This window comes from Streptomyces sp. DF42, from assembly GCF_058267695.1.
This window is the reverse complement of sequence record NZ_CM177859.1, coordinates 7,932,312-7,989,637: the sequence shown is the minus strand read 5'-3', so window position 1 is coordinate 7,989,637 and position 57,326 is coordinate 7,932,312. Positions and strand designations below refer to the sequence as shown.

Here is a 57,326-nt window from a genome sequence, read left to right as displayed (position 1 = left end):
TTGACCTGCGTCTTGACCGGTCGAAGGGCTCGCTCGCCGGTGTTGTTGGTGAAGGGGACCTGTTTAGGGTGGTCGGCGAAGCGCAGGACGTCGCCGGCCTGGTCGCGGAGGCGTTCCAGCAGGTTGCGGGCCGGGGACTGTTTGCGGCCGGGGGCTCTGGGGTGCAGGGCCAGGCCCGCCGCGATGCCCTGGTGGTAGTGGCGTTGGTAGAACAGCAGGGCCTCGGGGGTGATCTCGGCCGTGTCGCCGGAGCGCACGCGGCGGGCCTGGCGGTTCAGTCCGGCCAGGGCCCAGCGGATCTGCTGCTGCCACTTCTGTGTCGGGTGGTCCTGCTCGGCGGCGGTCAACTCGCGGATCAGGTGCGCACCGCACAACTGGTGGTGCGCGTCGCGGTAGCCGGCGTAGAGCGAGAGCGAGTCATGGACCAGGGTGCCCCGGAAGCCGGGCAGCACCCGCAGGGAGTTCGCGCCCTCGCGCGAACGCGGGGCCAGCCCGAGCAGGGTCAGGTGCTCGGTGCACGCCACGTGCAGCCAGCGACGCCTGGCCCCGATCCGGGTGGTGGTCTTGTCCGCGTGCAGCACGTGCCCGAGCACCAGCAGCGCGCGGATCAGATTCAGCGAGGGCTCGACCAGCCCGGACGCCTGCTCCAGCACCGAGGAGACCCAGCCGGTGGAGACCCGCGCACCGGTCAGGTCCGCGATCAGCTGGGCGGCGCGCTCGACGGGAACGTGCTGGAAGACGAGGAGGTAGACCGCCAGGGCCCGCAGGTTCGGGCCATAGGAGGTCGGCGATCCGGCGAGCAGTCCGGGGGTGTCGGCCGCGGTGACGTGGCCGCAGTCGCAACGGACCTTGTGCAGTCGGCGGTGATCTACGCCGTCACCAGCGGGACGTCGCTGACCTGGCGGCGGACGAAACCCGCCGACGGTGCACCGCGCAGTGCCTCGCCGCAGTCCGAGCACGCACCGGGCCGGTGGTCCTGGACCCGGTCCGGGTTGTCGACCATCGCCAGTCCTGCCCCCGGCGCACCCTTGCGCTTGCCCCGCTTGGCCGCCGGCTTCGGCTTCGCCACCGTCTCGTCCTTCGGCAGGCCGAACACGTCCTGCGAGGGCGGGAAGTTGGAGTTCTTCGAGTTGCGGTCCAACCGCCGCTCCAGCTCCGCCACCCGCGCCGTCAGCCGCTCGTTCGCCACGACCAGGTGCTCGTTCTACTCTTCGAGCCCCGCCCAGCGTTCGGCCAGCACCACGTTCTGCTCGCGCAGCACAGCGATCAGCGTGAGGAGGTCCTCACGCGACGCGGCGGGCTCAGCAGCGGCAGACATGATCCCGCAGCGTGCCAGAGACCACAGCGACCTGTCACATCGTCAACTCGCAACCACCAGTCCAAGCTCGTGAATGCTTACCCCAGAAGCCGGAAGGCGTCGTTGCCGAAGCCCGGCGCACCAGCACGATCAAGCCCTCGGCACTCCCACTGCTCGGCGCCGGGACGACGGTCGGTGGAGCGCGCCGGTACCTGCGGCGTAGGGTGAGCGCCAACAGCATGAGCAACCTTCGTCTCGCCAAGGCCTTCGCGGAGGAACAAGCCGATGATCTGTCGTAGAGACACCGAGATCATCCATGCCGGGTTGAACGAACCCATTGAGTCAGGAGGGGTCATGGCCAAGGAGACAACGACCGCCAGAGGCGAGGAAGTGTGGGCAGCCGCTGATCTGGTGACGCCGATGGCCATCAGGGTGGCGGCGACGTTACGGTTGGCGGACCACATCGTCGCCGGCACCCGAACGACCGGGGAGTTGGCCGAGGCGGTGCACGCCGACAAGGACGTACTGGGGCGGCTGCTGGACCATTTGGTCACCGTCGGCGTTCTGTCGAGCACGGAGACCGCTGCCTACGACCTGACGGCCATGGGGCAGCACCTGCGTGACGGGCAGCCCGAGGGAATGCGGCGCGTGCTCGACATCGAGGGTGCCCTCGGGCACGCTGACTTGAGCCTTGTCCATCTGCTGCACACGGTTCGTACCGGCGAGCCCGCCTTCCCGCAGCAGTACGGCCTGGCGTTCTGGGACGACCTGTCGGCCGACGACGGGCGTGCCGCGTCGTTCGACGCCCTGATGGGCGCCAGGCTGACGGCGCTCGCGCCCGCCGTGGCCGGGGCGTATCCGTGGGGAAGGCTTCGCCATCTCGTCGATGTCGGCGGCGGCGACGGCAGCATGCTGATAACCATCCTGCAGGCCCATCACGGCCTGCGGGGGACGGTCATCGACCTGCCCGGCCCTGTGCGTCGCGCCGAGAAGGCCATTGCTGCGGGCGGTCTGGAGCACCGGGCCGAGGCGGTGGTCGGCAGCTTCTTCGACGAGCTTCTCGCAGGAGCGGACGGCTATCTGCTGTCGAGCATCCTGCACAACTGGGACGACGCGTCGGCCGCGCGCATCATGCGGCGCTGCGCCGACGCGGCGTCGAAGACGGGAAGCGTGTTCGTCGTGGACTACTTCAACGACGAGAGCGTCCGGACCGAAGGTTTTGACCTGCGGATGCTCTGCTACTTCGGAGGCCGGCAACACACGCTTGAGCAGCTGGAGGAACTGGCCGGATCGGCCGGCCTCCAGATCACCTCGACCACGCCAGCCGGTCGCCTCTCCATTGTCGAACTGCAGGCGCCGCGTTGAGTGATCGCGCTCGTCGAAGACGACTAGCTGCTGGTGCGTCTATTCGGCCGAGCGCGATCCGCTGTTCCCGGTGGTCGTCGTGAACCGGGCTTCGATTCCGTCCAGGATCATCGACAGCCCGTTCTCGAACCGTTCGTCAGCGTCACCGATCTCGGACGCTTGCGCCATCTTGCTCAGATACGGAAACTCACCGGTCTCAAGCAAGGACATCAGGTACGGCTCCATGAAGGCCGCCGGCTTCAACCTCGATTCGTCTGAGGCCTGATCGGTCTGGCTGGCTTGACGGTTTGCCCTGTTTGTCCCGCTGGTCGATGCGGGGGCCCTCGCCTGACGCCGCGGGTGCGCCGACTTCCACGGGGCCGGAATCCTGCGGGTCTGCTCCTTCCTGGTCCTTGTCGGGTTGGTGGCTGGCCGTCAGGTGAGGGCCGGAAGCTGATGGGCTCGCTGCCAGGCGGTGGTGAAGGCTGATGCCCAGGGCCAGGTCCGGTCAAGGTGGGGGGTGCGGCGGCGGGCGTGGGAGGTAAGGCGGGCGGGCAGGTGGTACAGCTTCATGCGGATCGTCTCCGGCTCCGCGGCGGCGAGTTCGGGCTTGTCGTGCAGGAGGAGGAGCCGGGTCCATGCATCGAGGTCGGCGGCGATTGTGGCGGCCAGGATCCAGGCGGCGTTCAGCTGCCAGGACTTCGAGGGAAGCAGCCCGAGGCCGACCCGTTTGATCGCCTTGATGCGGTCCTCAACCTCGGCGTGATCACGGTAAAGAGCGTCTACGAACCACACCTGCCAGGAGGCGGGAACCCCGGAAAGTCCCTGGTGGGCGGGGATGTTCGTGGCGACGATCTGGTAGCGCCAGCCGGTGCGCTTCTCGAACGCGGTCAGCTTCTTCAGATCGCGGCGGGAGGGCTTGACCCGGCGCACGATCAGCCGCATCCCGGCCGGCCAGCCGGTCAGGTCGCGGACCCCGGTCAGCTCCGCGACCTGGTAGGAGATCCACTCCCCGTCGGGGCCCTTGATCTCGTGGACCTCGCCGTCCTGCCGCAGCGCGGCCGTCCACACGTTCTCGGGCAGCCGGGCGATGGCCTTCTCGTCCGTGTCGTTGATGGCCCAGCCGGTCACCCAGCGCACCCGGCGCCGTCTGGTGGACAACTGCTGGAGATGGTCGAGGACCTCGTGGCTGAAGGCCGCGCCATCGATCCGCACCAGCAGCTTCGACCACAACGGCAGCGGGAGCTGCCGAAACGCCGAGGCCAGGACACTCTTGTGGTCGTCGACATCGTTCGGCGGCGCATTGCCGGGCCGCAGCAGCATGGCGAGGCACTCACGGGTGTTGGCCACCCACGCCCCCAGAGGCATGTGACCGAAGCTGCCCTTGAAGGTGCCCGCCGCGCCTTCCTTGGCACTGGTGCAGGTGACGATGGTCGCGTCCAGATCCAGGACGTACCAGCCGGTCAGCTCCCGGCCGCACACCGAGATCCAGGGGAAGCCGCCGGGGCACAGGGCGAGCAGTGTCCACACCACGCGGCGTATCGCGGCGCGGACACGCTCGATCCGGGCCGCGGCCGGGGCATCGATCGCTGCCAGGGCGCGGCTGCTGCGCGGCCCGACACAGTGGCCGTACCCCTCGGTCGACGAGCTGGAGCCCCAGCCGCTCCTGCGGGGGAAGCAGATCTGGTTCCGGCTCGGCGGCACCGCCGCCGAGGAGGGCCGATACCGACGCAGCGCAAGGGCTACTGTTTCAGCCCATCTCGCGGCTTCCGTAAGCCAGTTCGGCCATTCCCGGGCTGTCTTGATGTGCGGTCGCGCGACCTAGGCTCAAGGTCGTTTGCCCGGCGTCGGCCGCCCGTCATCCAGGGTTGCCTGCCGTCGTCTACTGGCCGCCGATCTGCCCCGACCGGTCGAGTGACAGTGGCCGACGCACCCTCCGAACCGCTGCGCACAGTGGTACTCGGCCAAGGCTACGTCGGCCTGCCGCTGGCCATCCGGGCAGCGCAAGTCGGTTACCAGGTCGTGGGATTCGACACCGACGCAGACCGCGTGAAACGGCTGCAGGCCGCTGATTCATTGAGCCCCGACGTGCCTGTGGAACAGATCGCGGCAGCTCTGACGGACGGACTCTACGCACCAACCACGCGCCCAGAAGACTTGGCCGGATTCGAGGTCGCAATCATCGCGGTACCGACCCCGCTACGCGACGGTGCACCAGATCTTTCCGCGATCGAGCATGCCGGCCTGGCACTCGCCCCACACCTTCAACCCGGCTGCGTCATCATCCTGGAATCCACCACATACCCGGGAACGACTGACGACGTTCTCAAGCCCATTCTGGAATCCGCCTCCGGGCTCCGGGCGGGCGAGGACTTCCACCTCGGCTACAGCCCCGAACGGATCGACCCCGGCAACCGAATATGGACCCTCCAGAACACGCCAAAGATCGTCTCCGGAATAGACGATGCGTCCCTGAAAGCCGTGAGTGACTTTTACCAGAGCCTCGTCGAAACTGTCGTCGAGGTCGCCACGGTGCGCGACGCCGAATTGGCGAAACTCCTGGAGAACACATTCCACCAAGTCAACATCGCCTTGGTCAACGAACTCGCCGTACACGCCCAACAACTCGGCACCGATATCTGGGCTGCACTCGATGCCGCCTCCACCAAGCCATTCGGCTTCATGCGCTTCTCACCCGGCCCCGGCGTTGGCGGGCACTGCCTACCGGTCGACCCCACCTACTTGTCCTGGCAAGTCCGGAGGAAGACGGGCCGCTCGCTGCGGCTGGTCGAGGCGGCCAACGAGGTCAACTCGGCGATGCCCGCCTATATCGTGCAGCGCCTGACCGATGCTCTCAATCGGAAGGGCCTGCCAGTCAATCGCTCACGCATCCTTCTTCTCGGCATGGCCTACAAGCCCAACACCGCCGATATCCGGAATTCGCCGACGATCACCATCGCCCGGCTCCTGGCCGAACACGGAGCGCAAATTGAGATTGCCGACCCTCACGTCGGTGTTCCGTTCGGCCTCGATGCCAGAGTGCACCATACCCGGCTCACCGTGAGCAATGTGGCGGCCTCCGACGCGGTCGTCCTGCTGACCGACCACGATGCGTTCGATCTCCGGCTTATCGAGGCCCACGCTCCATATGTCTTGGACTGCCGAGCACGCCTGAGCGGCGTGAACGTCGAACGCCTGTGACCTGTTGTCCGACCCGTTTCTTCCCGAGGGCATGCCCATGCCCGCACTCTCAACAACGAGGGATATCGCCTTGAGTGACCGCACCCTCGCGGATCTGGCAAGCACCTATGCCGAGCCGACACCGCAGGTCGGTTGCTACCGCTCGTTTGACGCGTTCCAGCATTGTTACCGAGCCGTCGTTAAGCTGATTCGAACACGAAGTGACATGCGGCGCCTCGTGCGTGAGGTCGTCGAGGACGCGGCAGCCTCAAGGGCGGTCTGGATCGAACCACATTTCAATCCGACAACCTATGCTCCCGCGCTCGGCTCTTCCGAAGACGTGCTTGACCTGGTCTTGGACGCCGGAGTTGCAGCAGGCAGATCCATCGGCGTCGGCTTTGGAATCACGCTCAGCGCAAGCCGCAATCGCGATCCGCGAGATGCCACTGTCCTCGCGAGGCTCGCCGCCGACTATGCTGGCCGAGGCGTTGTGGCGTTCGGTCTTACTGGCGATGAGGCCGCCACTCCTCCGGAAGTGTTCAGGGAAGCCTTCGCGATCGCCCGGAATGCAGGACTGATCATCGCGCCGCACGCCGGGGAACTACTGGGCGAACCGAGCATCCGCAGCACACTCGACGTGTTGTCTCCCGACCGGATCGCCCATGGAGTCCGTGCCGTCGAACACCCGGCGCTCGTGGAACGGCTTGCCAACGAACGGATCACCTTGGACGTGTGTTTGGCGTCCAACTACGTTCTGGGAGTCGTCAAGCACATCGAAGAACATCCGCTGTCGCATCTCCTGGAGAGCGGGGTGCCGTGCTCCCTGGGTTCCGATGACCCGCTGCTGCTGAAGAGCAGCGTGCTCGCGGAATACCAAACCGCCCGAAGTCACCTATCGATGACGGACCGACAACTGGCTGCGATAGCCAGCACATCGATCCAATCATCCGGGGCACCCACTGATTTCATCGCACAAACCTTGACAAAAATCGAAGAATGGACGAAAGGAGACGTCCCCGATTTATCGGACCAACGTCTCCACCGTGGCCACGAGGACTGCGATACGCGGTGAAACCACGGCGCCTCCAGCCAGCTTCACCTGGTTGCTCTCTGAGAGCAACACTGCGATGCAGACCTTACGAAGGTCACGGAAACCAAGGAGTGCCCGACGTCAGGTCCTCCGGACTCCGGACCGAGGCCGTGCGCATTCTGTCAGCTCGTGGTCTGGTGCCTGCGCACCCACGGGAAGCCGCTGGATAGGGTCGGATACTCCCGGCTTGAGAGGTAGTGGCATGACCGACATCGTGATTGCGCAGACGACCATCGACGACGAGGACCAGGCGAAGGCACTGGCTCGAGGCGCGGTTGAGAGCAAGCTTGCAGCCGGCGCTCACATCGACGCGCCGTTCACCGCCGTCTACTGGTGGAAGAGTGAGATCGAGACGGCGAAGGAGTGGCGGATCTCGTACGTGACGACCGCTGACAGGCTGACGGAGCTTGAGGCGTGGGTGTCCGAGAGGCACTCGTACGAGGTGCCGCAGTGGGTCACCCTTCCTGTGACAGGCGGATCGGGTGCTTACCTGTCCTGGGTCGTTGAGGAGACGACCAAGCGCTGACGCGCTTTTCCGACGCGCTCGGGTCCCGGGCGAGTTCTGCGTGGAGTGTGGCACGAGCCTCAAGACGCGATCTTTCTTAGATGATCGGCAAGATCTCGCTCGTTGTCGGGAAGCCAGGTCGCGATGACTCGGGCGCGCTCCTTCCCCATCGTATTGGGCTTGGCCTGACTCGCAGCCGCGAACTGACGTGTTACGCAGACACCTTGTTCGACATCTCCGCCGCGTAGCAGCGCGGAGGCGAGGTCACCGAGCACGACAACACCTCCATCCGATAGGCCATCCCCGAGGCGTTCGACGGCGGCGGCTGTGGCGGTCAGCTCGGATCGTCCCAGCTGTCCGTACACGGAGAGCGCCAGCGAGTCCATGCGGTAAGGCGTCACGAATCGGACCCACGCCTGTTCGCTCGCGTGATCCGCAAAGTCGTAAGCGAAACGCGCTCGCTCCAATGCGCGCAGTGCCTCTGTGTCGTCGCCGAGCGCCGCAGCCTCCTCGGCGTGCCTGCCGAGCACCCAGGCGGCGGCCGTGGCGTTGCCGTGGCCTCGAACGTCTTGGGCTGCCTGGGAAAGAAGCCTCAGCCTTTCCTTGGGCGTCGTAGCTCCGTAGCTGGCGTAGGTCAGGGCCAGGGCTCGGAGCGGCGGGTGTCCGGCAGCCGATGCACACTCCGACGTGACCTGATAATAGGCATTCGCCTTGTTGGTCTCCCCCAGGTCCCAGGCCACCCACCCGGCCAGGGCTGCGGTTTCTCCGGCGGCGATGGTGAGAACCCGTTCGTGTTCGCCGGCACGGGGCAAAGCTGCCGTGATCGCGTCAAGGTGAGACTCGACCGTGCGCTGCAACCGGCGCGCACTGAGGTCGAGTTCTTGGATGTGCAACTCAGCGGCACGGTCAACGAGAGCGGCCACGGAGGGCGCGTCAGCCTTGGAACCTTTACTGAGGGCGAGGGCCAGCCGTCCCCAGGGCTCGGCAGCTGCGCTCACGCCGATGGCCGCGCTCCCCAGCAACGTGCGGCGCTTCACGTCCTCTTGGTCCTCCTCTTCACTGACATATTCCTTTTTCTTCCTGGCGCGAGCGGCCTTGGCCTCTCGCTTCAAGTCTTCGAATGAGACGCCGCAGGCCGCCGCGATCTGTTCAAGCGTGTGGTTGGTCGGGACGTTCTCGAACTGTTCGTAACGGCTGATCTCTCGACGGGTCATGGTGTCCCGGCCGGAGACAGCGTTGATTGCGGCTGCCTGCTGCTCCTGCGTCCGGCCTGCGTCCTTGCGGAGCCGGCGGAGCAGTTCGGCGAACGGATCTGCCATGAGTGTGACCTCTGTCCGGGGGCGGAATCCAATCATGGCTTCAATTCCCCCTTCGGTTTCCCCCCTTGACATATTTTTCCCCCTCTGAATTCCCCTGGTCCGGGGCCCGGACACGCGATGCGATGGGCCCATGACGATGTTCCGCAGGGCAACACCGCCCCCACTCACGAGGAGGGCCATCCCGGCGGCCGGAGCTTGGCCGAGGACAGACCGACTCTGCAACGCGGCCAGGCTTTCGGGGCGAGGGTCCCTCCTTCTTGCCCGAGGGAAGGCTGACGTTCCTCTCGAACACAGTCGCGATCGGATCGGTTCCGTGCTCCCAAAGGAGGACGTGCAGGGGATCACCGTGCGAAAGCGCCCGTCAAGATCGACGCCGACAACGAGCGCAGGCTCGGGCTGGCTCACGGCCTCGCCCAGCGCCGAGCTACGAGGCAGCTGCGATGCAGCGGAACCCGGTGTCGTTGTCCTTCATGGTGGAGTTGGCCGCGTTCGCGAGCGCCGGCGCGGCACGCTCGAACGGGCTACTGAACGCCGATCCCCTCAGCTGGTACCGGTTCGGCCCGTCGGTTCCCGGCGTAGAACTCCACTCCCACACGTTTCCGCACAGGTCGAAAACCCCGTAAGGGCTGGCTCCGGACTGGTAGCGAGTCACAGACGTCGTGCCGCCGATGCCCGACTCTGCGGTATTGCACTTCGCGGCGGTGGGGTCGCTCCCTCAAGGGTAGGCGCGCCCCTTCGGGCCGCGGGCCGCCTTCTCCCACTGGCTGACGGTGGGCAGCGCCTTGCCCGCCCATCGGGCGTACGCGTCAGCGTCGTGCCACGTCACCCAGACCACGGGATGGTCGTACAGGGCGCTGGGGCAGCGTTGGCCGGTCCAATGCTGTGGCGGCCGGTGCCCTGTAGCGCGGATGAATTGCTCGTAGTCGAGGTTGGTCGTCGGGTAGACATCGATCCGGTACTCATCCACCCAAACCGACCTGCCCTCGGGGCCGGAAAGGTAAATACCCTCCTCGATCAGCACCATGACCTTGCCGTCGACCGGATGCCTTATGGTGCGCGGGTCGCGACGCAGCAGCTCCTCGGTTCGCTCATCGTGCCCCACCGCGGCCTGCTCAGTGAGGAACTGAGCGAACCGCCACTGGGCGTCGGGGGACGATGTAGAGAGCAGCGTGTCCAGCGCTGCCTGGTTGTTGGGGTGGGGCTTGATCGACTCACCCCGCCCCTCCCAGTTCACAAGCTGCCTGGTACTGATTCCGACCTTGGCGGCGAAGTCCTTGCCGTTCATGCGCAGCGCTTCGCGCAGCAGCGCAACTTCCCGGCCGGTCCAGCGTGTGACCCCCGTTGTCACGCTCGCCCCCTACGGCTACAGGGTCTCGCCGGGGATGGACAGGTACGTGTCGCGGAGCACGCTCAGCACCGGGTGTTCAGTTGGCAGTTCCTTGTCGTCGATCGCCGCCAGGGCCCGAACCCCAATGCTGGTATTCGTCGCAAAGACCGCCGCCATGCGCTTGGCCTGGTCAAGGGTGACGGGGGCGGTACGGTGCTCGATGCCATTGGCGTGCTTCTGGAGGAGGGCCATCGTCACACCAGGCAGGACGGCGGCCTGCGGCCACACCACCGTCCCGTTGCCATCAATGAAGGCGACGTTCCAGGTGCCCCCCTCGCTCACGCTGCCGTCGCGGCCGACGAACAGCGCGTCGCCGAATCCTGCGCGCTGCGCTACCCCACGGGCGCGCAGGGCACCGAAGAGACCGACGTGCTTCACCTCGGGCAGGTCGCGTTCGTACGGCACGCTCATGGCACGCAGCGGTTCCGGGGGCAGGGCGCCGGCGCTACGGACGGACACCAGGATGTGCGGCTCGTCGGCGTCGGCCGGGTGTCCCATCTCGACCTTCGGGTCGTAAATCGTGACTCGGACGACGCACGGGCCGCTCTGTCCCTCCAGGCCCCGGCGGACGTAGTCGCGAACGAGCGCGGTGTCCAGGTCCGCGCCCCACACGGTCTTGCAGTCCCGTACGAGCCGTTCCATGTGCAGCGTCAGACCCCGGATGCTGCCGTCGCCATCGACGCGCATGGACGTGAAGTGACCGAAGTTGGTCAGGGCCAGGGGCAGCAAGTCGTCGGCGGACACGGGGTTTCCATCAAGAGTTGCCATGCCACCCAGCATGTCAGGACCGTCCGTTCCTCTGGGACCCCAATCAATGTTACTGACGAGTCAACTTCGTTGAAACTTCCTTCCCCTTGTGATGCCGCACAGTGTTCGCTTGTCACCGTGCGAACACGCCTCGTGATCGACGGAACCAGGCGCGCATCGCGACGCAGTGACCCCACATGCCGCACGCTCCCCCACACCGCCCACCCAGGAGGCCCTCGATGAGCCCCGCTACAGCCGTCGCGCCGGTCGCCACGAAGGCGCCGCCGCAGACGTCGCGCGCGTTCGACGTGGCCTTCACCTCCAACCCAGCCTGTGTCAGCCAGGCGCGCCGGATCACCCGCGCCTCCCTGCGCCTGTGGAACGTGACCGGCGAAATGGCCGAGGACATCGTGCTCGCCGTCTCCGAGTTGGTTACCAACGCCGTCGAGCACGGGACGGGAGACGTGGGATTCCGGATCCAGTACCCCGGCGACGAATTGCGGATCGAGGTCACTGACGACAGCCCGAACCCAGCGGAACTGCGCCCCTCTGATGACGAGGACCTGTCGGGCCGCGGACTGTTCCTCATCGCCGTCCTCGCACGGAAGTGGGGCGTCAGCAACGGCGGCAAGACGACATGGTGCGTCTTCCGCGTCCCTGCGAGGAGGTCATGATGGCCCCAGCCTCGCCTGAAGCCGCAGCAGGATTGAGCCAGCGACGCTCCACCCACGATGAGAATGCATTACTTGCGTCCTCATCCCCCTCCATGCCCGCAACCGCGCCGCCTGAGCGGCAGAACAGAGCGCCTCGGCCTCAACGGCGTACCGCGGATGGGTTGCTTGGCTCCGAAAGTGATTCGGGCGGAGGGACGTCCCAGGACGTCCCGACCGAGTCCTGTGCGGCGGTACCGACGTCTCCGAGTTCCCTGAACGATGCCCGGGTAGGTTGCCGCGCCGTGCCGTCCCTGAACGATCCGCCCTGTCGGCGAGTGGCGGCTCGAAACGCCTCGGCGGCTCATCCTTGGGGGCCGCCGAGGTGACACCTCGATCGCCAACGTCAGACCTCACTAATGGAGTTGCCCTAATGCCTCGCACCACGACCTCGGCCACCACAGTAGGCGGTGGGCAAGCGGACGGCGTGTCCTGGCCTGAGGGCTCGCTCAGGGGGCTGGGCTGTGACCTGAGGACCGTCTTATCGACCGTCGCACCAGGACCGTCGCGTCTCGCGGTGCAGGAGACCCTTCATCGCGAAGTGACCAGACTGGTCTTTGCCGAGACTGCCTCCGTCAGCGAAGACCCGGACGAGCGACACGCGCAACTTCTCCTCATGCGTGGCCACTTGATGCGGCTGCTGGGAGCAGTGGTTCCCGTCGATGCCAACGAGCCTCCCCTGGAAGACGATCGGCTGGTCGTACGCGTGCGTGCCCTATTCGACGAAGAGGTTCCCGGCGACGCGGTGCGTGCGGCGTTCCTGCACCGGCGGATGTCCGAGGTCGGGCGGGAGCTGCTCGCCGTCCTTCCTGCTGTCGAGGCTTCTGACGACGAGGGCGACGGCTGGGGCAGGGCTGTGTGCACTGGGTTCGATTCGACGCGCATCCGCGAAGCCATTCGTGCGGCGAAGTCCTGGGAGCAGACGGGGGTGTACCCGCATCCGCACACCCTTGCGGCGGTCACTCGGGCACTTAGCGGCTACGTCTCGACACTCGTCCCCTACGTCTCGATCCACTTGGAATCGCTCGCCGCCGGGAGTCGAGGGTGGTCCGCATGCGGTGAGGCGATCGAGCGCTCGCAGGAGGCCCGCGATATCGCGCCGGGAGAGGGGCTCAAGGCGGCGAGGGAGCACGCATACCGTCTCGCGATCCACACCGAGGCCCTACTGCGGTACGCCGAGCAGGACCGCGAACGGAGTGGTGAGTGACGTGACCGGGTCCTATCGCGCTGCGCACCCTGAGCGGATGCCCCATGCACCGGCTTCTCCACGGACTTCGGGCTCACCCCGCACAGACGAACCGGCCCCAGGGCGCGTTCGGCGTGGCTGGCGTCAGGCTCGCACGCACTGGGGCGCAGTCCTCCTTGCTGCCGCCATCAGCCTGCCCACCGTCTACGTCCTCGCCCAACTCGCCCTGCGCCTCTACGGCGGGTCGTAGCTCACGCCCCAACGAGCCGACCAGCGAAGTGGGCCGGCCCCGACAAGACGACGACTATGCCTAAGCACCGAAGGAGTAGGACCATGCCGGCCCCGGACGAGACCATCTCGCCGCCGCTTTCCCCCCAGGAGCGGGAGGCTCTGCTGGGCATCTCCCAGGGAAAGACGACCGCAGAGACGGCCTGCGACATGGGAGTGTCCGACAGCACGATCAAGACGTACATCCTCCGGATCGGCGGAAAGCTCGGAACTTCAGAGCGGGCGGGCATGGTGGACCTGGCCTACCGTCACGGGCACTTGGACGCCCCCGGACCCGTGGACCAGGTCGTGGAGCTGCCGGAGGAACAGCGCACCGTCTTGGCCGGACTCGCCAGCGGAAAGACCGTCGAGGAGATCGCGTCCGACGAGCAGCGTCCGCTGGACGACGTGCGCAAGGACGCTCGACGCCTGCTGCGGGCACTGGGCGCTTCCTCGGCCGCGCACGCGGTCACGCGAGGATGGCGGTTCCGTCTCCTGGGCCCCGCAACCGGCCATGAAAAGTCCCGAGACGTCGTCGCCATGGCAGGCCAGGCATGAACGCCCGCGTCGAGGCCGGCAGCCTGCGACCGGAAAGTGGACTCGTTCACGAGCACGCGGGGGACGTGCTCACCTGCGATCGGCGACAGGACTTCGTGCCCAACGTGATCCGTACGCACCGAGGTGGTCGATGGCGCAGGGTGGACCGGAGCAAGAATGCCGGCGAGTGGGCGAAGTTCGTCCATCGCTCCGAGATGCTCGTGTTCGACGTCGACGACGGTGGGGAGGGCGGCCCCGGCATCGTCACGGGAGTGGTCCCGTCCAAAGAAGACGCCACGGCGCGCCTGGCCGCGCTCGCTCCAGTGCCGGGGACGGCCGTGGCCGAGATCGGCACGGACTGCGGCTGGACGGCAGCCGCTCTGGACCACCTTCTCCAGAATGGCCAGGTGGTGACAGTCGCGGACACAGAACGTCTCGCCGAGAGCGCCCGGCAGCGCCTGCGCTCCTACCCACGGGTTCGGGTGGTCAGCGGGTCGGCCGCGGGGGTCTTGGGACCGGCGGGCTCGTTCCACGGACTTCTGTCCCATCGTGCGGTACGTCGCGTGCCCTGGGAGTTGGTCACCCGGGTTCGTCCGGGTGGCCGACTGTGCCTGCCCGTCCGTACGGCTCTGGGCGGATCCAGCACGCAACTCGTCCTGACCGTGGCGCGGGACGGGACATCGGCCAGTGGCCGTTTCCACGCCGGACCGGCCCCGCAGACCGTGTGGCTGCGCGAGCACCGCCCAGGTGAGGGCACCCCCGTCGAGACGCAGGACAGCCCGAGGGCGTCCGAATCCCTGGACACGAGGGGGGGCGCACATCCGGTCCGTGGCCCGGTTGTTCGCGGGCCTCCTCCGCCCTGACCTCCGGATGCAGGTCGTACGGGGCGTTGCGCAGCTCGAAGGCGACGTTGCCGATCACCTGCGTATTCATGACCATCAGGCGTCTCGGGCAGTGGTTTTCCTCCGGTCCCCCCACATCTACGAGTGGGGGCCGCGCAATCTCGGCTCCGATCTGTTCGACGCGCTCGATCAGTGGCACGCCGCCGGAGAACCAGAGGTTGAGCAGCTGGGTGTGACGATCACGGAGACGGAACACACGCTGTGGCTCGGTGCACCGGACGGTCCGTCATGGCGTCTGCCCGAACTCCACACGATCACCGGCGAGGTGGAGCGGCATGCGACCTGACCACCCGATACTGCTCCACCCCTCAGCAGCGATCGCCGAGTTGCACTCCACTTTACCGACCGCAGGAGCTCGTGAAACGGCTCTGAACTGCGACGTTTCATAGACTACATGTCCGTGACGGTGGAGGCGGACATGGGATGGCCCGTTCGCTGGGTCAGGCGGGCGGGCCTGCGGTTGGAGGTATGGGAGCCAGCGTCAGCTCGGCCCTGACCTGCGATCAGAAGGAGGTTGGCCTGTTCCAAACGCGAGTACATGCACAACATCGTTGCGAGACGCGCATTCCAGAGCCCGGCGGCTCAGCCTGTATATCCAAAAATTGTGCAACCCGTATACCAGTGGCCCTGATAGTGCCAGCGCAAGTTCTGCCTGCCATGGCATGGCCCCCGTAGGCAACACGGTCGCAAATGGCGAAGCCACTGCGGCTACTCCTGTAGCCCGCATTCTTCTCACTACTCCCAATCGCTGTCATCATGCTGGGCGTACAGAATCGCCCGTCGAGTAGACCAGGCGCGGACCGTGACGCGAAGTGCATGAGCGAGGTGACGGCGGCGGGGCTCAGCGGCGAGGTCCCAGATTTCGCTGCGCCACTCTTCGGAGTAGCGTGGCTGATCTGAAGCTGGAAGGATGCGCACTGCGGAACCGATTAGCCACTGCGCCGGCAGACTCACGCGCCTTTTGCCAGCGAGGAAGGGACGGTCTCCTTCTGGAGCATTCAGAGCCGTTGTGAACGTGTGCAACAGGGTGGCGGATTCACTGCAAGCTTGAGCAATACGCCTCGCCTCAGCGCTTCTTCGGGGGGACACCCGCTCGAGTTGCAGTACAAGCTTGTAGGCGGATTCGGTGATGTACTCCAGCCCCTGGGTCAGGTAGGCAGTCCGAGTCTCGACGGAACGGGGCGTCCCGATCGCGGACGGGAGCCGAGCTGCGCGAATATGCATGCTAGCGACGACTTCGGCCAAGTCAAAAGCGAGGTCGACATCGCTGCTGGTGGCGCCGAGTCGCTGAAGCGCGAGGCTGTGGGCCAGCTTCCTGGCGCGAATATCGGTTCGAGCGAGCTTGCGGATGAGCTTACGAGATAGGCCATTAGCAAGTCTGTAGTTGAACTCACCCGAGATACTTGGATCACGGGTTACGGGGGCTGAGCTCATGCGCCAACTCCTCCGGCGAAGCCGGGGCGCAGAGCGCTGATTGCATTCCTGTTGGCTGTGGCACGGGCAAGTGCTTCCCTCGCGAGTTCCGCGCCGTCTGGGCTCAGCCGGTAGTAACGCCGCCGGGGACGACCCTGCTCATGCGGATCCACATCCTCCCAGCGTGAAATCAACCAGCCGATGGCCTCTAGGCGAGCCAGGATCGGATGGATCGTGCCGCTGGCGAGTTGCGCTCTGGCGCAGATTTCCAACCCGTAAGACTCTTCACTGGGCTTCTCCAATAACGCCCGCAGCACCAACTGTGTTGGGAGTGTCATCCGTGGGACTGAGGGTTCTTTAGGCATGCTGCAACTCTACCTAGGGCTAGGTAGAGTTGCAGCATGGGTTGCCGCTCTAAAAAATGCGAAATCTGTTCGCATCGCCGTGTGGTCGCCTTTCGGCGCCAGGAAGTTCCTGCTCGTCACGACAGAGAGCGTCATAACCTGGATCGCCGAGAAAGGCTCAACGCGTTGATCCCGGATGGGTGATGCGGGCTTCGAGGTCGGCGACCCGTCGGTCCTGGAAGCGGAGGTTGGACCGGGCGGCCTTGAGTCGCTCGTCGAGGCTGCGGTTATCGGCCGCGAGCTGGCGGACGCGCTGTTTGAGGGTGGTGTTCTCGGTGGTGGTCCATTGGATGGTCTCCTCGGTCCATTAGGCTTCCAAGTCGCGGATCTGGCCGAGGAGTTCACCGATGCGGGTGCGCTGGGTGAGGATCTCGGCCTGGGTCGCCTTGAGGGCCTCCTCGGCGTTCAGCGCGCGTTCGCGCCAGGTTGCCTCACGTTCGTCGTCCTGCTCGGTGAGCGTCCGGACGCGGCGTTCGCCGGCCTCGGCCATGGCCCGGGCGACGGCGGCTCTGGCCTCCAGGTTGTCATAGAGGAAGGTGCGGGAGACGTCTGCTCGGCGGGCGACGGCGGCAACGCTGACCTGGGCCTTCTCCCGCCGTAGCCGGGTCTGCAGCCGCATCATGAGGCCCAGTAGTTCGCTTGGCCGCCCCGCGAGGGCTCCTTCGTCCGCTAGGTCGTCAAAAGTGAAGAGCCACAGAAGTAAGTCGCTGAGCAACCGGACCCGTTCCAGGGATCCATGGGGAGTCAGGCGACCCGCGACGCCGTTCAGCGCGGCCTCAAGTCGAACACGCTGATGGGGGCTGCTCAGGCCATGGCGTTCTATGAAAGCGATAGACCCATCGTCGATAGCTTTCGCATTCGGATGCATTGCCGGGGCAATCGGGCAATATAGGGGAGGGATACTCGGTAGCGCGGACTGATCCGAGGCGTGCTGTTCCTTGCCGGACCCGATAGCGCTCACGGCCACCTCGCTGCGGTGCTCTCCGTAGTACTGGGCGTATTCCCGGGCCGCTGCAATTCCCTGGGCAGGGCGAAGTGCTGGTGTTCTTCGGTGTACGTGACGGTCTGTACGTCGCCGTAGCCATGCTCGGCGAGCCAGGTGAGGGCGCCGCGGATGAGGATGTCGGGGACGGAGGCTCCAGAGCTGACACCGATGGTGGTCACGCCGGTCAGCCAGTCGGGCTGTATCTGGTTGGCCTGGTCGATGAGATACGCCTGTCCGGCCCCCACGCCGAGGGCCACCTCGACGAGACGTACGGAGTTGGAAGAGTTCTTGGAGCCGACGACGATGACCAGATCTGATTCAGCCGCGATCTGTTTGACGGCCTGTTGGCGGTTTTGGGTGGCGTAGCAAATGTCGTCGCTCGGCGGGGACTTGAGGGCGGGATAGCGGTCCTTGAGGGCGGTGACGGTCTCGGTGGTCTCGTCGACGGAGAGGGTGGTCTGCGAGAGCCACACCACCCTCTCCGGGTCGCGGACCTGGACGCCTGCCACGTCGTGGGGGCCGTCGACGAGCATGATGCGGTCGGGGGCTTCGCCGCTGGTGCCGATGACCTCCTCGTGTCCTTGGTGGCCGATGAGGAGGATGTCGTAGTCCTGCTCGGCGTAGCGGGCGGCTTCCTTATGGACCTTGGTGACCAGGGGGCAGGTCGCATCGATGGCCCTCAGGCCGCGTGCGGCCGCCGCGACACGGACGGCGGGGGCGACGCCGTGGGCGGAGAAGATGACGGTGCTGCCTTCGGGCACTTCGTCGGTCTCCTAGACGAAGACGGCGCCCTTGTCTTTGAGGGTGTTGATGACGTGGGCGTTGTGGACGATTTCGTGGCGGACGTAGATCGGGGGCCCGTACAGTTCCAGGGCCTTCTCGACGGTGGCGATGGCGCGGTCGACCCCGGCGCAGCAGCCTCGGGGCGCGGCGAGCAGCACGCGTTTGCGGCGGTTCATGAGGTGCGCTCCACGGCTCGGGCGGCGATGTGCCGCAGTGCGGCGGCGGCCGGTTGCGGGTACGGGACGGCGTCGAGGGCGGTGAGGGCTTGCGCGCGCCTAGTGGCGATCATGTCCTCGACGGTGGCGCGGGCACCGGTGGCGTCCAGAACGGTGCGGATGCGGGCGGCGCCGTCGTGGTCCAGGTCCGAGGTGCCGACCAGGGTGTCGAGGAGCTTGCGCTGCGTGGCGTCGGCGCGCTGGGCGGCGAGGGCGATCAGGACGGTGTGTTTGCCCTCGCGCAGGTCGTCCAGGACGGGTTTGCCGGTGTCGTCGGGGTGGCCGTAGACGCCGAGGAGGTCGTCGCGGAGCTGGAAGGCCTCGCCGAGGGGAAGGGCGTAGCGTGAGAGGGCGGCGGTCAGGGCCGGGTCGGCGTCGGCGAGGGTCGCTCCGCAGTGCAGGGGCCGTTCCACGGTGTACTTGGCGGTCTTGAACCGGATCACCTGCAGGGCCGCATCGAGGTCGGTGATCGGTCCGAGCGGTGTCATGAGGTCCAGGTACTGGCCGTAGATGACCTCTTGGCGCATGGCGTCGATGACCCGGCGTAGCGGGGTGAGGCGGTGGGGCGAGTGGCCGGCGCTGTGCAGGAGTTCGTCGGACCAGGCCAGGGCCATGTCGCCGATGAGGATGGCCGCGCTGGTGCCGAGGTGGTCGTGGCTGTGCCGGACGGCGAGCGTTCGGTGCACGGTGGGGCGGCCGCGGCGGGTGGCGCTGTTGTCCATGATGTCGTCGTGGATCAGGGCGAAGGCGTGGAACATCTCCAGGGCCGCCGCCGTCTGGATCACGGCCTCGTCGTCGCCGTGGCCGCCGGCGGCATACCAGCCCAGCACGCAGAGCAGGGGACGCAGCCGCTTACCGCCCGCGTCGAGGAAGTCCCGCAGCGCCGTGGGCACGTCCGGGGGCAGGGACCGGTCCTCTGCCGTGCGTGTCTTGGCGTCGAGGAAGCTGTGCAGCGCCAGGTCGATCTGGCTCTGTACGTGCGCGACGTTGACGGGTTCGGTGTTCAGGGGCGGGGCGGTCATGAGGTTTCTCCTGCGGGCTCGGTGGGTGCTTCGTCGGTCAGGCGCAGGGCTTCGTCGAGGAGGGCCCCGACCACGCGGGACTCGGGGACGGTGCGTACGACCTGGCCGCGGACGAAGATCTGGCCTTTGCCGTTGCCGCAGGAGACGCCGAGGTCGGCTTCGCGGGATTCGCCGGGGCCGTTGACGACGCAGCCCATGACGGCGATGCGCAGCGGGTGGGGGAAGCCGTCGAAGGCCGCTTCGACCTGGCTGGCGAGGCGGTGGATGTCTACTTGGAGGCGGCCGCAGCCGGGGCAGGAGACGATCTCCAGCTTGCGCGGACGCAGCCCGAGGGACTGCAGGATGTGGTTGCCGGCCTTGACCTGCTGCAGGGGATGGTCGGAGACCGAGACCCGGATGGTGTCGCCGATGCCCTCGGCAAGGAGGATCGCGAAAGCGGCCGCGGACTTGATCGCGCCCTGCATGGCGGTGCCGGCCTCGGTGACGCCGAGGTGCAGCGGGTAGTCGCAGGCGTCGGAGAGCAGCCGGTTCGCGGCGATCATCGTTCGTGGGTCGTGGTGCTTGACGGCGATCTTCAGATCGGTGAAGCCGTGCTCCTCGAAAAGAGATGCCTCCCACACCGCGGATTCGACGAGCGCCTCGGGCGTCGCGGATCCGTGCTTGGTGAGCAGGCGGGGGTCGAGGGATCCGGCGTTGACGCCGATGCGGATCGGCACCCCGGCGGCGCCGGCAGCTTTGGCGATCTCGCCGACCTTGTCGTCGAATTTCTTGATGTTGCCGGGATTGACGCGCACGCCCGCGCAGCCGGCGTCGATGGCGGCGAAGACGTAGCGGGGCTGGAAGTGGATGTCGGCGATGACCGGGATCGGGGACTTGGCGGCGATGGCGGGCAGCGCCTCGGCATCGTCGGCCGACGGGCACGCCACCCGCACGATGTCGCACCCGGCCGCGGTCAGCTCCGCGATCTGCTGCAGGGTCGCGTTCACATCCGAGGTGAGCGTCGTCGTCATCGACTGGACGGAGATCGGGCTGTCACTGCCGACACCGACCGAACCCACCTGGAGCTGACGGGTCTTACGGCGCTCGGAAAGGACGGGCGGGGGCAGGGCGGGCGTACCGAGTGCGACGGTGGAGGACATCACGCCCCGACCTCCACACCGCGCAGGCCACCCAGGCGGGATTCGCCGACGCGCTCGACAATCTCCGCCGAGATCCGCGCAGCCAGGTGCTCCCCGTCCAACCCGGCCTGGGCCAGCAGGTCCTTCCGTTTCCCCGGATTAAGGAACTCCGGAGCCAAGCCCATCTCGCACACCGGTGCAAGCACATTCCGGTCGTGCAGCAACTGGGCGACAGCCGTACCCACGCCGCCTGCCCTGGTGCTGTCCTCCACCGTCACGACCAGCTCGTGTTCCGCGGCGAGATCCGCGAGCGCCGGGTTGACCGGGTACACCCAGCGCGGGTCGACCGCGGTGACACCGATCCCCCGTCGATTCAACAACTCCGCCGCACAGAGACACGCCTCGGCCATTGCACCCACCGAGATCAGCAGGACATCCGGACGCCGACCCTCTGCGAGCACGTCGATCCCGGCATGCTGCCGCAGCGCCGGGCGATCCCGGCCCACCCCGCCTTTCGGGAATCGCACCACCGTGGGGCCGGAGTCGTCGCCGACGGCCTCGCGGAACTCGGCCCGCAGCGTACTGGCGTCCCGTGGCGCCGCGATCCGCAAGCCGGGTACGAGGTTCAGCAAGGACAGGTCCCACATGCCATGATGGCTCGGGCCGTCCTCACCGGTGACCCCGGCACGGTCCAGCACGAATGTCACCGGCATCCGGTGGAGCGCGACGTCCATCAGGACCTGGTCGAAGGCCCGGTTCAAGAACGTCGCGTAGATTGCCACGACCGGATGCGCGCCCCCCATGGCCAGTCCCGCCGCCGACGTCACGGCATGCTGCTCGGCCATGCCCACGTCGAACACCCGGTCCGGAAATTTGGTCGCGAACCGGTGCAACCCAGCGGGACGCAACATCGCCGCGGTGATCGCGACGATGTCGCGGCGTTCCCCGGCCAGTGTCGCGATCTCGTCACCGAATATGTCGGTCCACGTTGGCGCGGTGGTCGTCAGCCTCGCCTTGCCGGTTGCCGGATCGACCACGCCGACCGCGTGCAAGCAATCGGCGTCATCGGACTCGGCCGGCAGGTAGCCGTGTCCCTTCACGGTCACGCAATGGACCACCACCGCTGAGCGCCGATCGCGGGCCAGTTCCCGACCCTGCCGGAGAGCGGTTTCCACGGCGGGCAGGTCGTGGCCGTCGACCGGACCGACATAGCTCAGCCCGAGTTCTTCGAAGATCGATGTCCCGCCGCCGGCCTCCTGCCTCAGCCGAGCCAGGTGCTCGGCGAATCCGCCGACGGTCAACGCATACGATCTAGTGTTGTCGTTGAGCACGACGACTAGCGGGCGTCCTGGCGCGGCACCGATGTTGTTCAGCGCCTCCCAGCACATCCCGCCGGTCATGGCACCATCGCCGACCACGGCGACCGGGATCCGTTCGTGCTGGTCGAGTACCTGGAACGCTTTCGCGAGACCATCCACATAGGCCAGCGCGGTCGAGGCGTGCGAGTTCTCGATCACGTCGTGCACGGACTCCCTGCGGCTGGGATAGCCGCTCAGTCCGTCCGCCTGCCGCAGCTGGGCGAAGTCCCCCTTCCGGCCGGTGAGGAGCTTGTGTGCGTACGCCTGATGTCCGGTGTCCCAGACGATCGGATCTCGTGGTGAGTCGAAGACACGGTGCAGCGCAATGGTCAGCTCGATGACTCCCAGGTTCGAGCCGAGATGGCCACCCGACCGGCAGACCGCTTCGATCAGGAACTGTCGGATCTCGCCGGCGAGTTCCTCCAATCGGCTGCGATCGAGCCTGCGAAGATCCGCCGGCTCCCGAACCGCCTCGAGCAGTGTCATCGGGATCACCTTTGCGCTTTCGGAGGGAGAGCGTCGGCAACCGGCCGACGCATGTTCGTCTGTACTTCCTTCGGCAATCCGAAGTGGATCGTCTCCTGCGCGACCGTCCGTTCGGTCACTGTCACCTCACCGAACCCGGCAACTGATGAACTCGGGAGGCGAGAGCCGCCCGCCGGTGTTCGCGGGCTCTCCTGTTGCGGGGAGCGGACGCGGTCGTGCCGGGGCGCGCAGGTCGAACCAGACGGTCTTGCCGGCCGCGGTGCGCTGGGTTCCCCAGCGGGCGGAGAGCTGGTCGAGCAGGTGCAGTCCGCGTCCGTGTTCCTCGTCGGTGTGGGCGCGGCGTAGCCGCGGCCGGGTGGGGCAGGCGTCGGCGACGGCGCAGCGCAGCGTGCGGTGCCCGGCAGTGCGGGAGATGCTCAGGCGGATCGGGCCTTGGGTGTGCGTGAGTGCGTTCGTGACCAGCTCGCTGACCAGGAGTTCGGCGGTGTCGGTGTGCTCGTGCAGGTGCCATACGGCGAGCTGGTCGCGGGTCAGCTCCCTGGCCCGGGCGGCGGCCCGCGTGGCGCGCTCGAGTGGCCAGGAGACCGTCTCGCGGGCGGGTCCGCTCCGGCGGCCGGCCAGGCGCAGGGCGGCCAGCGCGGCTGCCTTGGTCCGACGCCGCAGCAGGCGGTTCAGCGGGGCGGGTGCGGCGGGACGGCCGGGGGCGGTGGGAGTCATGGCAGTCCCTGCTCGAGGTGCGGGGCCACAACGCGGGGCGATGGCGTGGTTGGGCGCGTTCCGCGACGGACACGGCGGCTGGTGTACAAACATGGTTGAACCCTCGATCTCCACCGAAAACCAGTGGTACACATATCGAAACCTTCGAGCGTCGAGAAGGGGACCCGGAAAATACCTATAACGGCACCTACTTCTCCGTATCCGGCTGCGAACAGGGCGGCGGGAGCGTTTGCCCGCTGCGGCCGGCACCACCTGCGCAGGCCCGCCGAAGTCCTGCGCGGCCGCGAAGGCCCTGGACGCCGGGCGGCGCCGGGCCGATGACGTCGCCGATCTTGATGCCTGGCCTGGTGCCGGGCCCGTGGAATAGGCTTCGGCCATGACCAGCGGCTCTCGGACTGTGGGGATCCTGCCGGATGAACTGACGAGCTTCGTCGGTCGGCGGCGTGAGGCGTCCCGGGTCAAGGACCTGCTGTCGTGTGGCCGGCTGGTCACGCTGACGGGTCCGGGCGGGATCGGCAAGACGCGGCTGGCGCTCAGGGTCGCCGCGCAGGTGCGCCGCGCCTTCCCGGGCGGGGTGTGGCTGGTGGAGTTGGCCCAGCTCACGGACGGCACGCTGCTGGGCCAGACGGTCGTGGACGCGCTGGGGCTGCGCGAGTACTCGCCCCGTCCGCCGCTGGAGATCCTGCGCGACCACCTGGCGGGCCGGCAGGTGCTGCTGGTCCTGGACAACTGCGAGCACCCAATCGATCCGTGCAGCGCGCTGGTCGGCGCGCTGCTGGAAGCCAGCCCGGGTTTGAAGGTCGTGGCCACGAGCCGTCAGGGGCTGGGGGTACGGGGCGAAACCACCCTGCCCGTGCCACCCCTGTCACGGTGCGTGGAGCGGGCTCGCCAGGCACTGGGGCAGGCCGCGTTCCAGGCGGCCGTCACAATCGGCGAGGGCTTTTCCTGGGAGGATGCCTACGTCTATGCCCTGGGCGAGAAAGCGCCGACCCGAGCCCCGGCCAGGATCAGGACCGGGCCTGCGGCGGGCGGGGCGCTCACACCCACGCGCCGGGAGCGCGAGGTAGCGGCCCTGATCGCGCAGGGCCTGAGCAACAAGGAGATCGCCGCCAAACTGGTGATCTCCCGACGGACCGCCGAAACCCACGTCGAGCACATCCTCACCAAGCTCGGCTTCACCTCCCGCGCCCAGATCGCCACCTGGGCCACCCAGCAACCCGAATGACCCGCCCGTACGGCAGTCCTGCCCGGTGAGCATCCCCGACAATGCGGCGTCCGGGAGGCCGTTACATGATCGTTGGTCCTGCTGAAGAACACCTCCGAGGCACTCTCCTGAAGCCGGATTGATATCACTCGATCGCGGAAGGGGTCACTTTTTCATCGACCATGAGGGGGCACTCGACTTTCGATGTTCTGACAGGGTTGGGGGCCAGGACTGTTGCCACCAGGGTGACGACGACGCGGTCGACGAACACCAGCTCGTGGTCCGGGCCCGCCCCGGGCGCGCGCATACGCTCGTGGCCTCGACGTTCTTGCAGCCGGGACTCCTCAGCTGCCATCCAGGCGCCAGCGAGCTCGACGACGAGTTTGCCGAGCCGCCGCGGCTGGAGGCCGGTGAAGATACGCTTGGACAAGGCCGTGCGGCCCAGGTATTGCATCACAACAATACCCAAGCCTCACGGCCTACTTCATGCCTCGGCAGTGCCTCGATCATGCTCACGCACCACGTCGTAAGGTACGGCCTATGTCTGATAGATCGATGTCTACGGGCCGCCTATGGGCAGTCCTGCTCGGGGTCGACGCTGTGGTTACTGTGTCGACGATCGTGGTGTGGAGGCAGAGCGGAACACCGTGGACCGAAACCTTGGTCAGTTCGGGTGTGGTTGCTCTTGCGGTCCTGATAGCCGGCCCATGGGCGATAAGGCGGACCAGGGCAAGGGTCGAGGAAGCAATGCGGCAACAGCGTTGATCCAGTTCGGCGCCTCTGAGAGTGCGGTACGTGACGTAATACCCGCTTCGGTTTTGGGGTTGTGTATGGGGCCCTGGTCGGCGGGGTGGGTTGGTGGTCAGGTACGGGGCTGAGTGAACAGGCCGGGTTCGGGTTTGGTGAGGATGCCCCGTGTGACCAGGCGTGTCAGCTCGTACCGGATGCCTTCGGTGTTCTTCGGGAGTGGCCGACGCGGTCTCCGACCGCGCCGCCGAGAGGTGATTACCCATCAGCCGAACCGCCAGGCCGGCACCCCCAGCCCTCAATCGCGCACCACGTCGTAAGGGCTCGCAGAGAATCAACGTGTTGCTTCGCCTGGTTCGGCTCGTTGGTCTGGTATGAGCGTCTCCGATGAGGTTCGCGGTCAACTCGCTGTGAAGTTCGAGGTGTTGTTCCCGCATCTGGACGAGCGGCAGAGGCGGTTGCTGATGGGGGCCGAAGCTCGGATCCTGGGGCACGGCGGTGTCCGGGCGGTTGCGCGGGCGGCTCAGGTCAGCGAGACGACGGTCCGCAAGGGCGTGGACGAGTTGGAGGCCGGCGACGAGCCGTTGGGTCGGGTGCGGAAGCCCGGTGGTGGCCGGAAGAGGGCCGTGGACCTTGATCCGGGTCTGCGGCCTGCGCTGTTGGCCCTGGTGGAGCCTGACGAGCGGGGCGATCCGATGTCGCCTCTGCGGTGGACGGTGAAGTCGACCAGGAACCTCGCGGCCGAACTGAGTCGTCAGGGGCACAGGGTGAGCGCGGACACAGTCGGGGACCTGCTGCGTGAGGAGGGCTTCAGCCTAATCCCCTTGTAGCAGCGGGTCCGCGAAGCTTCGGCTCTTCGGATCTGTTCGAGTACTGGGGCCGTTGACATCTTGTTTCAGCCCGGCAGGCCATGCCTTCCTGCAGAGCGGTGCAACGTCCAGGAGCTCGTGGTGATGGTCAGGTGGGTGTCGAAGCGACGCCTTCCGTAATCCGGGCATGAGAAGCCGCCACGGAGATCGTGCGGGTCTCGAGGCCTCCCCGGCCACCACCACGCGGATGGTGATGGGCCGGTGGCCGCCGAGCGGATGCCTGAATCACGCCGGGCTTTGACGCCTCGCTGTAGACCGCGCGGCGCTCGGCGCCCTCTGGGCCTTCACCATGGTGCGGGTGTTGATGTTCGTCGGCGCCGGCCGGATGCCTGACGATCGCTGGGCCTTGACGCCTCCACGCAGAGCGAGCAGCGTCCGGCGCCGTCGAGCGTCAACACCCGCATCTTGATCACTCGTTGGTGTTGGTGGTGCGAGCCTGCTGCATGGTGACCTCTTGTGAAGCCCGAGCCGTCTGAGCTCCCGCATTAGACCGAGGCCCGTGGGGTGAGCTGGTGCCACGAACAGCTACTGAGGTGGCGGACCGGCTCTGTGCTGAGTCCTGGGATTAGGTCGCTGCGTGGTTCCGCATGAGCTCGTGACCTGCAGAAACTGCACCATGGGGAGGAATATCTTGATCTACTGCGGCATTGACTGGGCCGAGCGGACACACGACGTCGCCCTGGTCGACGACAGCGGTCAGTTACTGGCCAAGCGGCACATCACCGACGACGCCGCGGGCTACAAGATCCTCCTGGATCTGCTGGTCGAGTACGGCGACAGCGAGGAGAACCCGATCCCGGTCTCGATCGAGACTTCCCGCGGCCTGCTCGTGGCGGTGTTGCGGACCGGCAAGCGCCAGGTCTTCGCGATCAACCCGATGGCCGCGGCCCGCTACCGCGACCGGCACTCGGTCTCGCGCAAGAAGTCCGACCCCGGCGACGCCCTCGTACTCGCCAACATCCTGCGCACCGACATGCACGCCCACCGGCCGCTGCCCAACGACAGCGACCTCGGCCGCGCCGTCGCCGTCCTCGCCCGCGCTCAGCAGGACTCGCTCTGGAACCGGCAACAGCTGTCCAACCAGCTCCGCTCGCTGTTGCGGGAGTACTACCCGTCCGCCCTGGCGGCCTTCGAGCCCTGGCGCAACGGCCTGTGCCGGCCGGAGGCCCGAGAGCTCCTGAAGGCAGCCACGACTCCGACCCGGGCCGCACGACTGACCCGCACGCAGCTGGAGGCCGCGCTCAAGCGGGCCGGCCGCAAGCGCGGCATTACAGCCGAAGCCGAGCGGCTTCGTGATGTCTTCCGTGCCGACTACGCTCACCAGCCGTCACTGGTCGAGGCCGCCCTGGGCAAGCAAATGCTCGCGCTCCTGGTCCAGTTGAAGGCCGCCTGCACCGCCGCCGACGACCTCGCCGAGGCGGTCGAAGAGGCTTTCCCTCAGCACCCGGACGCTGAGATCATCCTCAGCTTCCCCGGCCTCGGCGTCCAGCTCGGCGCCCGGGTGCTCGCCGAGATCGGAGACGACAAGGCCCGCTTCGCCGACGCCCGCGGTCTGAAGGCGTACGCCGGTGCCTCGCCCATCACCAGGGCATCCGGCAAGAAGTCGAGCATCACCCGGCGCTGGGTGAAGAACGACCGACTCAACCACGCCGGCTACCTCTGGGCCTTCGCCTCCATCACCGCCTCGCCCGGCGCCAAGGCCCACTACCGGCGACGGCGCGACGACCACGGAGACTGGCACGCCGCCGCCCAACGCAACCTCTTCAACCGCATGCTCGGCCAGCTCTACCACTGCCTCCAGCTCCACACGCTGTTCGACGAACACACGGCCTTTCCGACCGCTCTCGCCGCAGCTGCTTGACACATTGAGCGCCTGAGGTGTCTGCAGGCCGGCGCCAAGACCATCGAGGGTAAGCAGCACCCGGACCGTGATGCCCAGTTCCGTTACATCAACGAGCGGGCCAGACAACACATGGATGCCGGTCAGCCGGTGATCAGTGTGGACGCGAAGAAGAAGGAACTCGTCGGCGACTACAAGAATGCGGGCCGCCAGTGGCGGCCAACCGGTGATCCCGTACTGGTCAGGACGCACGATTTCCTGGACCGTCAGGGACCGGGCAAGGCGATCCCGTACGGGATCTACGACATCGCCGCGAATACCGGCTGGGTCAGCGTCGGCACTGATCACGACACTGCCGCGTTCGCTGTTGCCTCCATTCGCCGATGGTGGCAGGCCCGCGGACGTCACGACTATCCCGCCGCCACGCGTCTGCTGATCACTGCGGACGCAGGCGGTTCCAACGGCTACCGCACCCGCGCCTGGAAGGCCGAACTCGCAGCCCTGGCCCCCGAGACGGGCTTGGACATCACGGTCTGCCACATGCCGCCAGGCACCTCGAAGTGGAACAAGATCGAGGTGCGCCACGAGGCGCCACTGTTACCGGGCAGGGGTGAAAGAACCCTGCCGCCGGGCTGTCGCAGCAACTCGGTGAAGCTGAGGGCAGCCGATCCGTGGAGACGCACGGAGAGGTGGGAGCAGCCCTGACAACGACGGAGCGCGTCGGTACTTCCAGACGGCGCGTGTCCGGCAAGCAAGACGAGACGCCGTACGAGAGGAACCAGTGCCTGACGTCCCGTAAGTGTTCCACCGGCTCCAATCTGGAGGATATGGGCCGGGTGCAGCGCACGCCGCCCTCTTGGGCGGCGACTTCGAAGCCGGTCTTTCGATGCTGGTGAGGAGGCCACGCTGAATGCCTGCGGCGTAGGCGTGGCGATGCTGTCGGGGTAGAGCTGGGCGGCTCGCTCGTCGACCGGAGAGTGGTGAACGTGGGAAGCGTGCTGGAGGCGCCCTTCCCGGCTGACATCCAGTCAGTCGGTGGGCAGGCCCGTCGTCAACCGACGGCTCCAGGACGTGGCGGAGGCCCCGTAGTAGTCCGAGCGCACGAGAGGTGCGCACATGGCGAAGGGGGCCAGCAAGTCAGTGGCCGAAGTACTGGAAGACCAGGAGGTTTTCGCCGGTGAACACCGACGAACTTGAGGCCGTCACGTATGTGGCGGAGCGACGGGTACTGGAGATCCAGACGAAGCTGCACCGTTGGGCCCGTGATGATCCTCATCGCAGGTTCGATGACTTGTTCAACCTTGTCGCCGATCCCGCGTTCTTGCTGGTCGCGTGGGATCGAGTGCGGGGCAACAGGGGGGCGAAGACCGCCGGGGTGGATGGCCGTACTGCGGCCTCCATCGTGGAGCGGACGGGCGTCGAGGAGTTCCTCGGCGGGCTGCGGGACAGCATCAAGGACCGTAGTTTCCGTCCGCTGCCGGTGCGGGAGCGAATGATCCCCAAGCCGGGGGGCAAGTTGCGCCGGCTGGGGATCGCCACGATCGCGGACCGGGTGGTGCAGGCATCCCTGAAGCTGGTGCTGGAGCCGATCTTCGAGACGGATTTCCTCCCGTGCTCCTACGGGTTCCGTCCGAACCGCCGGGCTCATGACGCGGTGGCCGAGGTGCGCTTCTTCACGTCCAAGTCGTATGAGTGGATCGTGGAGGGTGATATCAAGGCCTGCTTCGACGAGATTTCACACTCCGCTCTGATGGGTCGGGTGCGCAAGCGCGTCGGAGACAACCGCGTCCTGGCCTTGGTGAAGGCGTTCTTGAAGTCGGGCATCCTCGGAGAGGATCGCCTGCTTCGGGAGACCACCGCCGGTACCCCACAGGGTTCGATTCTCTCGCCGTTGATGAGCAACGTGGCGCTGTCGGTCCTGGACGAGTGCATCGCCCAGTCGCCGGGAGGGCCGGGGTCCACGCCCTGGGCGAGGGCCAAGCGACGTCGTCAAGGTCTCCCCAACTACCGGCTTTCCAGGTACGCGGATGACTGGTGCCTGATGGTCTCCGGCACCAAGGACGACGCCGAAGCTCTGCGCGAAGAAATCGCGGAGGTGTTGTCCACGATGGGTTTGCGCCTGTCCGTGGAGAAGACCCTGATCACCCATATCGACGAAGGGCTGGACTTCCTCGGGTGGCACATCCAGCGCCACCGCAAACGGGGGTCCAGCCGCTGCTACGTCTACACCTATCCCTCGCGCAAGGCCCTCAAGGCCGCGATGGACAAGGTCAAGGCGATCCGCCGCGGAACAGCCACCGGCCTGCCGCTGGACGAACTGCTCATCCAGATCAACAAGATGCTGTTCGGCTGGTGCATGTACTTCCGCCCCGGGGTGTCCAGCGCGACCTTCCAGTACCTCAGCTCGTACACATGGAGCCAGGTCATGAAGTGGCTGCGCCGCAAGCACCACCGGATCAACAGGAAGGACCTCCGCCGCCGCTACTGCGGTGGAGGTTGGTGGCCATCAGGAGAGGAACGGACACTGTTCGATCCCGGCAAAGTGCGCACCACGCGCTACCGATACCGGGGAACGGTCATCCCTCCACCCTGGCCGACCACCGGATGAAGACAACTATCTATAGTCGAACGGGACTTGTGGAGCGCCCGGTGCCGTGAGAGCGGCACGCCGGGTGCGGGAAGCGGCTCCGGGGAAACGGCTCGATCGAAAGACGAGACCGCGCCCCGGGCCGACTTCACCACCGGCTCTTCTCCCACATCTCCATGAACTGGCGCGGTCGCCCGCTGACCAGCCATGACGTGATCGTGAACAGCATCGCCGCGACCACCACCCACGCAGGACTGAAAGTCCACGCCGAACTCGACCCGGGCACCTACGACATCGGCATCAAGGTCACAGACAGCGACATCGACGCCCTGCCCATGCACCGGCACCGATTCCACGGCGACTGGAACTACACGCTCCGCCCACAGCCTCGCGACATCACCAGCGGAGCCGGTGAAGCCAAATGCCCACGGTTAGCCGGCCCATCCCTGCCACCCGGCGCCGGGTGTCTGCGCAACCCCGAACTGACCGGCATGCCCGAGCCGGCGCTGAACGAACTCGTCGACCAACTGGCCACGAAAATCGATGAGTTACGCGAGCAGGGACGACTCCGGCAACGAGGTGGTGACCGCGTCCGTGCTCGCGGCGCAGGGGCGAAGGACAAGCTCACCACCGCCGACAGAGTCCTGGCCACGGTGCTCTACCTGCGCAAACTCGGCACCCGAGACCTGCTCGCCCAGCTCTTCGGAGTCAACGGCAGCACCCTCACCAGGGCCGTTCACCAGGTTCAGCCCCTCATGGCCGAGCACGGCTACACAATTCCACCCTCGACAGCCAGGTTTCGCACGCCCGCTGACGTCACCGCGTTCCTCGCGGACACCAGCCCCACGGAGATCAAATCAACACGTTGATTCTCTGCGAGCCCTAAGGATGCCACCAGTCACAAGGCCCAAAGGAGCGATCCGGTCGCGCGGTGAGGCGGGCAAAGTCCTCCGCGGTGACGCATGGCAGGCTGGCGACCGTCGCCTCCGGCAATGCCGTCGCGATCGCTCCACGCGGGCCGCGCAACATCGGAGGGAACAGACAGTGCCGCGGACGCCTCCACAGGCGCCGACAGGTTGGGCTTTGCAGATGTGAAGGATACGACCCGATTGGGCGCGAAGAGTTCCCGGGTCGGATGCTGCGCGTCGGCCGTAAAACACGTGTCGTCACCGCGTCCTTGCTTCGGGTGCTCAAGAGAGGAGAACCCGAGTGCAACGGTGCCCGCGACGGACAGTGAATCCCGCCTACTCAGCAGCCCCGCAGAGCCGCACCTGCGGGGCTTTTCGTCGCACACTGCCCCTATAACGGAGGTCACGACTGCACAGGTCTGACCAGGTGGAAAACCTCCCGGGCCGCATAGCGCTTGAGGCTTCGGACTATCTCGCGCCGGGTCTTGCCCTCCTTGCTGCGACGTTCGTAGTAGTCCTGGGTGCGCGGGTCGACGCGCAGGCGAGTCTGCACGATCCGGTGCAGGGCTGCGTTAGCTTGTCGGTCGCCGCCCCGGTTGAGGCGACGGTACTGCCGACTGCCCGAGGAACGCTCGACTGGGCTGACACCGCACAGCGCCGCAAAGGACGCCTCAGTGCCCAGGCGTTCCGGGTTGTCCCCGATCGTGATCAGCAAAGTGACGGCGGTGTCCGGACCGATGCCCACCACCTCGAGCAGCTGCGGAGCGTGGCGCTCCACCAGCCGGGTCAGGCGGCCTTCCAGCTCCCGGACCTCGTCGCTGAGCTGCCTGATGCGCCGGGCCAGGAGACCCAGGGTGACGTGGGTGGCGTGGAGCACCGCCCCTTCGTCGGCCTCGTGGTTCAGGCTGTCGTCGACGAGCCCGGCGCAGGTGCGGAAGAGTTCTGCGTTGCCCAGCCCGGCAAGTTCCTCTCTCAGCTGCGGATCGGCACGGATGAGGACGGCCTTGAGTTGGTTGATCGCCTGGGTGCGGGCCTTGACCGCCGAGTCCTTGGCCAGCTTGTACATCCGGGCGATCTCCACTGGCCCATCGCCCGTCTTGGCCTGGGCGTGCGCCCGCCCGCTCAGCACCGCCCGGGCCGCGTTCTCGGCATCGAGCGGGTCGGACTTGCCGCGCCGACGGCGGTCGGCCCGGTCGAACCGATTCACATCGAAAACGTCTACGCCCTGGGCCAGCAGGTAGCGGGACAGGGCCGCCCCGAAGGAACCGGTCCCTTCCACTCCGGCCCGGCGCACCGTACCCGACGCCCTGGCCCACCCCAGCAAGTCTCGGTATCCAGCCGCGGTGGCCGGGAACTCCTCGGTGCCGATCACTTCCCCCACCAGGGAGAGCACAGCGGCCACATGGGCATCCCGGTGCGTGTCCACTCCCAGGACCACCTCCCTCGCCGACCGGCGGCGACGAGAACGCGAAGCGGAGGGTGTGCCGATCACGCTCGTTCCCTTTCAGGCTGACGGCTTATCGCTAGCCGGTACCGGGCCGTGCGGACGGTCAGAATCGTGATGACGCCTTTCCGGCAAGCCCCTATCGAGACACGCCCGGTCAGCCCGAGACCAGCAACGCACCGCCCCCGGCCGGTGGTCGACACAGTGTGAGCAGGGCACTCTGGTCAGGCATCTCAGGAGTCAGACCCCGCCGCAGGACAGCACCCACCTACCGTTCTCCGTCTATCCGGCTTGCAGCCACGTCAGCTCGCTCGTTCGGACGAATCGAGTCGAAGCACCGGTCGCCTGCCAACGGAACTGACACCATGCCGCCGTCGTACGTCACTTCGAGTCGAAGGGGGACCATTGGAACGGCGGGTCAATGAGCGGCAGCTCTCGGTGTTGCAGTGGGTGGGGGCCGGGTGTCCTGCCGGCGTATGGGAGACGAGCTCCTACAAGACCACCTGTCAGGCACTGCACAACCGGGGTCTGGTGACGGTCTCCCGGAAGGCCGGGCAGTGGAGCGTCGCCCTGACGAGCGCCGGCCAGCACTACCTGGCACACGGCACATACCCTCCCCGCGGATCACGCCCGCGGAAGACTCAGGCCGCCGCCCCACGACCCCAGGTCACCCGAGCACAGGCAACTCCGGCCGCCGGGCGGAAGCCAGACCCTCCCTCACAGCCTCGTATGACGCTCACGGAGCAGCTGTTACAGGAGCTCGCGGAGGCCGGCGGCCGAATCGTCAAGAGCGGCAGCGGTCCCGACTTGGAGAAGTGGCCGTCCCGCGTCGCCGCCGCACGCAGATCCGGAAGGATTCCGGAGATGAAGGAGCTGTACGGGGGTTGGTGCAGCGGCGGGTATGAGATCAAACTCGTCGACATCCCCGCCTGGCGCCTTGCCCTCCTCGACCCCGTCCCCGTGCCCGCCCGACTCACTCGGCCGCACACCGTTATCCGGGCCATGCAGAACGAACGCCAGCCGCTCGGCCTGAAAGGCACTACGCCGCTAAACCCCCACCACCATCCCTACCCGCCCTGGCGCGTCAGGAGGGTGAACACGACTGAGGGGCGGCAAGGAGCGCGTGCCTGGGAAATGGCGAATGGGCAGGGGGGGTTGCCTGCGGATCGCAGGGCGCGCGATCAGGTGCGGCGGCGCCGGCCGAAGATGCCGCCGCCGGTCGGTGGCTGGTCCGGCTGCTGCTGGGCGGCTTCGGCGGCGGCGCGCTCGCGGCGGTTCAGGCAGGGGCGGCACTCCCCGCCGGACGTCAGCCCGTCGGCGGGGTACACGTACCGCTCGCAGGTCGGGCACACCCACTTCCCGGCCTCCATCCGGCCGCGCTCCTCTTCCCGCTCGCGCCGGGCGCGCTCGAGTTCGTCCTCCTGCGCCTTGCGGCGGGCGTCCGCGCGCACCGAGTAGGCGCGGTAGTCGTCGGGGTTGTCGAGGGCGTCCGTGAGGCTCTGCCAGGCCGTATGGCCGTAGCGCCACCACACCGGGCCGTGCGGGCCGTGCGTGGCGAGCAGGCGCAGCGTGGTGGCCAGCAGCGGCACCGTGCCGTCGTAGTCGCGGTAGCCGTCCGGCTTCTACCCCTCGGGTGCGTAGCCGTCGCCGTTCCACTCGCCGCGCCAGTGCTCGCGGGCGAGTTCGCCGACCTCGCTCATGCGGGTCTGCATGGCGAGCTGCCCGACGTTCCTCGTGAACACCAGCGCCACCGGCGGGAAGCCGTCGCGGGGGCTGTCGGGCCACACGGTCCGCCACAGCGCCACCTCGCGCCCGTTGCCCGTGCCGGCGGAGACACGGCGGGCGAAGAACCGGCGGTAGCGCCCGATCTTGTCCGCCACGATCGGCGGGCCCTCTGTGCCGTTGTCGACCTCCACGAACAACAGCGGCACGTCGTGGCCGGGCGCGGCGAACACCATGTCGGCGCGCAGCGAACCGCGGGCCGGGGACAGGAACGTGCCGCCGACCGGCAGCACCGCCTCCGTGGACCAGGCCGTGAGCGGGCCCAGCCCCTCCGGCCTCGCGGCCGGCTCGTACGGCGTGGCGGGGGCGAACTGGTGCTTGCGGGCGACGGGCTGCGTCGGCTCGGGCGGGGTCTGCAGGAACGCGTCCAGGACGTCGGTCACCGCCCGGGCGTGCTTCGCGCCGGAAGCCGCTGCCGCCTTCGCGGTGCCGCCCATCTCCCGGGCCTGGCGGTCCAGGACCACGGCCGCCGCGTCCAGCCCGGCCGGGGTCAGCGTCCACAGCTTCTCGGTCACTCGCACGCCGTCGTCGTTGACGCGCACCGCGCTGCCCGGCGAGATCACGAGCTTCTCGGTCTCCAGGTCCTTCAGCCCGCCGCGCACGGTCGCCGCATCCTTCGTGCCCGGGCACATCAGCCGGCGTATCTGGTCCGGCGTCGCGACCTTGACCACCCCGAGCGCGGCCAGGCACATCGTGCGCGTCCGGCCCGTCGACCCGTACCGGCGCAGCTTCGAACCGCCCACCCGTCCGGCCCTCCCCTCCCGGCGCCCCCTCCCATCGGGACACCCCTCTGTCCAGCCCTGATCATGCAGGACAGAAGGATTTCGAGGCAGGCCCGGGGCCCGGAACGCAGCGCTGATCTGCGTAAACACGGGCCGGGCAAGCCCCGGGCACCGCAGGGGGATCGCAGGAGAAACCACAGGGGCAACCACAGGGGACCGGTGCGGCTTGCCCGGACCCGGGCGCACCGGGCCGTGCAAATGCTGCGCTGCACCCGGCCGCGACGACGACGGCCAGGAACACGAGCAGCTGCCCGCCACGCACCGCGAGTTCACCGCCTCGCACGCGCACGCCACGCGCGCGCCTTGGAGCCCGCCGGAGCGCCGGGCCGTGGCGGTGATGAAGAACTTCCCGGCGCGGCGATGATCGGGCGATGACCGACCGCCGCCCGCTGGGCACCGGACCCGTCCGCGCCGATGCGTCCCGCACGCCAGACACCGACCCTGCGCCGGCGCCGCGTGGCCAGCTCGCCGCCGAACGCCTGCCCGCCGTCCCGGCCGCCGCCGAGCCGAAGCCCGCGCACGCGCTTCCCGGGCGCCGCGTGCTCGGGGCCGGCCCCGCCGCACCCGAGCAGTGACCGACGCAGTGACACCGGTGCCGTGACGCACCCGCCCGGCCGACCCGTCCGCGGCGCGCCCTCACGCGCGCACCGCGCGTGCGTGAAACCGCGCCACGCCCGCCACGCGGCACGCGCGGCACGCGTTGGCCGCCTCTCTCACCCCATGACCCCGCCTCAGCAGCCTACAGAAGGGGCGAGGGACCGGAGCTGTGTCGGTGACCTCCCCTACTGTGGCGGTGACATCGCTGGCAGTGACGACCGGTCGGCGCAGCCGCGTAACAAAGCCCTACTAGAGATGTGAGGGGAGCGTGGAATACGTAGTTGCGTAGGCATTTCCCTCGATGTACGTGGATGGGCGGAGGGAGAGGTTGGAGTCAGAGATTCCCCTAGGAAGCGATCGACATGTACGCAATCACAGACAGCCTCACCGGGCAGACCGGTGGCACGGCCACCGCGCCCGATCCGGTCAGCGTTGCCGGCGCCCGGGGGGTACGGGGTTCGCGGGTGCGGATGCCGGTGATCGGGCTGGCTCCACAAGGTCACACTAGTCACGCCAGGTCGTTGCCACACCGTCCGCAAGCAGCCGGTGCCGCCCGTGAGATCAGCGCTGCGATCCTTGAGGACTGGCACGTGGACGAGGCGGCGGCTGAGGTGGCGCTGCTGGTCGTCTCTGAGCTGGTCACCAACGCTGTCGAGCACGCCCGGCCTCCGCTCGTCCTGCACTTGATCCACGATCCCGGCTGCCGGCAGTTGCGGGTGGAGGTGGACGACGGTGGGCCCGCCGCGTGCGAAAGCGAGTGGACGGCCTCGCGCGAGGCCGGCGAACACGGGCGCGGCTTGGGCATTATCGACGCGGTCACCACTACCCACGGCACCCTCGCCCACCCCCATGGCGCCACCTACTGGGCGACGCTCCCGACCGCCGCCTGAAGACAGCGGCAGTCCAGCTCGGCTCCCCTCCCGAACTTGAATCCCTGTCTGGATGCCGTGGTCGAGCGTGAAGACTCTTGTGCGCTACCGCGCTACCGCGCTACCGCGCAACTCCGGGATATGGAGGCGGTGCCTGCCCGGACGCGCTCACGGCCGGTAGATCCGACGCCTACCGGCCCTGAACTGGGCTTTTACCTCGGCGACGGTGCGGCGGGTGGTGCGTTTCCCGCCCATGAAGCCCATCGCGGTGATCCGCTTGTGGACCACGTCCGCGCGGTTGCCGCGAGCGGACCACCAGTTCCCCGATCTTCGGCGGGTAGTCGTCGATCGCGCGAGCCCGGTGTCGGTGCTGGTCAGGGTTCTGCCCGCAGGGCTGATTCAAAGTCAGATTGATCATGTCGCGTTGCAGGTCAGGACAGTCCGAGCAGGTCCAGCGGGCGGGTGAACGGCATGTGGGAGACCTCCCGCAGTCCTGCGGCGATACTGCGACAGCCGGCATCCCGGAGGGTGTTGATCGCGAGGTTCCGCAGCGTCGCCATGTTCTCGGGCCCGTGCCCGGTCCGGATCTTGGAGGCGTCCTCGGCGAACGTCGTGTCCCTCACGTGGTGCACCGCCTCGATGCCCCACTGCGACCTGGCAAGACGGCCGATCAGCTGCGGCGACGCCTCACGCGCGGTCATATCCGTGATCGCGTAGACGGTCTGCCGGGTGACGCGGCCGGTCCTCGCCTCGGTGCGATGCCGAGGATCTTCACCGCCTGAACGTTCTTCGTGAAGACCAGCGCCGCCGGCGGGTAGCCGTCGCGTGGCGAGGCCGGCCACACGGTCCGCCACAGCGGCACCTCCCGCCCGTTGCCCGTGCCGGTGGACACGCGGCGGGCGAAGAACCGGCGGTAGCGCTCGATCTTGTCCGCCACGATCGGCGGGCCCTCGGTCCCGTTGTCGACCTCCACAAACAGCAGCGGCACCACCACGTGACCGGGCGAGGCGAACACCATGTCGGCGCGCAGCGAACCGCGGGCCGGGGACAGGAAGCTGCCGCCGACCGGCAGCACCGCCTCCGTGGACCAGGAGGCGAGCGGTACCAGCCCCTCCAGTCCGCGGAGAACCTCCGCGCCCAAGAGGCTGAAGGGCGGTCCGGCCCGTGTCAAAGGGGAACCGCTCGTGCTGTGACCCGCCCACGAGCGAAGCGTCGCGGCTTCGCTGCTGGACCGCGAGCACGGTGAGGCGTCATCCGACCTCCGGACGGCTCGGTGTCCTACCAAAGTAGGTGAGCGCGCCGGAGGGTGGGCGGCCCTCGCACAGAACAGTTAGCCCGCCGCCACGTCGTAGTTCTTGGCCGTCTCGGACTCGAACGTGCCCTCGATCGGCGTCAAACCACCGGTCACCTTCGCCGGCTTGGACAGGTACACAGCGCGCGTCGACGGCTCACCGACCTTGGTGTAGTCGAGCGGCCCGGCGATGAGACCACCGGTTTCCACGTCCGAGAGCTCGTGCGTCGCCTTGATCAGGCCCTCACGCGAAAGGTCCTTGTTCTCACAGGCCTTGTTGAGGATCTCGTACATGACCTTGGCCATCGCCGTGCCGTACATCACCGACCCCTTGGCGTTCTTCTCGCCCTCCTTGGCGACGAACTCGGCCCCGGACTCCTTGACGGCGGACTTGTCGAGCGTCCACGGCGCGACCGAGCCGGCGATGACCGCGTTGGCGATGAGCGCCTTCGCGGCGGGCGTGCCCAGCAACGCCGGGTCGTACGTCGGGTTGTTGCCCAGCAGCGGGACGTTGAGCCCCTGTGCCCCCGCGATGCCGGCCGCCGACGCCATCTGCGTCGGACCGGTGGTCAGGACGATCGCCTTGACGCCCGCACGCTTGAGCGCGCTGATCGGGCCGGTCATGTCCTCGTCGGTAGGCAGGATCTTCTGCTCGACGACGGTGCTGCCGTTCTTCTCAGCCCAGGCCTTCGAGCCCACGAGGCCGTTCTCGCCGTACTCGCCCTCGAAGTAGATGTGGCCGAGCTTGTCGCCCGCCTTGATCTTGCCTTCGTCCTTGAGGTAGTCGAGCCCGTTGATCACCTCGATGGGGTACGGGGCGCCGATCTCGACGATGAAATCGTTGGCCAGCAGCGACGACGGCCAGGCCGCAAGCAGCGAGAGCATGCGATCGGTCTTCAGCTGCGGCAGCAGCGCTGCGGTGATCGGCGATCCCAGCAGCTGCTGCAGCGCGGCGACGTTCGTCCCCATGTCGCGGTACTGCACGACGGCCTTCTGCGGGTCATAGCCGTGGTCCTTGATGACCAGGCTGACCTTGCGGTCACACACGCCGCCCTTGGCGTTCTGCTCGTCCCAGAACAGCTGGGTGGACTGCGTGATCGGGCCGGCCTGCGCCGCGAAGACGCCGGACAGATCGGTCAGCAGACCGAGCTTGATGCCCTTGTCGGTGATCCCGGGGCCGGTCTTGACCTCCCCCGACCCGCCGGACGACGAGCTGGAGCTCGAGTCCGAGCCCTTGTCGCCACAACCGGCGGCCAGCAGCATCGCAGCCACCACCAGTCCGGTCCCGACGAGTTGCTTGTACTGGTTCATGCAGTGCTCTCCTTGACAGTGGTTGATGCCGACCGGCGCTTTCTTGCCAATCCGGCGAGTCCATCGCTTGCGAAGATGAGGACCAGGACGACGGCGGTGCCGTAGAGGAACCGCGCCGCGTGGTCGGGTTGGAGGCCCGAAGCGCCTGGCGTCGCGACGAGCGGCAGGCTGTCGGCGTAGTGCAGGAGGATCTGGGGCAGCGCCGTGACGATCACCGCTCCGATGACCGCGCCGCCGACGGAACCCAGCCCGCCGAGCACGATCATCACCAGGAAGTCGATCGAGTAGAGGAAGCCGAAGCTCTCGGGGACGATGCGGCCGAAGGCCAGGGCCAGGAAGACCCCCGCCAGCCCCGCGTACATCGAGCTGACGGCGAACGCCGCGGCCCGATAGACCGGGACGTTGACGCCCATGACCGCGGCCGCGATCTCGCTGTCGCGGATCGCCTCCAGCGCGCGGCCCGGGCGGTGCTTGAGCAGGCCGCGGGCGAACCACGCCGACAGCGCGACGAGGATCAGCCCCAGGTACCACAGCCGCTCGAGCTGGCCGTAGGGGACGCCGAAGACCAGGAAGTTGTCCGGCTGGGTGTTGGCGAAGTGGAAGCCGAAGAGGTCGAACGGCGCTGCGTCGCGCCCCGCGAAGCCGCCGGTGACCCCCTTCGCGTTCTGGAGGATGTGCAGGCCGAGGAACACGAGGCCGATCGAGGCCAGGCCGAGGTAGATGCCCTTCAGGCGGCCGGCGATCGGGCTGAACGCCGCGCCGACCAGGCCGGCCAGGAGGACCGCCAGCACCGCGGCCAGCAGCGGCGGGAGACCAAGGCCGCTGGCGGTGGCGATGGCGCCACCGCTGGCGTCGTTGCTGTCGCCGGCGAAGTAGCAGTAGCCGTAGGCGCCGACCGCGATGAAGAACGCGTGGGCGAGCGACAGCTGCCCGGTGACGCCGACCAGCAGCGTCAGGCCGATCGCCCCGATCGCGGCGCTCATGGCAAACAGGCCGGTCTGCAGCCAGAAGCCCTCCGCGTACTGCGGCAGCCACAGCAGCACGCCGACCAGCACGATCCAGCCGATCGTTCGCGCGCCACCGATGCGCTTGACCAGATCAGACACGGGTCACCTCGCGCGTGCCGAACAGACCCCACGGCCGCCACAGCAGGATCGCGAACAGGATCACGTAGGGCACAACGTTCGACATCCCGCGCCCGAGGAACGCGATGTTGTCCTGGTAGCCCGCCGCGAGGCTCGACGCGACGCCGATCAGCAGCCCGCCGACCAGCGCGCCGATCATGGAGTCCAGGCCGCCGAGGACCGCCGCCGGGATGGCGCCGAGCGCGAGCAGCCCCGTCAGGTTGCTCACGCCGCTCGCCGGGAAGCTCACGAAGAACGCGCCGCCGATCGCCGCCAGCGCGCCGCCGATCGCCCACGCCGCGCCGGCCACGCGGCCCAGACGGATGCCCATCAGCGACGCGGTCTCCGGATCGGTCGCTGCCGCACGCATCGCCACGCCCCAGTTCGTGCGGGTGAAGACGAGGTAGAAGACGAACATCAGCCCCAGCGCGACGAGCGCCGCGGCGATCCGCGCCTGCGGGATCTCCGCGCCGAGGATGGCCGTCGTGTTGGTTCCCCAGGGCGCCCCGGAGGGCAGGATGTCGGTGCCGACCAGGCGCACGAGCTCGGTCCCGAGCAGGACGTTAATCGCGATGGTCATGATCGCCAGCGAGTCCTCGCCGCCGCCGCGGCGGCGCAGCGGGCGCACGAAGATCAGGTCGAGCAGCGCCGCGGCAGCCGCGCAGACGACCGCGGCGACGGCGATCGCGCCGAAGAAGCCGAGCGAGTCGTGCCACTTGGCGACCAGGTAGGCGCCGAGCATCACCACCGAGGCCTGGGCGAAGTTCACGACGTTGGTCGCCTTGAAGACGATCACGAAGCCCATGGCGATCAGCCCATAGATGCACCCGAGCATCAGGCCGCTCAAGAAGAGCTCGAAGAACTGGCTCATTCGACTGCCTTCTGCGCCTCTCGTGTGCCTTCCTCGAACCCGAGGTAGGCGCGCAGCACCTCGGGGTCGTGCTGGACTTCCTCCGGCGTGCCCTCGGCGATGACCTCGCCGAAGTCGAGCACCGTCACCCGGTCGGCCAGGCCCATGACGAACGGCATGTCGTGCTCGACGAGCACGATCGAGATCCCGAGCGACTCGCGCACCTGCACGATCGACCGCGCCATCTCGGCCGACTCGTCGGCGTTCATGCCCGCCACCGGCTCGTCGAGCAGCAGGACATCGGGCTCGGCGCACAGAGCGCGCGCCACCTCGGCGCGCTTGCGCACGCCGTAGGGCAGACCGGCCATGCGCTCATCAAGGCATTCCTCGAGGCCCCACAGGGCGCCGATCCCGTCGACGATGCGCTCCTGCTCGGCCAGCTCGCGGCGGGCTCGCGGCAGACGCAGGCCGCTGCTGACAAAGCCCGTCCGCGAGAGGCGATGGCGCCCCAGCAGCAGGTTCTCGCGCACGGTCACCGAGGGCGACAACGCGAGGTTCTGGAAGGTGCGGCTGACGCCCAAGGCGGCGATCTGCGGCGGCCGCAACCCCACCAGCTCCCTCTCGCCATAGACCAGGCGGCCCTCGTTGGTCCGGTAGACGCCGGTGAGGATGTTCAGCAGCGTCGACTTGCCGGCGCCGTTGGGACCGATGACCGCATGCGTGGTCCCAGGCTCCACGTTCAGCGACACGTCCTTGAGCGCGTTGACGCCACCGAAGCGCACGCTGACGTTCTCGACGCACAGCCGTTGTGGATTACGCGTGCCGCTGGTGGCACGCTCGATCGGCTCCGCCTCGACGACCGCGACGACCTCCTCGCTGACGACGCCGAGGTAGCGGTGGCGCACCTCGTCGCTCTCCGCGAGCTCGTTCGCCGTGCCCCTGAGGGCCACCTCGCCGACCTCGAGGACCACCGCGCGATGCGCGATCTTCAACGCCATCGCCGCGTTCTGCTCCACGAGGACGACAGCCGTGCCCTGCTCGTTGATCTGCTGGATGATCTCGCCGATCTTGTCGACCAGCTGCGGCGCCAGGCCCAGCGACGGCTCGTCCAGCAGCAGCACCTTCGGATCGCTCATCAGGGCGCGGCCGATCGCCAGCATCTGCTGCTCGCCGCCGGACAGCAGCCCGGCGCGCTGAGTACCGCGCTCCTTCAGGCGCGGGAACAGGTCATAGACGCGGTCGTAGGCCTCGTTCGCGGTCTTGCGATCGCTGCGGCCGAACGTCCCCGCCCGCAGGTTCTCCAGCACCGTCATGTCGCCGAAGATGCGCCGGCCCTCCGGCACCTGGACGACGCCCGCGCGGACGACGTCTGCGGCGTCCACGGCAACCACGCTCTTGCCCAGCACGGTTACCGAGCCGGACTGCACGCGGCCACGATGCGCCGGGAGGGTGCCGGAGATCGCCCGCAGGAGCGTCGACTTGCCCGCACCGTTGTTGCCCAGCACGGCGATGATCTCGCCCTCGGACACGCCCAGCGACACTCCGCGCAGCGCGCGGACACCACCGTATGAGACATACAGATCCTGCACGTCAAGCACCCCTACCGACGTCACGGGCGCGACCCTATTCTCCGTCGGCTCGAAACGCGCCGGTTCTTCCTGACGGGCCGTCATCGTCCTCACTCCCTACGCGCTCTCGACGGGTCCGAGGTCGCCGTCGGCGAGGCGGGCCCGCAGCAGCTTCTTGTCGTACTTGCCCGTGCCGGTCTTCGGGACCTCGTCGATGAACGCGAAGGCGTCGGGCAGCCACCATTTTGCGGCCGGAGAGGTGCTCGCGCAGCTCGGCAGGGCCGCAGCCCGCGCCGTCGCGGCGGACCACGCAGGCGAGCGGGCGCTCGGTCCAGCGCTCGTCGGGCCGCGCGATGACGGCGGCTTCCAGGACGTCGGGGTGCGCGACGAGCTCCTTCTCCAGCTCGACGGAGGAGATCCACTCGCCACCGCTCTTGATGACGTCCTTGGCGCGATCGGTGATGCGGACGTAGCCCTCCGGGTCGATCGAGGGCGACGTCGCCGGTGCGCAGCCAGCCGTCGTGGAACTTCTCGGGCGCCTCGACGCCCAGGTAGCCGGTGGCGACCCACGGGCCGCGCACCTCGAGCTCGCCCGTCTGCTTCCCGTCGCGAGGGAGGATCTCGCCCTCCTCGCTGACCACGCGCGCCTCGACGAACGACAGCAGCCGCCCGGCCGTGTCGCGATAGCGCCACGTCGCGTCATCGTCGCCGTCAGCGTGGCGCGGTGGCCTGGCGACCGAGGCGAGCGGGCCCGTCTCTGGGCTTGATCCGCTTTGACGGAGCCTTGAGGTCACCGTCGTAGGAGGGATCGAACTCCTCGCGGGAGGTGCGCTGCGTCAGGTCCCAGTAGACGACGTAGTGGTCCTCCCACAGGAACTCCGACCGGGAGCGAAGCCCGCGCGGGCCATCGCGTCGTGCGCGGCGCGGTCGCGCGTCGCGCGGAAGCTGGGGTAGTACTTGAGCGCCGCGGCCAGGTTGGTGAAGACGTTCGGCGTGCTGACGTTCCAGAACGTCCCCTCCCAGTCGACGCCGCCGTCGTAGAGGTCCGGGCGGTTCTCGAGCTGCCAGCGCGTGAGGTAGCCGCCCTGGCTGATGCCGGTCACGTAGGTCCGGTCGGGAGCGCGGCCGTAGTACTGCGCGATGACCGCCTTGGTGGCGATCGTCAACTCGGTCACGCGCGCGTTCCACTCGACACCGGCGTCGCCGGGATCGACACCGTCGTTGTAGAAGCTTGTGCCGCCGTTGCCCTTGTCGGTCGACGCATAGGCGTAGCCGCGGTCGAGGACGTAGTCGGAGATCTCGACGTCCTGGGCGTACTGCTTGCGCACGCCGGGCGCCCCCGTGATCACGAGCTTGCCGTTCCACTTGTCCGGCATCCGGATGACGAACTGAGAGTCGTGGAACCAGCCGTGCGTGCTGTTCGCGGTCGAGCTGTCCTTGAAGTAGCCGTCAACCTGCAGGCCGGGCACGCCGCTGGGCTTCGGCTGGCCCGTCGGGCTCAGCGACGCCCAGTCGCTCGCGTCCGTGTAATCGGTCTCGGCCGTGCCGGTCGTCGTCATGTCGGCCAGGCACACGAGGCGCTGCATCTCGGCCGCGGGAACCTTGACCTTGTCCTGGTTGGCGCACTCCGACTGCGCCGCGGCCGGCGGCGCGAGCCACAGCACGGCACCGAGGATGATCGCGATTCGGGTCTTGTTCACCGGGCTTGGAGCTCCACGAGTTTGAGGCCGAGGATGAGCAGCAGCAGATCGTCCGGCGTCTGGGGATCGCGGCCCAACAGCTCGCGGATGCGCCGCAGCCGGTAGACGACCGTGTTCGGGTGGACGTGCAGCACCTCGGCGCTGCGGGTCAGATTGAAGCCGCTCGACACGTACGCGCGGAGGGTCGGCACGAGCTCGGCCTGCTTACTCGAGCAGCGGCCGCAGCGTCGAGTCGAGGATGCGGTCGGCGTGCGGGGTCGAGCGGATCATGTGGTCGATGAGGACCTCGTCGAAGTACAGCGGCCGCCCGGTGACGCCGATGCCGACGGCGATGTCGACCGCGTCGCGCGCCTCTGCGTAGGACGCGGCGATGCCGGCCAGGCCGGCGTGCGAATCGCCGACCCCGACGCACACCTCGGCGTCGACCAGCGCTTCGGCGAGCGTGACGGCGCAGCGGCGGATCTCGTCGACGGCCTCGGCCTCCTCGCTCGGGCACAGGGCGACGACCTCACCGTGACGCATGCCCACCAGCACGGCCGAGCAGCCGGCCCGCAGATGACGGCGTGCAAGCTCGACGGTGCGGCGCAGGGCGACACGCGACGCCAACGCCTGGTCGGCCTGCTCCTCGGCCAGCGCCTCCGGCCCGCGCAGGACGATAACCATGTAGCGAGTCGCGAGCGAGAGCTTCAGCGAACGCGCCAGCCGGCGCACGCGCTCGGTGTCGCCCTGGCCGGCCACAAGGTCGTCGAGCAGGTCGCGGCGGACGACCTCGCGGTCGCTCCACGCGCTCCGCAGCTCGTTGAGGAACGCCTCCGCCACGTGCCGCGACATCTCGTCGACGTGGCGCATGATCCGCCCCGCGATCAGGAGCGCGGCCTCCCGCTCGGCCGCGTCGGCCGGGTCGCTCTCCTCGAGCACCGTCTCCCACATGACCTGTCCCCACAGGCGCGCAGCGCGCTGGAAGGACTCCAGCGAAACGCCCTGGTGCACCCGCCGGGCGCCGCCGGCACGCACGGGCTCGAACACCCGCTCGTCGGCGTCCTGGCTGTCGGGCAGCAGGGCGATCAACACCTCGAGCTGCGACGCGGTGACCGAGCGGACGTCGGCGATGAGCTCGTCGTCGGCCAGCCGGTAATCGGCGATCTCGCTGCGAATCCGGCCGACGATGCAGTCGGCCAGCTCCTCGCGGCGGGCGTCGAGCCGCGCGGCGATGGTGGTCACCGCCTCGGTGACCGACGCCCCCGTTTCCCGCTCGACGATGGCCAGTGGCCATGCGCCTCGCCAGAGGGTAAGCGAGTCGGGGCATCAACAACCCCGGTTACCGGACATACGGCTTGAGCGGCGGTTCGGCGTCGACCTTGTCGTGCTGCTGCTGAACGACGCCCGCGATGGCGTACACCGCCGCGATGCCGGCGACGGCCTCGGCGTCGGACACGTAGGGCATGAACCGCTCGAAGCACGCCATGCGGTTGACCCGGCCGGCGCTCGCCGCACCGCGATGCTTCAGGGCGTCGAGGACGACGGCGTAATAGGCGGCATCGACGACGCTCTGCACGTGTCCCACGTACCGGCCCGGGCAGATGTCCTGGACGGCGATGTTGGCTGCGCCGTCCAGCGCGGCGGTCGGCTCGGGCGCGGCCGGCTGGATGATCTCGTCGGTGAGGCTGTAGACGCTGGTGTAGGAGACCCGGCAGCCCCGCGGACGCGGTGTTGAACATGCCGGGCGGCATGTATTCGCACGGGGTGGCGAAACTGGCCGCGATCGAGGCCGCCCGCGGCTCGTTCGCCGAGGCCGCCCAGCGGGTCAACGCCCTGACCGGGGCCGGGGTCGGGTACCGGCAGGTCCTGGAATTGGCCGTCGGCGCGGCCGGGGACATCGACGCGTTCTACGACGCGCTCGTCCCGGTGCCGTGCACGGACACGACGCTGCAGGTGCTGTCGGTGGACGGCAAGGGCGTGGTGATAAGGCCGGAGGCGCTGCGGGAGGCCACGGCCAGGGCGGCCGCCGCGAAAGGCGGCAACAAGCTGGACAAGCGGTTGTCCTCCGGGGAGAAGAACGGCCGCAAGAGGATGGCGACCCTGGGCACCGTCTATGACGCCGAGCCGGCCGTGCGCGATGTCGACGACGTCATCGCCGACCCCGAACGCCGGAGAGGCCCGAAGGCCCGCTCCAAATGGCTGTGCGGCTCGGTGAACGACACCGCCGCCGAAGTCGTCGCCGCGGTGTTCGACCAGGCCGAGCACCGCGACCCCGAACACGCGCGGCCCTGGGTGGCCCTGGTCGACGGCGCACCCCACGAGATCGACCTGATCAACGAGCAGGCCGCGGCCAGGGGCATCGGCGTGCACATCGTCATCGACATCATTCATGTGCTGGAGTATCTGTGGGGCGCAGCCCACGCCCTGCACGCCACCGGCGACAAGACCGTCGAGGCATGGGTCGCCCGCGCCGACCGCACCATCCTGGCCGGCGGCGCCATTCAGGCCGCCGAGCAGATCAAAGGGGCCGCGACGGCCGCCGGCATCACGGCGGGCAAGAACAAGGGCATCGACGACGCCGTGGCCCACCTCACCAACAAGGCCGAATACCTGCGCTACGACACCGCGCTCGCGGCCGGCTGGCCCATCGCCACTGGAATCATTGAGGGCGCCTGCCGCCACCTGGTGAAAGACCGCCTGGACATTACCGGTGCCCGCTGGGGCCTGGCCGGGGCCGAGGCCGTGCTGAAGCTTCGCGCGCTGCGATCCAACGGCGACTTCGACGCCTACTGGGCCTGGCACGAGGAGCAGGAGTTCATCCGCAACCACCAGGCACAATACCGCCTCACGGCATGATCAAAACAGAACCCTCACAGGAACTGCACCCAAGTCGTTCCGCGCGTACGGCAAGAGCAAGGACCACCGCCCGGATCTGCCGCAAGTTGTCCTCGGCATGGCCGTCACCCGCACCGGCATCCCGATCCGCGTCTGGTCCTGGCCGGGGAACACCGGCGATACGGCGCTGATCCGCCAGGTCCGCGAGGATTTGCGGGAGTGGAAACTGACCCGCGTGGTGTGGGTCGCCGACCGCGGCTTCGCCTCCGAGAAGAACCGCCGCTTCCTGCAACGGGCCGGCGGACACTACATCCTCGGCGAGAAGATCCGCTCCAGCTCACCCGCCGCCCAGGCCGCCCTGTCCCGCCAAGGCCGATACGCGCACGTTGCCGACAACATGCAGGTCAAGCAGGTCCAACTCGACGACACCGCCGACCGGTTCGTGATCTGCCACAACCCCGAACAGGCCAAGCGCGACGCCGCGATCCGCGTCGACCTCCTCACCCAGCTCGGCGAGACGATCGCGAACACCGACAAGCTGAGCGCGACCAAGCGCGCCGAACTGCGCGGACGACTGTCCACCAAGCCCGGCCTGAACCGCTTCCTGCGCGTCACCCCGAAAGGACTGCTGCGGATCGACAAGGCGGCGATCAAGGCCGAGGAACGACTGGACGGCAACTTCCTCCTGCGCTGCAGCGACCCGCACCTGTCCGCCGAGGACATCGCGACCGGCTACAAACAGTTGCTGGAAGTGGAACGCGGCTGGCGAGACATGAAGACGATCATCGATCTGCGGCCCGTCTACCACCGCAAGGAAGACCGGATACGCGCCCATGTCCTGCTCTGCTGGCTCGCGTTGCTCCTGATCCGCATCACGGAGACCACCTGCGAGGACACCTGGACGAACCTGCGCGAGGAACTCGAGCGCAACCACGTCGGCACCTTCACCGGCCTCGCCGGGACCTTCCGTCAGCGCACCGAGACCAGCCCCGCCCAGCGCGCGATCCTCGCCAAGCTCGGCGTCCCCGAGCCCAAGCGCGTCATCACCCTGGAACCCGGCGCACCCGTCTGACCAGCACGAACGTCCCCGCCTAGACACACGCCGATCCGGCGTGCGCTCAGACATATCCGCAGGTCAAACCCCATATTCGTGTACTAGAGCGCCACCTCAGCTGCGGAACTCAGGCAGGTCGTCGAGGACCTGGCCGGCGCCGGTGAGCAGGTGGTGGACATCATCAGGTGCGGTCACGAGCGGGAACCTGGCCCCCCAGCGAGACGGTCATGCCCAGACGGTCGGCAAACCCCCGGATCGGGCGAGGCTGCCCACAGACCCGGAAGACGATCACTCATAGCCTGGAATCCGCCATCGAGCGGCCCCTCACCATCCCTGGTCACCGAAATACATCGGAACCCCGGAATAGACTTCGGTCATGACCAGCGGCTCTCGGACTGTGGGGATGCTGCCGGATGAACTGACGAGCTTCGTCGGTCGGCGGCGTGAGGCGTCCCAGGCCAAGGACCTGCTGTCGCGTGGCCGGCTGGTCACGCTGACGGGTCCGGGCGGGATCGGCAAGACGCGGCTGGCGCTCAGGGTCGCCGCGCAGGTGCGCCGCGCCTTCCCGGGGGGGGTGTGGCTGGTGGAGTTGGCCCAGCTCACGGACGGCACGCTGCTGGGCCAGACGGTCGTGGACGCGCTGGGGCTGCGCGAGTACTCGCCCCGTCCGCCGCTGGAGATCCTGCGCGACCACCTGGCGGGCCGGCAGGTGCTGCTGGTCCTGGACAACTGCGAGCACCTAATCGATCCGTGCAGCGCGCTGGTCGGCGCGCTGCTGGAAGCCAGCCCGGGTTTGAAGGTCGTGGCCACGAGCCGTCAGGGGCTGGGGGTACGGGGCGAAACCACCCTGCCCGTGCCACCCCTGTCACTGCCCGGCCCCAAGACCCCGCCGCAGGGGTGCGAGGCGGTGAGCCTGTTCACCCAGCGCGCGGAGTCAGCGCGTCCGGATTTCGTGCTGACCGCGGACAAGATCCAGGTGATCGGCGAGATCTGCCACCGGCTGGACGGGATTCCCCTGGCCATCGAATTGGCGGCGGCGCGAGCACGGGCGATGTCGGCCCAGGAGATCCGGCATCGGCTCGATGACCGGCTCGGGCTGCTGACCAGCGGATACCGAACCGCCGCACGCCGGCAGCAGACTCTGCGCGCCACGATCGACTGGAGCTTTGACCTGTGCTCCGAGCAGGAGCGGCAACTGTGGACGCGCCTGTCTGTCTTCCGCGACGGCTTCGACCTGGAGGCGGCCGAGGAGGTGTGCTCCGGCGATGGTATCGGGGGCCCGGAGATCCTCGACTTGGTGACCGGGCTGGTGGACAAGTCGATCCTGACGTGCGAGGAACGCGGCACGAGTACGCGCTACCGGCTGTTCGAGACGCTGCGCCTGTACGGGAGGGAGAAGCTGGCCGACAGGGACCAGGAGCACCTCTGGCGGGGCCGGCACCTCGACTGGTTCCGGCGCTTGGTGCTGGAAGGCGAGAACGACTGGTCCGACGCCCGCCAACAGCCGTGGGTGGCGCGGCTGGAGGCCGACCATGCGAATATCCGCGCCGCCCTGGAATACAGCCTGAACTCCGGTCACAGCAGGACGGCGCTGGCGATGGCCGGCGCACTGGGGCTGTACTGGAACCTCGTCGGCGCCCTCACCGAAGGCAGGAGCTGGCTCGGCCGGGCTCTCGCGCTGGACACCCAGGACAGCCCCGAGCGGGCCAAAGCGCTGCGGGTCGCCGGCTGGTTCACCAACCAGCAGGAGGACACCGCTCAGGCCGTTGCCCTGCTGGCGGAAGGAAGAGCCCTTGCCGAGCGGCTCGGCGATCAGTGCGAGGTGGCCCGGACTCTCATGTGGACCGCCATGTGCACCATGAGCCAAGGCGACCTGCCCGGCGGCGTCGCCCTGGCCACCGAGGCACTGCAGCGCCATCGAGCACTCGGCGACCGCGTCGGCACCGGAATTTCGCTATACGTGCTCGCCCGGGCAGCCTCTCTGTCCGGCGACCCGCGATCCGTCGAACTCGGGGAAGAGTCGATCGCCCTGTGGGAGGACATCGGCAACACCTGGGTGAGGGCCTACCCCCTGTGCATCGTCGGCCTCGAGATGCTCCGCCAGGGAAACCTACCCCGCGCCACTGCGCTGCTGCAGGAATGCCTCCGCCTCGGGCGCGCCTCCAACGATCGGCTCAGCTGCGCCTTCAGCCTCGAGGCGCTGGCCTGGATCGCGGGCGAGGAAGACCGGCACGAGCAGGCGGCCCGGCTGCTCGGTGCGGCGCGACTCCACTGGGATGTCCTGGAGACCTCTCCGCATTTCCTGGCGCCCCGGGAGCTCGCCGCCCGCGACCGGTGCGTGGAGCGGGCTCGCCAGGCACTGGGGCAGGCCGCGTTCCAGGCGGCCGTCACAATCGGCGAGGGCTTCTCCTGGGAGGATGCCTACGTCTATGCCCTGGGCGAGAAAGCGCCGACCCGAGCCCCGGCCAGGATCAGGACCGGGCCTGCGGCGGGCGGGGCGCTCACACCCACGCGCCGGGAGCGCGAGGTAGCGGCCCTGATCGCGCAGGGCCTGAGCAACAAGGAGATCGCCGCCAAACTGGTGATCTCCCGACGGACCGCCGAAACCCACGTCGAGCACATCCTCACCAAGCTCGGCTTCACCTCCCGCGCCCAGATCGCCACCTGGGCCACCCAGCAACCCGAATGACCCGCCCGTACGGCAGTCCTGCCCGGTGAGCATCCCCGACAATGCGGCGTCCGGGAGGCCGTTACATGATCGTTGGCTGAAGAACACCTCCGAGGCACTCTCCTGAAGCCGGATTGATATCACTCGATCGCGGAAGGGGTCACTTTTCCATCGACCATAATGGGTGGCGGAGCAGTGGCGGGCGTACGGGGCAGGGCAGATGACCGGCCAGCGTGCGAGGCGGCTCGAGCAGCTCGGCATGGTCTGGTCCCTGGCCGATGAACGCTTCCAGGAGAACCTGGAGGCCGCCAAGGCCTACTACGACCAGCACTGGACACTCTGCGCACCGCGCCCCGCCACCGCGCTGGACAGACCATTGGGGATGTGGCTCGCGAATTTGCGGCGGCCCGGTGCGCTGGACGACCACCCCGACTGGAAGACGGCACTGGAAGCCATCGACGACGACTGGAACCCGCAATGGCCGGCCGAATGGCAACGCCACTACGCCGCACTGCGCGAACTCGTCGCCGACGAAGGCCAGGCCGACGTCCTCCCCGGCCTCACCGTCCACGGCATGGACATCGGGAAATGGCTGGCCAAGCAGCGGACACCGAAGGTCCGGCGCCACCGGAAGCCACCCCCGAACACCCCGTCGTCGTGAACTCCGGCTGGAGCGGCGGATTCCTGAACGAGGAGGCGTACCAGTGGGTGCGCTCGGTGGACACGCTCAGCGATGAGGAGTGCACGCTGCCCTTCGCAGTGGGCCTGGACCTCAACACCGCGTTCCTCGCGGCCGCGGCCCGCCTGGTCGTCGGTCTCTCCGCCCCGGACCACTTCCACAGCCCGAAGTTCAACCCGAAGATCCCCGGCTCCTGGCTGGTCGACCTCTCCCACATCGACCTGGACCCGCGCCTGCCCTCGCCGTTCACCCCGGACGGCGAGCGCCCGACGGAACCTGCCTGGTACCAGACGCACACCGTCGCCTACGCCCAGGAGCTCGGCCACAACGTGCAGCCGATCGAGGCGTACCTGCGCCGCGAGACCGGCGCCTACCTGGACCCGTGGCACGACCGCCTCAAGAACGCCTACGTCGACACCCTCGCCGACCTCGGCGTCACCAAGGACCTGGACGACCGTCAGTTCCTCGCCGGGATGGAGCAGCACAAGCAGATCGACCCGGCCCTGACCGCCGTCACCCACCTCGAGGTGTTCCGTACACAAGAGGGACTCGTCGTCGGTGAGATCGCGTGCCGACCGGGAGGCGGAGGCATCCCGCAAACCCTGCAGCGCGCCTACGGGTTCGACGTGTGGAAGCACTTCCTCACCACAGAGCTCAACAGCCGGCTGGCGTGGACGCCGCGGGAAGCCGAGGGTGTCTTCGGGTTCTTGATGTTCCCCGTGCGCCAGGGAGTGGTCAGCCGAGTGCCGGACGCCGACGTGTTCTCGGACTTCCCACAGGTCGAGAAGGTCGACATCACGGCGAGGCCGGGAGACCGCATTTCAGGGATGCTCTACTCCACCAGCAGAGCCGCCACGGCACACCTGCGGGTCGACTCGGTCGGTGAGATACCCGCACTGGTGCAGGCCCTGACCGAGCGCTTCACCGTCGAGTACGAAGAGCCCGACTCGGCCCCGGAGGCCGAGGCATCATGACGCACGACGACACCTCGTGTGAGGCTGCACAGGAGGATGGCGGCCAGACCGGAGATTCCGGCTCTATGCGCCACTTCTGGGTGTTCACCAGCGCGTCTGCGGTCTCCAAGCTCGGCAACACGTTTCTGAACGTCGCCATGCCGTGGATCCTGCTCACCGTCACCGGTTCCAAGGTGGTCGCCGCCCTGAGCTTCGGGGTCCAGCTGGCGCCCTACGCGCTCTCGCCCCTCTTCGGTGTGGTCGTCGACCGCTTCAACCGGCGCCAGGTGTTCATCTGGGCCGAAGTGGCGCAGTGCCTCATGGTCGGGCTCCTGCCGCTCGTCATCTCCGAAGACAACGTCCTGCCCGTACTGGTGCTGCTCTTCCTGGTGGGCTGCGGCGGACTGACCTCCGAGCTGACCAGCGACTTCGGTCTGATCCCGTCGATCGCCCCGGCCCACGCCCTGGCCAGGGCGTACAGCCACTACACCACCACTATCTCCATCGTGCGCTTCGTGGGGCCGGCCGTCGTCGGTGTCGTCATCAGCACCCTTGGGCCGAAAGGCGCGCTCTGGATCGATGCCGCCACATTCCTGATCACTGCGGCCGCCGCGATGTCACTGCCGGTCCAGGCCACTGCGAACCGAGGGCCGAGTGTCTTCCGCCAGATGCTGGCAAACGGCTTCAGCTACTTCTGGAGCCTCAAGCGGGTACGGCGTCTCACAGCAGCCTTGACGATCTTCAACCTCGGCGCCGGCGCCGTGCCGACCGTGCTCGTCGTCATCGCGCAGACACGCTGGCACTGGAGTGCGGAGACGACAGGAACGGCGCTCGGGCTGGGCGCCCTGGGTGCTGCCGTCGGAGCGTGGGTCACTCCACGCGTCGCCCCGAAACGGGGCCTTGAGACCCGCGTCGGCGTCTGGTTCGGTTTCTGCGGCCTCGGCGGCGTTGCCATGTGCCTCGGTTCCCCTGTCGCCGCCATCGCAGGGTTCTTCCTGCTGTCGATGGGCGAGGGCGGGATGAACGTCACCACGAACGAATACCGGTACAACGCCATCCCCAACGAGCTGCTGGGCCGTGTCAACGCGATCATCCGCGCTGCCATGATCACAGGCGCGGCCCTGTCTTCGGTGATCCTTGGCTACACGGTCTCCAACGACAGTTCCTGGGTCTGGATGGCACCTGTCGTGATCGGGGCGGTGCTCTCCACAGGCCTGTGGTCCACCCGAACTCCACAAGCACCCCTCCCTTCCAAGGCCTGAGCGTGGGCGCCAAGTCCCTGCCGCGCGCTGCCCCGTTCAAGACATCCCCGTACCGGGTTGTGAAGACCCTGATTCAGGAGTGAGCACCATGAGCACAGACGCGTTGGAGAACGCCCACCAGCGATACGCCGCAAAGCGTCCGGTCAGCCGAGAGCTGCACACACGGGCCAGGTCGTTCCTGCCCTCGGGAACCACACGCTCCGTCCTCGACTTCGACCCCTTCCCCTTCACGGTCGCGTCTGCTGCCGGATGTCGGCTCACGGACGTGGACGGTCATCAGTACCTCGACTACTTGGGGGACTACAGCGTCGGCCTCGCCGGGCACAACCCTGAAGCAGTACGGGAAGCCGTCGCATCGGTTCTCGAGAACGGCTGGTCGTTCGGCACCGTCGCGGCGGAGGAAGCCGACGTCGCTCGCATGCTGTGTGAACGCTTTCCCTCGATGGACCTTGTGCGTTTCACCAGCTCCGGCACCGAAGCCAACCTCGTGGCCATCAATCTCGCGCTGAAGTCTGCCAACCGCAGCAAGGTGCTGGTGTTCGACGGCGGATACCACGGCGGTTTTCTCAGCTTCAGCCGCGGCCGCCCGTCACTCAATGTTCCGCTGGACGCGGTCATCTGCGACTACAACGACCTCGACTCTGTACGCGAGGCATTCCAGGAGTGGCCCGAGCAGATCGGGTGCGTCCTGGTTGAGCCGATGCTGGGATCCGGAGGCCGCATCCAGGCTGTCCCGGGCTTCCTCCAGGGGCTTCGGGACCTGTGTGACGAGAACGGCAGCGTGCTCATCTTCGACGAGGTCCAGACCTCCCGTATGTCCTACGGTGGCGGTCAGGCCCTGCTCGGCGTCCGCCCGGACATGACGACGATGGGCAAGTACATCGGTGGAGGCTTCGGTTTCGGCGTTGTCGGTGGCACTGAGGAGCTGATGCTGCAGATCGCGCGCGGCGGGGAGCGTTCCTTCGACCACTCCGGCACCTTCAACAACAACCGGTTCTCCATGGCGGCCAGTTCGGCCATGCTCAGCACGGTGCTCACCCGGTCGCGCCTCGAGGGGTTGTTCCACCGCGGTGAGGACCTGCGGAAGCGGGCCGACGGCATCCTCCGGGAGCACGGCTTCCAGGCCACCGGTTGGGGCTCGCTCATGGGGATCCACCCCACGGACGCCCCCATCGTCCGCGCGTCCGACCTGGCCGGTACGGACAAGCGACCGGTAGAGCTGTTGTTCCACGAGATGATCGAGCGGGGCGTCTACATCGGAAAGAGCGGATTCGTCACACTGTCCCTGCCGCAGGCAGCGGAGACCGACGATCACTTCCTGACCGCCCTGGAGAACTCTGTTCGCTCCGTGGCCCAGACCCGCCGCTGAACGGCGACGATCACCGAGCCGTCCGGCTCTCCGCAACGGAAGCAAGGGGACGGCGCCCGAGAGATGACCGCCCCGCGTCTCCCGGTCCCCATCCGGGACAGCCTCCTCGCGTGAGGGGGTGTCTCCTAATCTTGAGGACATGAGCATGCACGAAAGCACTGGTGTGAGCGTCGACGCGATGCTGGACGATCTGCGGATCCTCGTCGAAGTCGAGTCACCCTCGCGTGACCTGGATGCGCTCAACGCCTCGGCGCGCGCTGTCGCTGCGCTCATCGAAAGCCGCCTGGGCGGCCGGGCCGTCCTGCTGGAGAGCGAGGCGGGTCCGCATGTCCACTGGACGGGGGGCGGCGAACCTCAGGTGCTCATCCTCGGTCACCACGACACCGTCTTCCCGCTGGGCACGCTCGCGCGCCGTCCGTTCCGTGTCGAGGACGGGCATGCGACGGGCCCCGGCGTCTTCGACATGCTCGGCGGGCTGGTGCAGGCCATCCACGGCCTGGCCTCGCTGGATGACCTGTCCGGTGTGGAAATTCTGGTCACGGCGGACGAAGAGGTCGGATCGGCCTCCTCAAGGGCGCTGATCGAGGAACGGGCACGTGCCTGCGGAGCAGTTCTCGTCTTCGAAGGCGCGGCCGACGGTGGACACCTCAAGACGGGCCGCAAGGGATGCGGAACATTCGAGGTACTGATCAAGGGCCGCGCCTCCCACGCCGGGCTGGAGCCGGAAGCCGGAGTGAACGCGCTGGTCGAGGCAGCGCACCAGATTCTGGACATCACCGCGCTGGGCCGCCCGGAGATCGGGACGACCGTGTCGCCGACCGTGGCATCGGCGGGGACTTCGGACAACGTGATCCCCGCCGAGGCGACCGTATGGGTCGATGTCCGGGTCGAATCCGCAGAGGAGAAGGACCGGGTCGAAGCCTGGTTCGCCTCGCTCGCTCCGTATCTGGAGGGCGCGGAGATCACAGTACGAGGGTCCGTCGGACGTCCTCCCATGCCGGAGTCGGCGTCGGCTGAACTGTTCGAGATGGCCCAGCGGCTGCAGCCCGGGATCAAGGGTGTCGCGGTCGGAGGCGGCAGCGACGGCAACTTCACGGGGGCGCTCGGAGTGCCCACCCTCGATGGCCTCGGCGCGGTCGGCGGAGGCGCCCACGCCGACCACGAGTGGCTGGTGGTAGACACGATGGCAGAACGGGCGCATCTTGTCGCAGGCCTGGTGAAGGAAATCCAAGCCACCGACTGAGCCGCTTTGCGGCCGCGCACGAGGCCGTCGGTGACGTCGGACATCCGGCGGCGGTTCAGCCGGGGAACGGGGGGGCGTGCGGAGCAGGCCGGGGCTGGGCGGTGCTGCTGGTCCCGCAGGGTGAACGCGGTCCCCACCAGGACGCGCTCCTACTGGCTACCAGCAGATCGTGGGCGGCCTCGGTTTCCCGCACGCGGTGGGGTCTCCTCCGGCGGTCAGGCGTGACCCACGGCGCGTTCGGGCCGGGTCAGGGCTGTCGCCGAGGTCGTCGTGCTCGGTGCGGTGCTTCACCCCGGTCAGGCAGCGAGCTGCCCGCGGAACTAGGTGTACTGACCCGTGAGGTTGGGGACGCGGCTGGCGGGTGGTTGGCCTTTCAGCGCGGTGTGTCCGCGGTGGTGATTGTAAGTGTGCAGCCAGCCGGGGTATGCATCGCGTCGTTCGGTCTCCGTGCGGTAGGGGCGGGCGTACGCCCACTCGTCCAGCAGGGTGCGGTTGAAGCGTTCGACCTTCCCGTTCGTTTGCGGCCGGTAGGGGCGGGTTCGCTTGTGGGTGATCCCGGCCGCGGCAAGGGCATCGCGCCAGTCGCGTGAGCGGTAGCAGGAGCCGTTGTCGGTCAGCACGCGCTGGACGGTGATCCCGGCCTGGGCGAAGAACGTCTGGGCGCGGTCCCAGAAGGCGGTTGCGGTTTCCTTCTTCTCGTCGGTGAGGATCTCGCTGTAGGCGAGGCGGGAGTGATCGTCGACGGCGTTGTGCAGGTAGCTGTAGCCCATGCCGGAGCGGGTCTTGCGGTCGGCCTGGCGGCCCAGGGTCTTGTGGCCGCCGCCGTCGGGGATGTTGCC

General features: G+C 67.9%; 48 protein-coding genes and 13 pseudogenes (2 of these 61 cut by a window edge). 25 read left to right on the top strand and 36 right to left on the bottom strand.

Annotation, left to right across the window (positions count from 1 at the left end):
* The 3 genes and pseudogenes from tnpC to ACYUED_RS36600 all read right to left on the bottom strand — a co-directional run.
* A pseudogene (gene tnpC, locus ACYUED_RS36610) lies at positions 1–959 on the bottom strand (IS66 family transposase) (its annotated part extends 31 nt beyond the left edge of the window); the annotation flags it as partial.
* Complete coding sequence (locus ACYUED_RS36605) at positions 869–1,189, bottom strand: DUF6444 domain-containing protein (protein ID WP_491288866.1); 321 nt, start codon at positions 1,187–1,189, stop codon at positions 869–871. The gene ACYUED_RS36605 and the pseudogene tnpC, both read right to left, overlap by 91 nt.
* Positions 1,190–1,395: 206 nt before the next feature.
* Positions 1,396–1,773 (bottom strand): hypothetical protein, encoded by a 378-nt coding sequence (locus ACYUED_RS36600; protein ID WP_491294847.1) that lies wholly within the window; start codon positions 1,771–1,773, stop codon positions 1,396–1,398.
* Here ACYUED_RS36600 and ACYUED_RS36595 point away from each other — a divergent pair.
* Positions 1,718–2,662: a methyltransferase gene (locus tag ACYUED_RS36595; RefSeq protein ID WP_491294602.1), complete on the top strand. Its 945-nt coding sequence runs from the start codon at positions 1,718–1,720 to the stop codon at positions 2,660–2,662. The genes ACYUED_RS36600 and ACYUED_RS36595 overlap by 56 nt on opposite strands.
* Before the next feature lie 39 nt (positions 2,663–2,701).
* Here ACYUED_RS36595 and ACYUED_RS36590 read toward each other — a convergent pair whose 3' ends face one another.
* Positions 2,702–3,028 (bottom strand): TetR/AcrR family transcriptional regulator C-terminal domain-containing protein, encoded by a 327-nt coding sequence (locus tag ACYUED_RS36590; RefSeq protein WP_491294600.1) that lies wholly within the window; start codon positions 3,026–3,028, stop codon positions 2,702–2,704.
* A 48-nt stretch (positions 3,029–3,076) separates the two neighbouring features.
* Positions 3,077–4,345 (bottom strand): IS1380 family transposase, encoded by a 1,269-nt coding sequence (locus tag ACYUED_RS36585; RefSeq protein ID WP_491288865.1) that lies wholly within the window; start codon positions 4,343–4,345, stop codon positions 3,077–3,079.
* A gap of 216 nt (positions 4,346–4,561) precedes the next feature.
* Here ACYUED_RS36585 and ACYUED_RS36580 point away from each other — a divergent pair, with 216 nt between their 5' ends.
* The 3 genes from ACYUED_RS36580 to cutA all read left to right on the top strand — a co-directional run bounded on the left by ACYUED_RS36580 (position 4,562) and on the right by cutA (position 7,437).
* Complete coding sequence (locus ACYUED_RS36580) at positions 4,562–5,842, top strand: nucleotide sugar dehydrogenase (RefSeq protein WP_491288864.1); 1,281 nt, start codon at positions 4,562–4,564, stop codon at positions 5,840–5,842.
* Between the two features lie 70 nt (positions 5,843–5,912).
* Positions 5,913–6,893, top strand: a complete 981-nt coding sequence (gene add, locus ACYUED_RS36575) for an adenosine deaminase (RefSeq protein WP_491288863.1) — start codon at positions 5,913–5,915, stop codon at positions 6,891–6,893.
* A 220-nt stretch (positions 6,894–7,113) separates the two neighbouring features.
* Positions 7,114–7,437 carry a divalent-cation tolerance protein CutA gene (cutA, locus tag ACYUED_RS36570; RefSeq protein WP_491288862.1) on the top strand — a complete coding sequence of 108 codons (324 nt, stop codon included), beginning with the start codon at positions 7,114–7,116 and terminating at the stop codon, positions 7,435–7,437.
* A gap of 59 nt (positions 7,438–7,496) precedes the next feature.
* Here the strand turns inward: cutA and ACYUED_RS36565 are convergent, their stop codons facing one another.
* From ACYUED_RS36565 to ACYUED_RS36555, 3 genes and pseudogenes are all read right to left on the bottom strand, one after another.
* Complete coding sequence (locus tag ACYUED_RS36565) at positions 7,497–8,735, bottom strand: helix-turn-helix transcriptional regulator (RefSeq protein ID WP_491288861.1); 1,239 nt, start codon at positions 8,733–8,735, stop codon at positions 7,497–7,499.
* A gap of 424 nt (positions 8,736–9,159) precedes the next feature.
* Positions 9,160–10,020, bottom strand: a pseudogene (locus tag ACYUED_RS36560) (formylglycine-generating enzyme family protein).
* 78 nt (positions 10,021–10,098) lie between these two features.
* Positions 10,099–10,890 (bottom strand): aminotransferase class IV family protein, encoded by a 792-nt coding sequence (locus ACYUED_RS36555; protein ID WP_491288860.1) that lies wholly within the window; start codon positions 10,888–10,890, stop codon positions 10,099–10,101.
* 218 nt (positions 10,891–11,108) lie between these two features.
* On the opposite strand from ACYUED_RS36555, the gene ACYUED_RS36550 reads away from it, so the two are divergent.
* From ACYUED_RS36550 to ACYUED_RS36530, 5 genes are all read left to right on the top strand, one after another.
* Entirely contained in the window at positions 11,109–11,543 is a 435-nt protein-coding gene (locus ACYUED_RS36550; RefSeq protein ID WP_491288859.1) for an ATP-binding protein, read from the top strand.
* Between the two features lie 577 nt (positions 11,544–12,120).
* A complete protein-coding gene (locus tag ACYUED_RS36545) occupies positions 12,121–12,786 on the top strand; it encodes a DUF6415 family natural product biosynthesis protein (protein ID WP_491288858.1) in 666 nt (221 codons plus the stop codon).
* A 312-nt stretch (positions 12,787–13,098) separates the two neighbouring features.
* Complete coding sequence (locus ACYUED_RS36540) at positions 13,099–13,590, top strand: LuxR C-terminal-related transcriptional regulator (protein ID WP_491288857.1); 492 nt, start codon at positions 13,099–13,101, stop codon at positions 13,588–13,590.
* Positions 13,591–13,730: 140 nt separating this feature from the next.
* Positions 13,731–14,432: a protein-L-isoaspartate O-methyltransferase family protein gene (locus tag ACYUED_RS36535; RefSeq protein WP_491288856.1), complete on the top strand. Its 702-nt coding sequence runs from the start codon at positions 13,731–13,733 to the stop codon at positions 14,430–14,432.
* A complete protein-coding gene (locus ACYUED_RS36530; RefSeq protein ID WP_491288855.1) occupies positions 14,398–14,757 on the top strand; it encodes a hypothetical protein in 360 nt (119 codons plus the stop codon). The genes ACYUED_RS36535 and ACYUED_RS36530 overlap by 35 nt, the downstream gene beginning before the upstream one ends.
* Positions 14,758–15,206: 449 nt before the next feature.
* On the opposite strand, the gene ACYUED_RS36525 is transcribed toward ACYUED_RS36530, so the two are convergent.
* From ACYUED_RS36525 to ACYUED_RS36490, 8 genes and pseudogenes are all read right to left on the bottom strand, one after another.
* Complete coding sequence (locus ACYUED_RS36525; protein ID WP_491288854.1) at positions 15,207–15,905, bottom strand: hypothetical protein; 699 nt, start codon at positions 15,903–15,905, stop codon at positions 15,207–15,209.
* Complete coding sequence (locus tag ACYUED_RS36520; RefSeq protein ID WP_491288853.1) at positions 15,902–16,249, bottom strand: PadR family transcriptional regulator; 348 nt, start codon at positions 16,247–16,249, stop codon at positions 15,902–15,904. The genes ACYUED_RS36525 and ACYUED_RS36520 overlap by 4 nt, the downstream gene beginning before the upstream one ends.
* Before the next feature lie 346 nt (positions 16,250–16,595).
* Entirely contained in the window at positions 16,596–16,910 is a 315-nt protein-coding gene (locus tag ACYUED_RS36515; protein ID WP_491288852.1) for a DUF6262 family protein, read from the bottom strand.
* Between the two features lie 335 nt (positions 16,911–17,245).
* Positions 17,246–18,232, bottom strand: a pseudogene (locus ACYUED_RS36510) (4-hydroxy-3-methylbut-2-enyl diphosphate reductase).
* The gene (locus ACYUED_RS36505; RefSeq protein WP_491288851.1) at positions 18,229–19,293 is read right to left on the bottom strand and encodes a polyprenyl synthetase family protein; all 1,065 of its coding nucleotides are present in this window, start codon (positions 19,291–19,293) and stop codon (positions 18,229–18,231) included. The pseudogene ACYUED_RS36510 and the gene ACYUED_RS36505 overlap by 4 nt, the downstream one beginning before the upstream one ends.
* Entirely contained in the window at positions 19,290–20,432 is a 1,143-nt protein-coding gene (gene ispG, locus ACYUED_RS36500; RefSeq protein WP_491288850.1) for a flavodoxin-dependent (E)-4-hydroxy-3-methylbut-2-enyl-diphosphate synthase, read from the bottom strand. Before ispG ends, ACYUED_RS36505 begins: the two co-directional genes overlap by 4 nt.
* A complete protein-coding gene (locus tag ACYUED_RS36495; protein ID WP_491288849.1) occupies positions 20,432–22,255 on the bottom strand; it encodes a 1-deoxy-D-xylulose-5-phosphate synthase in 1,824 nt (607 codons plus the stop codon). The genes ispG and ACYUED_RS36495 overlap by 1 nt, the downstream gene beginning before the upstream one ends.
* A gap of 126 nt (positions 22,256–22,381) precedes the next feature.
* Positions 22,382–22,972 (bottom strand): ATP-binding protein, encoded by a 591-nt coding sequence (locus tag ACYUED_RS36490; RefSeq protein WP_491288848.1) that lies wholly within the window; start codon positions 22,970–22,972, stop codon positions 22,382–22,384.
* Between the two features lie 376 nt (positions 22,973–23,348).
* Between ACYUED_RS36490 and ACYUED_RS36485 the strand changes: the two genes are divergently transcribed.
* Complete coding sequence (locus ACYUED_RS36485; protein ID WP_491288847.1) at positions 23,349–24,197, top strand: LuxR C-terminal-related transcriptional regulator; 849 nt, start codon at positions 23,349–23,351, stop codon at positions 24,195–24,197.
* 124 nt (positions 24,198–24,321) lie between these two features.
* Here ACYUED_RS36485 and ACYUED_RS36480 read toward each other — a convergent pair whose 3' ends face one another.
* Positions 24,322–24,645: a hypothetical protein gene (locus ACYUED_RS36480; RefSeq protein WP_491288846.1), complete on the bottom strand. Its 324-nt coding sequence runs from the start codon at positions 24,643–24,645 to the stop codon at positions 24,322–24,324.
* Between the two features lie 652 nt (positions 24,646–25,297).
* Here ACYUED_RS36480 and ACYUED_RS36475 point away from each other — a divergent pair.
* The 5 genes and pseudogenes from ACYUED_RS36475 to ACYUED_RS36455 form a co-directional block, all read left to right on the top strand.
* Positions 25,298–25,741, top strand: a pseudogene (locus ACYUED_RS36475) (ISAzo13-like element transposase-related protein); the annotation flags it as partial.
* Positions 25,742–26,408: 667 nt separating this feature from the next.
* Positions 26,409–27,653: an IS110 family RNA-guided transposase gene (locus tag ACYUED_RS36470; RefSeq protein ID WP_491288845.1), complete on the top strand. Its 1,245-nt coding sequence runs from the start codon at positions 26,409–26,411 to the stop codon at positions 27,651–27,653.
* A gap of 21 nt (positions 27,654–27,674) precedes the next feature.
* A pseudogene (locus ACYUED_RS36465) lies at positions 27,675–28,214 on the top strand (ISAzo13 family transposase); the annotation flags it as partial.
* Positions 28,215–28,740: 526 nt separating this feature from the next.
* A complete protein-coding gene (gene ltrA / locus ACYUED_RS36460) occupies positions 28,741–30,240 on the top strand; it encodes a group II intron reverse transcriptase/maturase (protein WP_491288844.1) in 1,500 nt (499 codons plus the stop codon).
* A 122-nt stretch (positions 30,241–30,362) separates the two neighbouring features.
* Positions 30,363–31,088, top strand: a pseudogene (locus ACYUED_RS36455) (helix-turn-helix domain-containing protein); the annotation flags it as partial.
* A 442-nt stretch (positions 31,089–31,530) separates the two neighbouring features.
* Here ACYUED_RS36455 and ACYUED_RS36450 read toward each other — a convergent pair.
* The 3 genes from ACYUED_RS36450 to ACYUED_RS36440 all read right to left on the bottom strand — a co-directional run bounded on the left by ACYUED_RS36450 (position 31,531) and on the right by ACYUED_RS36440 (position 35,096).
* A complete protein-coding gene (locus ACYUED_RS36450) occupies positions 31,531–32,619 on the bottom strand; it encodes an IS110 family RNA-guided transposase (RefSeq protein WP_491288843.1) in 1,089 nt (362 codons plus the stop codon).
* Between the two features lie 1,133 nt (positions 32,620–33,752).
* Positions 33,753–34,160, bottom strand: a complete 408-nt coding sequence (locus ACYUED_RS36445; protein WP_491288842.1) for a hypothetical protein — start codon at positions 34,158–34,160, stop codon at positions 33,753–33,755.
* A gap of 33 nt (positions 34,161–34,193) precedes the next feature.
* Positions 34,194–35,096 (bottom strand): replication-relaxation family protein, encoded by a 903-nt coding sequence (locus ACYUED_RS36440; protein ID WP_491288841.1) that lies wholly within the window; start codon positions 35,094–35,096, stop codon positions 34,194–34,196.
* A 410-nt stretch (positions 35,097–35,506) separates the two neighbouring features.
* On the opposite strand from ACYUED_RS36440, the gene ACYUED_RS36435 reads away from it, so the two are divergent.
* Complete coding sequence (locus ACYUED_RS36435) at positions 35,507–35,710, top strand: hypothetical protein (RefSeq protein WP_491288840.1); 204 nt, start codon at positions 35,507–35,509, stop codon at positions 35,708–35,710.
* Positions 35,711–36,094: 384 nt separating this feature from the next.
* Positions 36,095–36,622: an ATP-binding protein gene (locus ACYUED_RS36430; RefSeq protein ID WP_491288839.1), complete on the top strand. Its 528-nt coding sequence runs from the start codon at positions 36,095–36,097 to the stop codon at positions 36,620–36,622.
* Positions 36,623–36,772: 150 nt separating this feature from the next.
* Here the strand turns inward: ACYUED_RS36430 and ACYUED_RS36425 are convergent.
* The 15 genes and pseudogenes from ACYUED_RS36425 to ACYUED_RS36355 all read right to left on the bottom strand — a co-directional run.
* Positions 36,773–36,989 (bottom strand): annotated as a pseudogene (locus tag ACYUED_RS36425) (IS21 family transposase); the annotation flags it as partial.
* Positions 36,990–37,032: 43 nt separating this feature from the next.
* A complete protein-coding gene (locus ACYUED_RS36420) occupies positions 37,033–37,443 on the bottom strand; it encodes a transposase (RefSeq protein ID WP_491288838.1) in 411 nt (136 codons plus the stop codon).
* A 50-nt stretch (positions 37,444–37,493) separates the two neighbouring features.
* Positions 37,494–37,742: pseudogene (locus ACYUED_RS36415) on the bottom strand (replication-relaxation family protein); the annotation flags it as partial.
* 189 nt (positions 37,743–37,931) lie between these two features.
* The gene (locus ACYUED_RS36410; RefSeq protein ID WP_491288837.1) at positions 37,932–39,203 is read right to left on the bottom strand and encodes an ABC transporter substrate-binding protein; all 1,272 of its coding nucleotides are present in this window, start codon (positions 39,201–39,203) and stop codon (positions 37,932–37,934) included.
* Entirely contained in the window at positions 39,200–40,309 is a 1,110-nt protein-coding gene (locus ACYUED_RS36405; RefSeq protein ID WP_491288836.1) for a branched-chain amino acid ABC transporter permease, read from the bottom strand. The genes ACYUED_RS36410 and ACYUED_RS36405 overlap by 4 nt, the downstream gene beginning before the upstream one ends.
* Positions 40,302–41,198, bottom strand: coding sequence for a branched-chain amino acid ABC transporter permease (locus ACYUED_RS36400; protein ID WP_491288835.1), 897 nt, complete (start codon positions 41,196–41,198; stop codon positions 40,302–40,304). The genes ACYUED_RS36405 and ACYUED_RS36400 overlap by 8 nt, the downstream gene beginning before the upstream one ends.
* Positions 41,195–41,344 carry an ABC transporter ATP-binding protein C-terminal domain-containing protein gene (locus ACYUED_RS36395; RefSeq protein WP_491294599.1) on the bottom strand — a complete coding sequence of 50 codons (150 nt, stop codon included), beginning with the start codon at positions 41,342–41,344 and terminating at the stop codon, positions 41,195–41,197. Before ACYUED_RS36395 ends, ACYUED_RS36400 begins: the two co-directional genes overlap by 4 nt.
* Positions 41,345–41,461: 117 nt before the next feature.
* Positions 41,462–41,923, bottom strand: a pseudogene (locus ACYUED_RS36390) (ATP-binding cassette domain-containing protein); the annotation flags it as partial.
* Positions 41,924–42,010: 87 nt separating this feature from the next.
* A pseudogene (locus tag ACYUED_RS36385) lies at positions 42,011–42,790 on the bottom strand (ABC transporter ATP-binding protein); the annotation flags it as partial.
* A 10-nt stretch (positions 42,791–42,800) separates the two neighbouring features.
* A complete protein-coding gene (locus tag ACYUED_RS36380; protein WP_491294598.1) occupies positions 42,801–43,100 on the bottom strand; it encodes a hypothetical protein in 300 nt (99 codons plus the stop codon).
* Positions 43,101–43,305: 205 nt separating this feature from the next.
* Positions 43,306–43,539, bottom strand: a pseudogene (locus ACYUED_RS36375) (fatty acid--CoA ligase); the annotation flags it as partial.
* Positions 43,540–43,581: 42 nt separating this feature from the next.
* Positions 43,582–44,445 carry a DUF6351 family protein gene (locus tag ACYUED_RS36370; RefSeq protein ID WP_491288834.1) on the bottom strand — a complete coding sequence of 288 codons (864 nt, stop codon included), beginning with the start codon at positions 44,443–44,445 and terminating at the stop codon, positions 43,582–43,584.
* Entirely contained in the window at positions 44,442–44,636 is a 195-nt protein-coding gene (locus ACYUED_RS36365) for a helix-turn-helix domain-containing protein (RefSeq protein WP_491288833.1), read from the bottom strand. Before ACYUED_RS36365 ends, ACYUED_RS36370 begins: the two co-directional genes overlap by 4 nt.
* 13 nt (positions 44,637–44,649) lie before the next feature.
* Positions 44,650–45,666 carry a PucR family transcriptional regulator gene (locus ACYUED_RS36360; protein WP_491288832.1) on the bottom strand — a complete coding sequence of 339 codons (1,017 nt, stop codon included), beginning with the start codon at positions 45,664–45,666 and terminating at the stop codon, positions 44,650–44,652.
* A 97-nt stretch (positions 45,667–45,763) separates the two neighbouring features.
* Positions 45,764–46,000 carry a hypothetical protein gene (locus tag ACYUED_RS36355; protein ID WP_491288831.1) on the bottom strand — a complete coding sequence of 79 codons (237 nt, stop codon included), beginning with the start codon at positions 45,998–46,000 and terminating at the stop codon, positions 45,764–45,766.
* Positions 46,001–46,128: 128 nt separating this feature from the next.
* Between ACYUED_RS36355 and ACYUED_RS36350 the strand changes: the two are divergent.
* The 8 genes and pseudogenes from ACYUED_RS36350 to ACYUED_RS36315 form a co-directional block, all read left to right on the top strand.
* Positions 46,129–47,280, top strand: a pseudogene (locus ACYUED_RS36350) (ISKra4 family transposase); the annotation flags it as partial.
* Between the two features lie 31 nt (positions 47,281–47,311).
* A pseudogene (locus ACYUED_RS36345) lies at positions 47,312–48,331 on the top strand (IS1634 family transposase); the annotation flags it as partial.
* Positions 48,332–48,689: 358 nt separating this feature from the next.
* Entirely contained in the window at positions 48,690–51,002 is a 2,313-nt protein-coding gene (locus ACYUED_RS36340) for a LuxR C-terminal-related transcriptional regulator (RefSeq protein ID WP_491288830.1), read from the top strand.
* Positions 51,003–51,201: 199 nt separating this feature from the next.
* A complete protein-coding gene (locus ACYUED_RS36335; protein WP_491288829.1) occupies positions 51,202–51,642 on the top strand; it encodes a helicase associated domain-containing protein in 441 nt (146 codons plus the stop codon).
* Positions 51,570–52,634, top strand: a complete 1,065-nt coding sequence (locus ACYUED_RS36330; protein ID WP_491288828.1) for a hypothetical protein — start codon at positions 51,570–51,572, stop codon at positions 52,632–52,634. Before ACYUED_RS36335 ends, ACYUED_RS36330 begins: the two co-directional genes overlap by 73 nt.
* A 65-nt stretch (positions 52,635–52,699) precedes the next feature.
* Complete coding sequence (locus tag ACYUED_RS36325) at positions 52,700–53,875, top strand: MFS transporter (RefSeq protein WP_491288827.1); 1,176 nt, start codon at positions 52,700–52,702, stop codon at positions 53,873–53,875.
* An 88-nt stretch (positions 53,876–53,963) separates the two neighbouring features.
* On the top strand, positions 53,964–55,244 hold the full coding sequence (locus ACYUED_RS36320) for an aspartate aminotransferase family protein (RefSeq protein ID WP_491288826.1): 1,281 nt from the start codon (positions 53,964–53,966) through the stop codon (positions 55,242–55,244).
* 145 nt (positions 55,245–55,389) lie between these two features.
* The gene (locus ACYUED_RS36315; RefSeq protein WP_491288825.1) at positions 55,390–56,487 is read left to right on the top strand and encodes a M20 family metallopeptidase; all 1,098 of its coding nucleotides are present in this window, start codon (positions 55,390–55,392) and stop codon (positions 56,485–56,487) included.
* Between the two features lie 320 nt (positions 56,488–56,807).
* Here ACYUED_RS36315 and ACYUED_RS36310 read toward each other — a convergent pair whose 3' ends face one another.
* Positions 56,808–57,326 carry the 3' portion of an IS481 family transposase gene (locus ACYUED_RS36310; protein ID WP_491288824.1) on the bottom strand. The gene runs 435 nt beyond the window's last position, so the window shows 519 of its 954 coding nt (coding positions 436–954); its start codon lies off the right edge, out of view; the stop codon is at positions 56,808–56,810.

Bases quoted from the DNA above. Each gene is read 5' to 3' on its own strand.
- ACYUED_RS36595 (WP_491294602.1), top strand. From the start codon at position 1,718: ATGGCCATCAGGGTGGCGGCGACGTTACGGTTGGCGGACCACATCGTC.
- cutA (WP_491288862.1), top strand. From the start codon at position 7,114: ATGACCGACATCGTGATTGCGCAGACGACCATCGACGACGAGGACCAG.
- ACYUED_RS36565 (WP_491288861.1), bottom strand. From the start codon at position 8,735: ATGGCAGATCCGTTCGCCGAACTGCTCCGCCGGCTCCGCAAGGACGCA.
- ACYUED_RS36555 (WP_491288860.1), bottom strand. From the start codon at position 10,890: ATGGCAACTCTTGATGGAAACCCCGTGTCCGCCGACGACTTGCTGCCC.
- ACYUED_RS36550 (WP_491288859.1), top strand. From the start codon at position 11,109: ATGAGCCCCGCTACAGCCGTCGCGCCGGTCGCCACGAAGGCGCCGCCG.
- ACYUED_RS36540 (WP_491288857.1), top strand. From the start codon at position 13,099: ATGCCGGCCCCGGACGAGACCATCTCGCCGCCGCTTTCCCCCCAGGAG.
- ACYUED_RS36525 (WP_491288854.1), bottom strand. From the start codon at position 15,905: ATGAGCTCAGCCCCCGTAACCCGTGATCCAAGTATCTCGGGTGAGTTC.
- ACYUED_RS36520 (WP_491288853.1), bottom strand. From the start codon at position 16,249: ATGCCTAAAGAACCCTCAGTCCCACGGATGACACTCCCAACACAGTTG.
- ACYUED_RS36515 (WP_491288852.1), bottom strand. From the start codon at position 16,910: ATGATGCGGCTGCAGACCCGGCTACGGCGGGAGAAGGCCCAGGTCAGC.
- ACYUED_RS36505 (WP_491288851.1), bottom strand. From the start codon at position 19,293: ATGACCGCCCCGCCCCTGAACACCGAACCCGTCAACGTCGCGCACGTA.
- ispG (WP_491288850.1), bottom strand. From the start codon at position 20,432: ATGTCCTCCACCGTCGCACTCGGTACGCCCGCCCTGCCCCCGCCCGTC.
- ACYUED_RS36495 (WP_491288849.1), bottom strand. From the start codon at position 22,255: ATGACACTGCTCGAGGCGGTTCGGGAGCCGGCGGATCTTCGCAGGCTC.
- ACYUED_RS36490 (WP_491288848.1), bottom strand. From the start codon at position 22,972: ATGACTCCCACCGCCCCCGGCCGTCCCGCCGCACCCGCCCCGCTGAAC.
- ACYUED_RS36485 (WP_491288847.1), top strand. From the start codon at position 23,349: ATGACCAGCGGCTCTCGGACTGTGGGGATCCTGCCGGATGAACTGACG.
- ACYUED_RS36470 (WP_491288845.1), top strand. From the start codon at position 26,409: ATGGGGAGGAATATCTTGATCTACTGCGGCATTGACTGGGCCGAGCGG.
- ACYUED_RS36435 (WP_491288840.1), top strand. From the start codon at position 35,507: ATGACCGACCGCCGCCCGCTGGGCACCGGACCCGTCCGCGCCGATGCG.
- ACYUED_RS36430 (WP_491288839.1), top strand. From the start codon at position 36,095: ATGTACGCAATCACAGACAGCCTCACCGGGCAGACCGGTGGCACGGCC.
- ACYUED_RS36410 (WP_491288837.1), bottom strand. From the start codon at position 39,203: ATGAACCAGTACAAGCAACTCGTCGGGACCGGACTGGTGGTGGCTGCG.
- ACYUED_RS36400 (WP_491288835.1), bottom strand. From the start codon at position 41,198: ATGAGCCAGTTCTTCGAGCTCTTCTTGAGCGGCCTGATGCTCGGGTGC.
- ACYUED_RS36395 (WP_491294599.1), bottom strand. From the start codon at position 41,344: ATGGGCCTGGCCGACCGGGTGACGGTGCTCGACTTCGGCGAGGTCATC.
- ACYUED_RS36340 (WP_491288830.1), top strand. From the start codon at position 48,690: ATGACCAGCGGCTCTCGGACTGTGGGGATGCTGCCGGATGAACTGACG.
- ACYUED_RS36335 (WP_491288829.1), top strand. From the start codon at position 51,202: ATGACCGGCCAGCGTGCGAGGCGGCTCGAGCAGCTCGGCATGGTCTGG.
- ACYUED_RS36330 (WP_491288828.1), top strand. From the start codon at position 51,570: ATGGCTGGCCAAGCAGCGGACACCGAAGGTCCGGCGCCACCGGAAGCC.
- ACYUED_RS36325 (WP_491288827.1), top strand. From the start codon at position 52,700: ATGCGCCACTTCTGGGTGTTCACCAGCGCGTCTGCGGTCTCCAAGCTC.
- ACYUED_RS36320 (WP_491288826.1), top strand. From the start codon at position 53,964: ATGAGCACAGACGCGTTGGAGAACGCCCACCAGCGATACGCCGCAAAG.
- ACYUED_RS36315 (WP_491288825.1), top strand. From the start codon at position 55,390: ATGCACGAAAGCACTGGTGTGAGCGTCGACGCGATGCTGGACGATCTG.